At 27.2% G+C, this 57,671-nt stretch carries 48 protein-coding genes (1 of these 48 running past the window's edge); 29 read left to right on the top strand and 19 right to left on the bottom strand.

Annotation, left to right across the window (positions count from 1 at the left end):
• On the top strand, positions 1-284 hold the final stretch of the coding sequence (pnuC, locus tag Q0T35_RS07505) for a nicotinamide riboside transporter PnuC (protein WP_295841631.1). 343 nt of this gene lie to the left of the window's left edge; the window shows 284 of its 627 coding nt (coding positions 344-627); its start codon lies beyond the left edge, outside the window; the stop codon is at positions 282-284.
• Positions 285-302: 18 nt separating this feature from the next.
• Positions 303-542, top strand: coding sequence for a GlsB/YeaQ/YmgE family stress response membrane protein (locus tag Q0T35_RS07500; RefSeq protein WP_293919389.1), 240 nt, complete (start codon positions 303-305; stop codon positions 540-542).
• A gap of 48 nt (positions 543-590) precedes the next feature.
• On the opposite strand, the gene Q0T35_RS07495 is transcribed toward Q0T35_RS07500, so the two are convergent.
• From Q0T35_RS07495 to Q0T35_RS07465, 7 genes are all read right to left on the bottom strand, one after another.
• A complete protein-coding gene (locus tag Q0T35_RS07495) occupies positions 591-1,193 on the bottom strand; it encodes a superoxide dismutase (RefSeq protein WP_293919390.1) in 603 nt (200 codons plus the stop codon).
• Between the two features lie 170 nt (positions 1,194-1,363).
• Positions 1,364-3,940 carry a DNA gyrase/topoisomerase IV subunit A gene (locus Q0T35_RS07490; RefSeq protein WP_295841629.1) on the bottom strand — a complete coding sequence of 859 codons (2,577 nt, stop codon included), beginning with the start codon at positions 3,938-3,940 and terminating at the stop codon, positions 1,364-1,366.
• A gap of 47 nt (positions 3,941-3,987) precedes the next feature.
• Complete coding sequence (locus Q0T35_RS07485) at positions 3,988-4,461, bottom strand: hypothetical protein (RefSeq protein WP_295841627.1); 474 nt, start codon at positions 4,459-4,461, stop codon at positions 3,988-3,990.
• 54 nt (positions 4,462-4,515) lie between these two features.
• A complete protein-coding gene (locus Q0T35_RS07480) occupies positions 4,516-6,354 on the bottom strand; it encodes a DNA topoisomerase IV subunit B (RefSeq protein ID WP_293918095.1) in 1,839 nt (612 codons plus the stop codon).
• A 137-nt stretch (positions 6,355-6,491) separates the two neighbouring features.
• Positions 6,492-7,184 (bottom strand): hypothetical protein, encoded by a 693-nt coding sequence (locus Q0T35_RS07475; protein WP_293918097.1) that lies wholly within the window; start codon positions 7,182-7,184, stop codon positions 6,492-6,494.
• Positions 7,174-7,677: an RNA polymerase sigma factor gene (locus tag Q0T35_RS07470; RefSeq protein WP_293918117.1), complete on the bottom strand. Its 504-nt coding sequence runs from the start codon at positions 7,675-7,677 to the stop codon at positions 7,174-7,176. Before Q0T35_RS07470 ends, Q0T35_RS07475 begins: the two co-directional genes overlap by 11 nt.
• A 64-nt stretch (positions 7,678-7,741) precedes the next feature.
• Positions 7,742-9,130 (bottom strand): FAD-linked oxidase C-terminal domain-containing protein, encoded by a 1,389-nt coding sequence (locus Q0T35_RS07465; RefSeq protein WP_295841626.1) that lies wholly within the window; start codon positions 9,128-9,130, stop codon positions 7,742-7,744.
• A gap of 146 nt (positions 9,131-9,276) precedes the next feature.
• On the opposite strand from Q0T35_RS07465, the gene Q0T35_RS07460 reads away from it, so the two are divergent.
• Complete coding sequence (locus Q0T35_RS07460; protein ID WP_295811927.1) at positions 9,277-10,215, top strand: iron ABC transporter permease; 939 nt, start codon at positions 9,277-9,279, stop codon at positions 10,213-10,215.
• 4 nt (positions 10,216-10,219) lie between these two features.
• On the top strand, positions 10,220-11,218 hold the full coding sequence (locus Q0T35_RS07455; RefSeq protein WP_293918104.1) for an ABC transporter ATP-binding protein: 999 nt from the start codon (positions 10,220-10,222) through the stop codon (positions 11,216-11,218).
• Between the two features lie 91 nt (positions 11,219-11,309).
• On the opposite strand, the gene Q0T35_RS07450 is transcribed toward Q0T35_RS07455, so the two are convergent.
• A complete protein-coding gene (locus tag Q0T35_RS07450) occupies positions 11,310-12,479 on the bottom strand; it encodes a PatB family C-S lyase (protein ID WP_295841624.1) in 1,170 nt (389 codons plus the stop codon).
• Between the two features lie 449 nt (positions 12,480-12,928).
• On the opposite strand from Q0T35_RS07450, the gene Q0T35_RS07445 reads away from it, so the two are divergent.
• Positions 12,929-13,111 (top strand): hypothetical protein, encoded by a 183-nt coding sequence (locus Q0T35_RS07445; protein WP_295841622.1) that lies wholly within the window; start codon positions 12,929-12,931, stop codon positions 13,109-13,111.
• A 180-nt stretch (positions 13,112-13,291) separates the two neighbouring features.
• Here Q0T35_RS07445 and surE read toward each other — a convergent pair whose 3' ends face one another.
• Entirely contained in the window at positions 13,292-14,068 is a 777-nt protein-coding gene (gene surE, locus Q0T35_RS07440) for a 5'/3'-nucleotidase SurE (protein WP_295841619.1), read from the bottom strand.
• 154 nt (positions 14,069-14,222) lie between these two features.
• Between surE and Q0T35_RS07435 the strand changes: the two genes are divergently transcribed.
• The 16 genes from Q0T35_RS07435 (at position 14,223) to Q0T35_RS07365 (ending at position 35,509) form a co-directional block, all read left to right on the top strand.
• Entirely contained in the window at positions 14,223-16,319 is a 2,097-nt protein-coding gene (locus tag Q0T35_RS07435) for a carboxy terminal-processing peptidase (RefSeq protein ID WP_295841618.1), read from the top strand.
• A 104-nt stretch (positions 16,320-16,423) separates the two neighbouring features.
• The gene (gene ppk1 / locus Q0T35_RS07430) at positions 16,424-18,481 is read left to right on the top strand and encodes a polyphosphate kinase 1 (protein WP_293918111.1); all 2,058 of its coding nucleotides are present in this window, start codon (positions 16,424-16,426) and stop codon (positions 18,479-18,481) included.
• Entirely contained in the window at positions 18,481-19,365 is an 885-nt protein-coding gene (locus Q0T35_RS07425) for an exopolyphosphatase (RefSeq protein WP_366519855.1), read from the top strand. The genes ppk1 and Q0T35_RS07425 overlap by 1 nt, the downstream gene beginning before the upstream one ends.
• 377 nt (positions 19,366-19,742) lie before the next feature.
• Complete coding sequence (locus Q0T35_RS07420) at positions 19,743-20,528, top strand: polysaccharide biosynthesis/export family protein (RefSeq protein ID WP_293918113.1); 786 nt, start codon at positions 19,743-19,745, stop codon at positions 20,526-20,528.
• Positions 20,529-20,540: 12 nt separating this feature from the next.
• Positions 20,541-22,949: a polysaccharide biosynthesis tyrosine autokinase gene (locus tag Q0T35_RS07415; RefSeq protein WP_295841616.1), complete on the top strand. Its 2,409-nt coding sequence runs from the start codon at positions 20,541-20,543 to the stop codon at positions 22,947-22,949.
• Positions 22,950-23,090: 141 nt separating this feature from the next.
• A complete protein-coding gene (locus tag Q0T35_RS07410; protein WP_295841614.1) occupies positions 23,091-24,539 on the top strand; it encodes a lipopolysaccharide biosynthesis protein in 1,449 nt (482 codons plus the stop codon).
• Between the two features lie 568 nt (positions 24,540-25,107).
• Complete coding sequence (locus tag Q0T35_RS07405; RefSeq protein WP_295841612.1) at positions 25,108-25,422, top strand: beta-1,6-N-acetylglucosaminyltransferase; 315 nt, start codon at positions 25,108-25,110, stop codon at positions 25,420-25,422.
• Positions 25,423-25,494: 72 nt separating this feature from the next.
• Positions 25,495-25,737 (top strand): hypothetical protein, encoded by a 243-nt coding sequence (locus tag Q0T35_RS07400; RefSeq protein WP_295841610.1) that lies wholly within the window; start codon positions 25,495-25,497, stop codon positions 25,735-25,737.
• A gap of 6 nt (positions 25,738-25,743) precedes the next feature.
• The gene (locus tag Q0T35_RS07395) at positions 25,744-25,887 is read left to right on the top strand and encodes a hypothetical protein (RefSeq protein WP_295841608.1); all 144 of its coding nucleotides are present in this window, start codon (positions 25,744-25,746) and stop codon (positions 25,885-25,887) included.
• Positions 25,888-26,081: 194 nt separating this feature from the next.
• A complete protein-coding gene (locus tag Q0T35_RS11165) occupies positions 26,082-26,300 on the top strand; it encodes a glycosyltransferase (RefSeq protein ID WP_366937733.1) in 219 nt (72 codons plus the stop codon).
• Positions 26,301-26,485: 185 nt separating this feature from the next.
• The gene (locus Q0T35_RS07390) at positions 26,486-26,686 is read left to right on the top strand and encodes a hypothetical protein (protein WP_295841606.1); all 201 of its coding nucleotides are present in this window, start codon (positions 26,486-26,488) and stop codon (positions 26,684-26,686) included.
• 2,412 nt (positions 26,687-29,098) lie between these two features.
• A complete protein-coding gene (locus Q0T35_RS07385) occupies positions 29,099-30,223 on the top strand; it encodes a glycosyltransferase (RefSeq protein WP_295841604.1) in 1,125 nt (374 codons plus the stop codon).
• 29 nt (positions 30,224-30,252) lie between these two features.
• Positions 30,253-31,605: an exopolysaccharide biosynthesis polyprenyl glycosylphosphotransferase gene (locus tag Q0T35_RS07380; RefSeq protein ID WP_293919382.1), complete on the top strand. Its 1,353-nt coding sequence runs from the start codon at positions 30,253-30,255 to the stop codon at positions 31,603-31,605.
• A gap of 390 nt (positions 31,606-31,995) precedes the next feature.
• Positions 31,996-33,183 carry a glycosyltransferase family 4 protein gene (locus Q0T35_RS07375; RefSeq protein WP_295841599.1) on the top strand — a complete coding sequence of 396 codons (1,188 nt, stop codon included), beginning with the start codon at positions 31,996-31,998 and terminating at the stop codon, positions 33,181-33,183.
• On the top strand, positions 33,180-34,403 hold the full coding sequence (locus Q0T35_RS07370; RefSeq protein WP_295841596.1) for an O-antigen ligase family protein: 1,224 nt from the start codon (positions 33,180-33,182) through the stop codon (positions 34,401-34,403). Before Q0T35_RS07375 ends, Q0T35_RS07370 begins: the two co-directional genes overlap by 4 nt.
• Positions 34,400-35,509 (top strand): glycosyltransferase family 1 protein, encoded by a 1,110-nt coding sequence (locus Q0T35_RS07365; protein WP_295841593.1) that lies wholly within the window; start codon positions 34,400-34,402, stop codon positions 35,507-35,509. Before Q0T35_RS07370 ends, Q0T35_RS07365 begins: the two co-directional genes overlap by 4 nt.
• Before the next feature lie 129 nt (positions 35,510-35,638).
• On the opposite strand, the gene Q0T35_RS07360 is transcribed toward Q0T35_RS07365, so the two are convergent.
• Positions 35,639-36,877 (bottom strand): OmpA family protein, encoded by a 1,239-nt coding sequence (locus Q0T35_RS07360; protein WP_295841591.1) that lies wholly within the window; start codon positions 36,875-36,877, stop codon positions 35,639-35,641.
• Positions 36,878-37,436: 559 nt separating this feature from the next.
• Entirely contained in the window at positions 37,437-38,762 is a 1,326-nt protein-coding gene (gene rseP, locus Q0T35_RS07355; protein WP_295841589.1) for an RIP metalloprotease RseP, read from the bottom strand.
• A 111-nt stretch (positions 38,763-38,873) separates the two neighbouring features.
• Between rseP and Q0T35_RS07350 the strand changes: the two genes are divergently transcribed.
• The 4 genes from Q0T35_RS07350 (at position 38,874) to obgE (ending at position 41,631) form a co-directional block, all read left to right on the top strand.
• Positions 38,874-39,326 (top strand): universal stress protein, encoded by a 453-nt coding sequence (locus Q0T35_RS07350; protein ID WP_295811978.1) that lies wholly within the window; start codon positions 38,874-38,876, stop codon positions 39,324-39,326.
• A gap of 103 nt (positions 39,327-39,429) precedes the next feature.
• Positions 39,430-39,972 carry a hypoxanthine phosphoribosyltransferase gene (hpt, locus tag Q0T35_RS07345; protein ID WP_293917707.1) on the top strand — a complete coding sequence of 181 codons (543 nt, stop codon included), beginning with the start codon at positions 39,430-39,432 and terminating at the stop codon, positions 39,970-39,972.
• A gap of 15 nt (positions 39,973-39,987) precedes the next feature.
• On the top strand, positions 39,988-40,566 hold the full coding sequence (locus Q0T35_RS07340; protein WP_295841584.1) for an adenylate kinase: 579 nt from the start codon (positions 39,988-39,990) through the stop codon (positions 40,564-40,566).
• Positions 40,567-40,644: 78 nt separating this feature from the next.
• Positions 40,645-41,631 carry a GTPase ObgE gene (obgE, locus tag Q0T35_RS07335; RefSeq protein ID WP_293917711.1) on the top strand — a complete coding sequence of 329 codons (987 nt, stop codon included), beginning with the start codon at positions 40,645-40,647 and terminating at the stop codon, positions 41,629-41,631.
• Positions 41,632-41,744: 113 nt separating this feature from the next.
• Here the strand turns inward: obgE and Q0T35_RS07330 are convergent, their stop codons facing one another.
• Complete coding sequence (locus Q0T35_RS07330; RefSeq protein ID WP_295841581.1) at positions 41,745-43,298, bottom strand: Do family serine endopeptidase; 1,554 nt, start codon at positions 43,296-43,298, stop codon at positions 41,745-41,747.
• Positions 43,299-43,528: 230 nt separating this feature from the next.
• On the opposite strand from Q0T35_RS07330, the gene pdxY reads away from it, so the two are divergent.
• Positions 43,529-44,389 (top strand): pyridoxal kinase PdxY, encoded by an 861-nt coding sequence (pdxY, locus tag Q0T35_RS07325; protein WP_295841579.1) that lies wholly within the window; start codon positions 43,529-43,531, stop codon positions 44,387-44,389.
• Between the two features lie 231 nt (positions 44,390-44,620).
• On the opposite strand, the gene Q0T35_RS07320 is transcribed toward pdxY, so the two are convergent.
• From Q0T35_RS07320 to Q0T35_RS07310, 3 genes are all read right to left on the bottom strand, one after another.
• Complete coding sequence (locus Q0T35_RS07320; RefSeq protein WP_293917716.1) at positions 44,621-45,073, bottom strand: MarR family transcriptional regulator; 453 nt, start codon at positions 45,071-45,073, stop codon at positions 44,621-44,623.
• Positions 45,074-45,223: 150 nt separating this feature from the next.
• Positions 45,224-45,439, bottom strand: coding sequence for a heavy-metal-associated domain-containing protein (locus tag Q0T35_RS07315; protein WP_295841574.1), 216 nt, complete (start codon positions 45,437-45,439; stop codon positions 45,224-45,226).
• A 177-nt stretch (positions 45,440-45,616) separates the two neighbouring features.
• On the bottom strand, positions 45,617-50,674 hold the full coding sequence (locus Q0T35_RS07310; protein ID WP_295841572.1) for a T9SS type B sorting domain-containing protein: 5,058 nt from the start codon (positions 50,672-50,674) through the stop codon (positions 45,617-45,619).
• Between the two features lie 403 nt (positions 50,675-51,077).
• Here Q0T35_RS07310 and Q0T35_RS07305 point away from each other — a divergent pair, with 403 nt between their 5' ends.
• A complete protein-coding gene (locus Q0T35_RS07305; protein WP_295812003.1) occupies positions 51,078-52,274 on the top strand; it encodes a DegT/DnrJ/EryC1/StrS aminotransferase family protein in 1,197 nt (398 codons plus the stop codon).
• 582 nt (positions 52,275-52,856) lie between these two features.
• Here the strand turns inward: Q0T35_RS07305 and Q0T35_RS07300 are convergent.
• Positions 52,857-53,852 carry a cation diffusion facilitator family transporter gene (locus Q0T35_RS07300; protein ID WP_293917723.1) on the bottom strand — a complete coding sequence of 332 codons (996 nt, stop codon included), beginning with the start codon at positions 53,850-53,852 and terminating at the stop codon, positions 52,857-52,859.
• A 245-nt stretch (positions 53,853-54,097) separates the two neighbouring features.
• On the opposite strand from Q0T35_RS07300, the gene Q0T35_RS07295 reads away from it, so the two are divergent.
• Together Q0T35_RS07295 and Q0T35_RS07290 are read left to right on the top strand one after the other, a co-directional pair.
• The gene (locus Q0T35_RS07295) at positions 54,098-55,432 is read left to right on the top strand and encodes an MATE family efflux transporter (RefSeq protein WP_293917725.1); all 1,335 of its coding nucleotides are present in this window, start codon (positions 54,098-54,100) and stop codon (positions 55,430-55,432) included.
• A gap of 8 nt (positions 55,433-55,440) precedes the next feature.
• Positions 55,441-55,740, top strand: coding sequence for a hypothetical protein (locus tag Q0T35_RS07290; RefSeq protein ID WP_293917727.1), 300 nt, complete (start codon positions 55,441-55,443; stop codon positions 55,738-55,740).
• A gap of 212 nt (positions 55,741-55,952) precedes the next feature.
• Here the strand turns inward: Q0T35_RS07290 and Q0T35_RS07285 are convergent, their stop codons facing one another.
• The 3 genes from Q0T35_RS07285 to Q0T35_RS07275 all read right to left on the bottom strand — a co-directional run.
• Positions 55,953-56,363, bottom strand: a complete 411-nt coding sequence (locus Q0T35_RS07285; RefSeq protein WP_295841567.1) for a helix-turn-helix transcriptional regulator — start codon at positions 56,361-56,363, stop codon at positions 55,953-55,955.
• Between the two features lie 518 nt (positions 56,364-56,881).
• Complete coding sequence (locus Q0T35_RS07280) at positions 56,882-57,043, bottom strand: hypothetical protein (protein ID WP_295841564.1); 162 nt, start codon at positions 57,041-57,043, stop codon at positions 56,882-56,884.
• A 10-nt stretch (positions 57,044-57,053) separates the two neighbouring features.
• On the bottom strand, positions 57,054-57,671 hold a 618-nt coding region (locus tag Q0T35_RS07275; protein ID WP_295841561.1), incomplete at its 5' end, for a hypothetical protein.

The following is a 57,671-nucleotide window of genomic DNA, read 5'->3' as shown; positions in this document are numbered from 1 at the left end:
TTTTATATGTTTTCCTTAAAAATTATACTAATTCAGATGTTCCTATATGGGATTCTTTAGTGAGTGCCTTTGCCTGGGCGGGTATGTGGCTTTTAACTAAAAGGAAATTGAATAATTGGATTTTTTTAAACATAAGTAATTTGGTTGCCATTCCATTATTAATACATAAAGGATTGATATTATATTCTTTATTAACACTTATCCTCTTTATAATAGCTATTTTCGGTTATTTAGATTGGAAAAAGATAATTTATTACCAAAATCTGAAACATAACACTAATTAATACAATACATTTCGTAAAATGTGGACAATAATTATAGGTATATTATCTGGTTTTCTTGCATCTACTTTAATTAAAGGTCGTGGATTAGGTTGTTTTTTAAATTTATTAATAGGTATAGTGGGAAGCTATTTAGGAAAGTGGATTTTCGATCTTCTTCATATTGCAGTTATTGAGGAAAGTAAAACAGCTATGCTGGCTATGTCTACAGTCGGATCAATAATGCTTTTAATAATTGTATCAATTTTTAATAAAAAATAAAAGTCATCTATAAAAGAGATGACTTTTTATCTATATATTTTATATTATTTATTTACTTGAATTGTAAAGTTCCTCAACTTTGTCCCAATTTATAATATTGAAAAAAGCGTTTATGTAATCAGCTCTTCTATTTTGATAATTTAAATAGTAAGCATGTTCCCAAACATCTAATCCTAAAATCGGAGTACCGGATGCACCCACTCCAGGCATTAAAGGATTATCTTGGTTAGCGGTGGAACCAATGCTTAATTTACCATTATTTGCTAATAGCCAAGCCCATCCTGAACCAAATCTTCCGGCAGCAGCCTTAGAAAATTCATCCTTAAAAGCATCAAATGAACCGAATGAGTCATTAATAGCAGAAGCTAAATTACCTTCAGGCTTTCCTTTACTCGTAGGAGTTAACCATTCCCAAAATAAACAATGATTTAAGTATCCTCCTCCGTTATTTCTTATTGGAGTTTTATCAAACCCTTTAACTATAATTTCCTCTATAGGTAGATTTTCAAGTTCAGTACCGGCAATAGCATTATTTAAATTAGTAGTGTAAGTACCATGATGCTTAGTATAATGGATTTCCATTGTTTTTGCATCAATATAAGGTTCTAATGCATCATATGCATAAGGTAATTTTGGTAATTCAAATGCCATATTCTTGTTTTTAATTAATAATATTTAACTTAACTTATTTGTGTTAAACAAAACTAGTAAAATTAGTTATAAAAACGTGCCAAAGGCATTAATTTATTTGATGATGTTATTAAAAAATACAATAAATAATAATGATTATCTTAAAGTATTGAAATAACAATTTAAATTATTTAAAAAAGATTAATTTGTTCACCGTTTGTATCCGAGTCATTTTCCTGAGAATCATTAGGTTCTTCTGATGAATCGGTTTCTGCCTCATTTTCTGAAGGTTCTTCAGTAATTACAATTTTTTTAATTTTTTCTTTAGAAATTTGATTACCTTGAGCTTTAATTCCTTTTATCGCTATAAAGTCTTCCAGATTGATGATTTCAGGATTTTTATCTTTTCCAAAATTTAATTCTGCAATTAATTTCCATCCTGTTCCAGCCCATTCTATGAAAGATCTTGGATTTTCAGAAATGAAAAATACTTGTGGATTTAACGTATCATCTAATAAAAAACGCTTGATGTAATATATGGATTTATCGCCATCATAATAGATACAACAAATAGGCTTTTCAGGATTCCATTTTTCAAGAACTAAGTATTCATCATCAAAATGATTTAATAGATCGAAAGTGTGAAGTTTGGCAATCCCTATAGGTGAAAGGGTTAAAATTTTATCTGCTCCTTTAAATGCACCCAAATATCTTCCTCTACCATCCACATTTAAGCGTTGTATGGTTTCATCAAACCATATTTTTCTCGGTGCCAATGTTGAGATACCGGACTCTTTTAATTCTATTTTTTTAATGTAATTTTTTGAAACAAGGTTTCCTTTGGAACTTCTTCCTTTTATAGCTAATTCTGAAAAATCGATATCAAATTTTAATTTTTTCAGTCTTTGACTAGGTTTTAGGAAAATGGTTACCGATTCTGCTTCTCCATTTGGATTAGTAGTTAAATATTGAATTTCCGAGTCTTTAGTAGAGGATGCTAAATTGTATTCTTTATCACGTGTTATGGAAGTAACAGGAAATCTTTTCATATACCAAGGACCTAATTTCCCTTCTCGATAGATCATATTATAGATGGTACGAGTATCATTTTTTTTCCATATACCGACATGAATAATATTTTTGCCTACAAATGTCTTTGCATCTGCTTTAGTAACTAGCATAACACCATCCTTTCGAAAAACAATTATGTCGTCAATATCTGAGCAATCAAAAAGATATTCATCTTTTTTAAGGGAATAACCAATAAAGCCTTCTTCACGATTAACGTAAAATTTAATATTAGCTACTGCTACTTTAGCTGCATCGATCGTATCAAAAGTGCGTATTTCAGTTTTTCTTTCTTTGTTTTTGCCGTATTTCTTCTTTATATTGGTGAAGTAATCAATGGCATATTGTATTAGGTTGTCTAAATGATGTTGTACTTCTTTTATTTTACCTTCCAAAGCCAAAAGGTTTTCTTCAGCTTTATCTAAATCAAAACGAGTAATTCTTTTTATCCTGATTTCCGTTAACTTATTAATATCTTCCTCAGTAACTTTTCTTATTAAATGAGTTGTAAAAGGTTTAAGCTCTTTATCAATAGTTGAAATTACCTCTTCCCATTTGTCAAGTTCTTCAATTTTATGATAGATTCTGTTCTCAATGAATATTTTTTCCAAGGAAGCAAAATGCCATTGTTCTTGAAGTTCAGTGAGCTCAATATCTAGTTCTTGTTTAAGCAGGTTTACAGTATTATCAGTGTTTCTTTTTAATATTTCCGAAACAGTCAAGAATTCAGGTCTATCTACATTAATCACACAAGCATTTGGTGAAATTGAAATTTCACAATCTGTGAACGCATATAAAGCATCAATCATTTTATCCGGGGAAACATCGTTGGGTAAGTGAATTAATATTTCAACTTCGGAAGCGGTATTATCTTCAACCTTTTTTATTTTTATTTTTCCCTTCTCATTTGCTTTAAGAATGCTATCTATAAGGGATCCGGTATTGGTACCATAAGGTATTTCATTGATGAGAAGCAGTCCTTTTTCTGGATTTGATATTCTTGCCCTGGCTCTAACTTTGCCTCCTCTTTCTCCATCATTATAATTAGCAACATCAATTAATCCACCTGTTTGAAAATCGGGATAAAGGGTAAAAGGTTTTCCTTTTAAAATTGCAATGGATGCATCAATTAATTCTAAAAAGTTATGAGGCAATATTTTTGTAGATAAGCCAACTGCAATTCCTTCAACTCCTTGTGATAAAAGTAAAGGGAATTTTATAGGTAGGTTTTCCGGTTCTTTATTTCTTCCATCGTAGGAAGGTTTCCATACAGTCGTTTTAGGATTAAAAACAACTTCTAAAGCGAAAGGAGTTAAACGTGATTCAATATAACGTGCAGCTGCAGCACCGTCTCCTGTATAAATATTACCCCAATTTCCTTGCGTATCAATTAAAAGCTCTTTTTGACCTATTTGAACAATTGCATCGGTAATAGCTGCATCTCCATGTGGATGATATTTCATAGTATTTCCCACCACATTAGCTACTTTATTATATCGTCCATCCTCTAATTCTTTCATTGAATGGAGAATTCTTTTTTGAACGGGCTTTAAACCGTCATATATAGAAGGAATGGCTCTTTCAAGAATAACATAAGAAGCATAATCTAAAAACCAATTCTGGTACATACCAGATATTTTTTGTATAGTTTCAGTGTTTCGGTTTTCTTTCTTTACGTTTTCTTGGCTGTTTTCGTTCATTATTTGTTTAAGGCTATTTGTTTAAGGTTTTAAAGTTATTGAAATATTTATTTTTTATTTTCATTAATTACCTTATTCAGAGAAATTCTAATATCTCTTATCTGTTGGGAATTTAAATATGAGATATCAAAATTAACTTTAGATAATCCAGTGTTTACTCGTCTACTGGATATGTAAATTTCCAAAACCTTTTTAAATAGAGGTTTATTTTTTATAGTAAATTTTATTAATTTTCTTTTAGGAAAATCTGAAAGAGATTCTTTCACTAAAAAAGAAATTGGAAGAGATTTTTCATTTTCAAAAATTAAAGTTTCTCCATCGCTATCATATCTAAAGAATGGACATCCTAAATAAGCCAAATAAAGGAGTATAATTAAACTAAATAGTAAAATAAACTCATCACTCTTACCAAAAGCTGGAATGTTCAAATATATAAATATAAAGCTGGTAATAAAGATAATCAGTATAACAATGTTAATGATTGCAACTTTATTCTTAGTTTTTGGGTTTTGAAATTTCATAAGAAAGTAGCTTTTAAGTCATTATTCATATACTGTTTTTGTAGTTTAATTGCACTAAAAAGTATCAATTACTAAATTATTAATTATAAATTCTTGCCTCGTTTGCGTATTTTTTCCCATGTAAAAATCTAATAGTTCCTCTATGGAAGTATTCTTGCTTAACATGACAGGTTCTAATTTAATATCTTTACCGATGAAATTTTTAAATTCATCAGGAGAGATTTCTCCTAAACCTTTAAAGCGGGTTATTTCGGGATTTTTCCCCAATTCATCAATGGCTTTTAAGCGTTCTTCTTCTGTATAGCAATATCGTGTTTCTTTTTTATTTCTAACTCTGAATAAAGGAGTTTGAAGAATATACAAATGTCCATTCTTAATTAAATCAGGGAAAAATTGTAAGAAAAATGTAATCATAAGAAGCCTGATATGCATTCCATCAACATCAGCATCGGTTGCTATGACAACATTATTATATCGTAAGTCTTCTAAACTAATTTCAATATTTAAGGCTGATTGTAAAAGATTGAATTCTTCGTTTTCATATACAATTTTTTTAGTAAGTCCGTAACTGTTTAATGGCTTTCCACGTAAGCTGAATACGGCTTGCGTTTCAACATCTCTACTTTTTGTTATAGACCCAGAGGCTGAATCACCCTCTGTAATAAATATAGTGGTTTCAAGTTTCCGTTGAGATTTTTGATCATTATAATGTTGGCGACAATCTCTTAATTTTTTGTTGTGTAAACTTACTTTTTTTGCTCTTTCTCTTGCTAGTTTTTGAATTCCTGAAAGCTCTTTTCGTTCTTTTTCGGAAATTATTATTTTTTTTTGTAATACTTCTGCTACCTCAGGATTTTTATGTAAGAAATTATCTAAGTGCTTTTTTAAAAAATCATTCATAAATGTACGAATCGTAGGTAAATCAGGCCCCATTTCACTACTTCCTAATTTAGTTTTGGTTTGTGATTCGAAAACCGGTTCAATAATTTTAATTGAAACTGCGGCTATTATAGATTTTCTAATATCGGAAGCATCATAATTTTTATTATAGAATTCGCGTATAGTTTTTACAAAAGCTTCTTTAAATGCATTTAAATGAGTTCCTCCTTGAGTTGTATGTTGCCCATTTACGAATGAAAAATAAGCTTCGGATTGTGAACGTTCGCTATGCGTGCAAGCTATTTCTATATCCTCATCTTTTAAATGTATAATGGGATAAATAGTTTCTCCTTCTATGTTGTCTTGAAGAAGGTCTTGTAAACCATTTTCCGAATAATATTCTTCTCCATTAAAGAAAATTTTTAGTCCAGGATTGAGATAGACATAATTTTTAAGCATTTTGTCTATGTATTCTTTTCTAAACTTAAAATTCCCAAATATGGTAGAATCAGGTTCAAAAGAAATTTCCGTACCTTTTCTTTCTTTAGATTCAGTTTCAGGACTTTCGATCGTAATAACTCCTTGTGAAAATTCTGCATATCTTGAAAATCCATCACGAACGGATTTTACTTTGAAATAAGAAGACAATGCATTCACGGCCTTTGTCCCCACACCGTTTAATCCTACAGATTTTTTAAATGCTCTGGAATCATATTTTCCTCCTGTATTCATTTTGGAAACAGCATCTACCATTTTTCCCAGGGGAATTCCTCTTCCGTAGTCTCTTATTTTTATGATATTATTTTCAAGGTGAAGATCAATTTTTTTTCCGGCTCCCATTACATATTCATCAATGGAATTATCTATAATCTCTTTTAAGAGAATATAAATACCATCGTCCGGAGAAGAGCCGTCACCTAATTTCCCAATATACATTCCAGGACGGATACGTATATGCTCCTGCCATTCGAGAGTTTTGATATTATCCTCGGTATATTGAGTATTTTGATTCATATCCTTATCAATAAAAAAAATATGTGCAAAAATACGATTTTTAACTTATAATAAAAAATAAGAAACAATTTGAATATTGTATGTGATTTTGTAAAAAATTTTCCTACGTATCTCTCTCTTTTATACTGTTTATAAAATTAGTTATCATCTATTTCTAATTTTTTTATTTCGTTGAGATTTTTCTTTAAATTTCTAAGTAAAATACCATATATCAAAAGATAATATGCTATAATAATTAAGAATAATATTATACAAACGATGATAAATACTAATATATTATTAGGATATGTTAAGTTGAGACGAATTTTATCTATATTCAAAATATTGGAAGGTTTGAAAATTGAATCTAATCTTTTTCCATACATAAATTCATAAAAACCAGTTAATATAAGTATAATTATTCCAAGCAAAATATTTATAAATATAAACCAGTTTACACTTTTTCTAAATTTAAGAATATTATTAATTAAATTTTTAGTGGAATAAAGTAAATTAATTTTTTTATAACATCTATAGAAATAAAATATAAATCCAATAGATGTAATTAAGTTAAAATAGACGAGCAATCGGCTTATATGATAATTTCGAATATATACATTCAAAGCTTCACCTCCTAAGTTGGGTATAATGAGATCCATATCTGCTGCAGTGAAAAGGAGAGAGGTCATTAGAATTATAAATTCGATAACACTTATAATAACGATGTATTTGACATTATTACGAGATTTTTTGTTTAACATCAATAGTAGTTCTGCTTGAGAATATTGATTGGTATCATCTTGTTTTTGCCATGATTTTTTTAAGCTGTCTATATCCAATTCATTCTTCATTTTTATTCATTATTTCTTTTAATTTGGTTTTAACACGATTCATCTTTACGCGTGCATTAACTTCTGTGATACCTAATGTCTCAGAAATTTCTCTATAAGATAAATCTTCTAGATATAATAAAACTAGTGCTCGTTCAATTTCAGATAATTGTTTGATAGCATCATAAAGTCTATTAATTTGTTCTTGCTTTTCACTGAAATCATCATTTTCGGAGATTTTATACAGAGTATTGTCTAGCTCTTGCGTGTTGATAGTTTTGGTTGACTTCCTAAAAAGAGTAATTGCTGTATTTAGTGCAACTCTATACATCCATGTTGTGAATTTAGAATTTCCTTGAAAACTTTTATAAGATTTCCAAAGTTGTAATAGAATTTCTTGAAATAAATCTTGAGAATCATCATCATTATTTGCATATATCCTGCAAACTTTATGAATTATTCCCTGATTTTTTTCAATTAATTTCGAAAATTCTAATTCGACTTTTTTCACTATTTTGTTTATTAAATTATAAGTATTTACATTAAAAATTTGGTAATATAAATAGTATTTCTTTTAATTAATCTGGAATTAATTTTCCAGGATTCATAATATTATTAGGATCTAATGCTTTTTTAATGTTTTTTTGTATTTGAAGGTTTGCTTCCGAAAAAACAATGGTAAGAAAAGATTTTTGGAGCATTCCAATGCCATGTTCTCCGGATATTGTGCCTCCTAGTGTATGGATGTATTTGAATAGTTCGTTAAGCATGGCATGTATGACAGGGTTCTGATAGGAATTTTTATAAACCGGATGGTTGAATCGTATGTGTAAATTACCATCTCCTGCATGCCCGTAACATACCACTTTAGCATTATTTTTTTCTGCTAATTGATGAGCAAATTTTATGAGTTGCGGTAATTTAGCTCTTGCTACTACCGTATCTTCTTCAATGGTGTATCCATTTGCTTTTACAATTTCAGCAGCTTTTCTTCGTATTTCCCATAAACGATTTTTATCTGTATCATTATCGGCATAATAAATTTCTTCGGTAGGATATTTATCAACTACGGATATAGTTTTTTCTACCAGCGGTAAAAGCTCATCTTGCGATTCGCCGTCGTAACAAATTAGTAAATGGGCCTGAACATTTTCTTGTAATAAAATTGAGTTATCCTTTAGGTGTAAAAGCACTTGTTCGAGTGCATTTCTTTCCATAAGTTCAAGAGAGCAAGGAGAAAGTCCATTATTAAATATTTCGGTTACAGCTCTTGCAGAATCTTCCAGGTTATGAAACGGTATAAGAAGTGTTATATCTGTTTTAGGTTTTGTAAGAACTTTTAATACTGCTTTAGTTACTATGCCTAAGGTACCTTCACTACCTATAAACAATTGAGTAAGGTTATAACCGGTAGAATTTTTAAGTGTGTTGGCTCCTGTCCATATAATTTCCCCATTGGGAAGGACTACTTCCAAATTTAATACTGCGGCGGATGTAACACCATATTTTACTGCTCGTAATCCTCCAGCATTAGTTGCTATATTCCCCCCTATGTATGAACTTCCCCAGCTTGATGGATCCGGCCCATAAAATAATCCGTAGGGTTCTAATGCCTGTTGTAGATGATAATTGATGACACCGGCTTCAACGGTTACTTGAAAATTTTGAATATCTATATTAATAATCTTATTTAACCTTTCCATGGATAAGATTATTCCTCCATGTATAGCCAAAGCTCCACCCATAAGCCCCGTTCCGGCTGACCGCGTTGTTATAGGTAAATTTTTTTCATTGCAGAATTTAACAATTTGTGAAATCTGATCTGTGTTTTTAGGCTTGACGACTAATAATGGTTTGAATCTTAAGTTTTCAGTATGATCGTAAGAATAATACTCAAGACTTTCTTCGTCATATATACAATGTTCTGTTCCTAATAATTTCTGAAAAAAATCAATATAATCGGGCATAAGAGTTATAAATTCACTGCAAAAGTACTAATTTGATTACATAATCTTATAAATTATCAGTAATAAAAGATGTGGTTATTTTTATATTTGTATTTATGTTTACCAAAAGATTCTTATTGCTTATAATTTTACTTGTGATATGCTGTATGGTTTTATTTTTGGTTAATTTATTGACCGGCTATGAAAATATAACTTTACATGATCTTTTTTTTGCCGAGGAAGAAACTAAAAATTTAATTATATCTTATCGTCTTAATAGAGCTTTAGCGGTTGTTTTAGCAGGTATATCTCTACCGGTAAGCGGATTTTTATTGCAAGAATTATTTAAGAATCCATTAGCAGAGCCTTCTGTATTAGGTATTACTTCGGCATCAGCTCTTGCAGTGGCATTGATGATTTTTTGCGGAGGAACTATTTTTTTTATTAATTATCAATGGCTGAGCGGTTGGTTAGTTATAGCGTGTGCTTTTGTGGGTGCATTATTTGCTTCAATATTGCTGTTATTTATGGCTAAGGGGATAAATAGTATTTCTACTTTTATTATTATTGGATTTCTTTTATCTTCCTTTTGCGGATCTTTAATTAGCATCTTACAATTTTATTCCCAATCGGAGTCTTTAAAACAATATGTATTTTGGTCTTTCGGTTCTTTTGAGGGGTTATCTAGGGTGCAAATTTTTGTTTATGCTATCTGTACTATTGTTGGACTTTTTGCAGCTTTTTTATCGGTAAGAAAGTTAATAGGTTACTTAATGGGTGAAGAATATGCAAAGGTTTTAGGGGTAAACTTGACACATCTTAAAATTACTGTTTTGATAGCTGTTTGTTTTCTTACCGGAAGTACAACTGCAATGTTGGGACCTATTGTATTTGTTGGTATTATAATACCTCATTTTTGTAGGCAAATAGGAAATCCTTCAGCATTATGGATACAGATTATCTTAAATATTTTGGTAGGGAGTAAATTTATGTTGTTGATTAACCTTATTATGATTTATACGCAATTGCCTGTAAATATTCTTTCATCTTTGATTGGTGTACCTACTATATTGTTTATAATTTTAAAAGACAGAATTAATAATTAAACCTTTGAAAACAAAAACTAAAACTGTATTAAGATTAGAAAATCTTTCAATCGGATATCGATCGCCGATTCTTAGTAATATTAATACATCCATAAAAAAAGGAGAAATATTATTGCTTACAGGTAAAAATGGTTGTGGTAAAACAACTTTATTAAAGACAATTTATGGAGAAATTCCCTTATTAAAAGGCAATATAATAATTGAGGAAAAAAATGTATCTGAAATTTCAAATAATGAAATTGCAAGATATATTGCGGTAGTACTTTCTAAAGCTCTCAATAATCCAAATTTGCGAGTCTTTGATTTAATCATTTTAGGTAGATATCCGTATAAAACTTGGTATCAACGACTTTCGAAAAAAGAGATGGAAACTATTGAGCATGTTATTCATATTTTAGGGTTGCATAACTATAAAGAGTATAACATTAATAAACTGTCCGATGGTAATTTGCAAAAAGTTATGATTGCTAGAGCATTAGTACAGGATAGTCCTTTGTTAATACTAGATGAACCAACTTCTCATTTAGATATGGAAAATAAGTTGGAATTGATGAAAATAATTAGAAATTATGCTAATGAAAAGGAAAAAGCAATTTTATTTACCTCTCATGATCTGGCACTGGGTCTAACAGTTTCGGATAAATTATGGTTTATTAAAGATAGTGTCTTATATGCAGGGTATACTGAAGATATTGCTAAAAATCATAATATATTTAATTATTTTGTTACAGGTGATATGTTTTTTAATTATCAAACAAACGAATATAACTTTTTGTATTCCGATAAAAAGAAGGAGGTACAATTAATAGGAAATTCACAGGCAATGTATTGGTTGAAAAAGGCTCTGGTAAAAAATCAATATACTATTTCTGATCAAGCGCCTATTCGTATATCAGAAAAAAAATCCATATATCATTTAATTGATAAAAATGAAACAATATACACTTTTACATTTATTGAAGAGCTTATAAATTTTCTACGTTTTCATTCATTCAATAAATAGAAGGAGCAAATAATAATTCAATTTGGTAAATCAGGGAATTATTATTGATGAAATATTATAAGGTTTTTACGCTTGTTTTTTATTTAACGAATTAATTTAACGCATTCACTAATTGTTTTATAGCTTTTTCCAATGTTGAACGAGGACATCCTACATTCATTCTCATAAATCCATTTCCTTCTTTTCCAAACATGGCACCATCATTTAATGCTAAATGGGCTTTATTTATAAATAATGAATTTAATTCTTTTTGAGAAAGTTTTAATTCTCTACAATCCAGCCAGATAAGAAATGAAGCTTCGGGAATTATAACTTTAATTTTTGAAGAATGTGTTTTAAGATATTCATCAACAAATTTTATATTTTCTTCAATATATGTCTTTAACTCATTCATCCATTCTTCGCCTTTTTCATAAGCTACTTGTAAAGTTAAATAGGAAAATATACTCCCTTGATTAAGTTCATTAGAGATTAAATATTGATGGTAACGTTCTCTTAAATTTTTATTTTTTATAATAGAGTAGGAGGTAACTAATCCTGCAATATTAAATGTTTTAGAAGGTGCATTTAATGTAATGCTATTTTGTTCTGCTTCATTAGAAACAGTTGCGAAAGGAGTATGTTTATTTCCATTAAGTACCAAGTCCGAATGTATTTCGTCTGAAACTATCAATATATTATTTTTAGAACAAATTTCAGCTAGTTTTTTCAATTCATCTTTATTCCAAACTCTACCTCCGGGATTGTGCGGATTAGATAATAACAATAGTTTGCATTTATCAGTTATAATTTTTTCCAATCCTTCAAAATCCATTTTGTATTGATTCCCATCTAAAATTAATGGATTATTAACCACTTCTCTTTCATGGAGCTGGGTGACGATTCTAAAGGGATGATAAACCGGAGGTTGTATTATAACTTGATCTCCTTTTTCAGTAAAAACGTCTATGATAAAAGCAATTCCTTTAACAATACCAGGTAAATAGCTAATCTCTTCTTTATCTATTTTCCATTGATGTTGTTTCCATTGCCAATTAATAATTGCCTGGAAATATTCTTTAGAAACAAAAGGATACCCGAATATACCGTTTTTTGATCTTTCAATCATAGTCTCAACTAATTCCGGAGGAGATTGAAAATCCATATCGGCAACCCAAAGTGGTATTAAATCATCTCTACCAAACCTTTCTTTTAAAACACCAAACTTTAAAGAATCAGTATTTTTTCTCTCTATGATTTGATCAAAATTATATTTAGTCATTTTCTATTATTTATACAAAAATATGAGTTTTATTTAAATTTTTATCAGAAAAATTATTTGATTTTATCTTGTGCAAAATTGTTGATCAATAATAATCTATTTTTTATCTTAATATAGTTTTAAATAATATTATTTTATGATAACGGTTAAACAAATGTAAAATGATTTAATTATATAAAAATGATAAATTTTAAACGTTATGAATTTGATTTATGTAAATTAAAATGAAAATTTAAATCATGAGTTTAGATTATTTTGTTAAGCTTTTTTCAGTTTCATTTAATATTTTTTTCTTTTGACTTATTTATTTCATATCAAATCCAGATGAAATAATACATAGAACGTTTATTGAAGATAAATTTATTTCAACAATGAATCGGTTGATTGAGAATAAAATAAAAAATATGGATAATCTCAACATTAAATTTATCGCCTAACTTACTAAAATTTTGGTATCCGATTTATCGGAAAAATTTGTTGATAGTTTTATGGACACTTATATTCATGTAAAAGATTATGGTTATTTTTCAACAATAGAAATAAATTGCGGAAATGATTGGATGACTATAGGTATGGGGGTATTGAATAGAATATTTTTATTTCCAAAAGCTGAAAGGAACTTGAAACATTAGAAATCAATACAAAAATTAATGATTGTATGGAGTATTTTACTTTTTATTATTTAAAAAAGCAAATAATATTATGCCTGCTATGGCAAAAATACAAATTCCAATAACGACTATCATATATTAATCAATTACTTTCTTTTATAACATTTTAGTATATTGAATTTATAGTAGAAATAAATTTAATTATTTCAATTCAAAATTCCATTGTTTTATTTTTTCAATAAAATGAAAAGCTGTTAGATCAAATTGTACCGGAACAATGCTTATATAATTATTATTCAACGCCCATTCATCTGTGTCATCCCCCTTATCCATATTACACCATTTACCGGTCATCCAATAATACGTTTTTCCTTTAGGATCAATTCTACGTTCAAATTCTTCATCCCAATGAGCATTTGCCTGTCTACAAATTTTAATACCATGGATTTCTTTTTCTTCCGCTTTAGGAATATTCACATTTAAAACTATTCCCTCAGGTAAACCATTTTTTAAAATATTTTCACAAATAGATTTAATGTATTTTCTTGCAGCCTTAAAATTAGCTGTATCCGAAAAATCACAGAGAGAAAATCCTACTGAAGGTATTCCTTCAATTCCACCTTCAATAGCAGCAGACATAGTTCCTGAATAAATTACATTAATTGAGGAATTAGAGCCATGATTAATGCCAGAAACACATATATCTGGTTTTCTTGGTAATAGTTGATCGACGGCTAATTTTACACAATCAACGGGTGTTCCGCTACAAGCCCATTCTCTTTGAGTATCATTTTCAATAAATATTTTTTCGGCTCGAATAGTGGAATGAATGGTTACAGCATGTCCCATTCCACTTTGCGGTTTATCTGGAGCAACTACATAGACTTCCCCAAGTTCTTTCATTATATCAATGAGCTCACGAATGCCAGGGGCGTGAATCCCATCATCATTGGTTACTAATATTAAAGGCTTTTCCATTGAATTTTAATAATATTTCAAAATTTATAACAAAACTAAGATTTTTCCTTGTAAAAATATATTATCTTTGAATTTATTTTTTAAAATTATAAATAATATACATAACCCGATGCTTAATTTAAAAAAAACCTGGATATTTTTATCTCTATGTTCCATGAGTCTATTGGTGTTTTGCTTTAATGCTTCTTCTCAGGACGATAGGGAAAAGGAAATATTTAAAAGAGTTAAAGAAGTACTGCTTTACAGTTATTCACCTAAGGATTTAGATATATCTTATTCAAAGGATGTTTATAAAAAATATATAGAAGATTTAGATCCTTTCAAAAGGTATTTTTTAGAATCAGATATGGAGGAATTTTCTAAATATAAAGATAAAATGAGTGATATGTTTATTAGAAATGATGTATCATTTTATCATTTGAGTATTGATCGTTTGTATAAAAGGATTAATGAAACTGAAGAATATGTAAATGATATTTTTAGTAAGCCAATAACTTTTACTAATGACGATTATTTTTATACCGATGATAAAAAAAGAAAATTTCCTAAGAATAAAGATCAGGCAAAACAATATTGGAAGTCATATATAAAATATCGAATTTTACAAGAAATATTTAACGGTCAAAAAGAGAAAGATAGTATAAATGACGTTAAGGAGTTATTAGAGAATTCTGATAAAGATAAAGACTCTAAAAAATTAAATAAGGCTAAAACTAAAGAAGAATTACAAAAGGAATCTGTTAAAAAAGTCCAAGAAAATTTATCAGAATATTTTAGGCAGGTAAAGTTGAGAAAAAAATCGGATTTATTCTCCATTTTTGTAAACGCTTATACGGAAGTATTTGACATTCATACAACTTATTTTTCACCAAAAGATAAAGAAAACTTTAATTCGTCCATGAGCGGTAAAATAATTGGTATCGGAGCTACCTTACAAGATGTTAAAGGATATCCAACAATTAGAGAATTGGTAATAGGCGGTCCAGCATGGAAATCTAAAGAAATTGAAGCAGGAGATAAAATTATCAAAGTACAACAAGGCAAGAAAGGAACCCCAATTAGTGTTGTAGGAATGTTGTTAGATGATGCCATTCGATTAATAAGAGGTGAAGAAAAAACTACTGTTGTATTAACTATTGAAAAAAAAGACGGAAGTACAAAAACGGTTTCATTAGTAAGGGAAGAAATTGAAATTCAGGAAACCTTTGTTAGAAGCGCTATTATTACTGACGATAAAGGGAATAAATTTGGTATATTGTACTTACCCGAATTTTATGTAAACCTGGAAAATAACAGTAAGGGGCGAGATTGTTCCGATGATGTCAAAAAGGAAATTCTTGAATTGAAAAAACAGGGTATTATTGGATTAATTATGGATGTTAGAAATAATGGCGGAGGTTCACTTTCCGAAGTTGTGGATATAGCCGGTTTATTTGTAGGTAAAGGCCCTGTGGTACAAGTTAAAGATGCAAGCGGAGAAATTAAAGTTTTGAAAAGTAAAGAAAAAGATATTGTATGGGATGGTCCTTTAATTTTAATGACTAACGAACTTTCAGCCTCTGCTTCTGAAATTCTTGCCGGCGCAATGCAGGATTATAAACGAGCAGTTGTAGTCGGTCCTTTACAAACGTATGGTAAAGGTACTGTACAAACTATTATTCCTTTAAATAGATTTGGTATGGAAGATGATAAATTCGGAGCTTTAAAAATAACGATTCAAAAATTCTATAGAATAAACGGTAGTTCTACACAATTGAAAGGGGTAACTTCAGATATTATCATCCCTGGTATTTTTTCTTATTCCGATATATTTGAAAAATCACAAGAGTTCGCCTTACCTTGGGATCAAATTCCTTCTACTAAATACACAATTTGGCAAGGTACTCCTAAAATTGATTATCAATATTTAAAGTCACAGAGTGAAGAGAGATTAAAAGGAAGTACTTATATTTCATCTATAGAGAAAGCCGGTAAATGGACTAAAGAATTAGATAAAATAGATAAAATTCCTCTTAAATATGAAAAATTTATGCAGGAAATGACTAAAAGAAGAGATCAAGGAAAAATATTTGAAAAAGAAACAAATTTTGATGCCAAAATAAAAGTTGAAGCTCCTGATTATGAACTCGTCAAATTTAAAACAGATACTGTCCTAAAGGCTAAACGGAAAGATTGGTATAAGGGAATGAAAAAAGATTTTAACCTTAGAGAATCTGTTAACGTTTTAAATGATATTATTAGCAGAAAATAATAGAATAATGTCAAAACAATCCATAAATTTTATGGATTGTTTTTTTTAATCCGTTTGATAATAAAGTAAATTTTCAATTATATAATATATCAAATTTTTAAGTCATGGATAAATCCAATTATCGTTACATTAATAGAGAAATAAGTTGGCTTAAATTTAATTCTCGAGTGCTTCAAGAGGCAATGGACAAGAAAAATCCTTTATTGGAAAGATTACGTTTCTTAGGAATATATTCGAATAATTTGGATGAATTTTATAAAGTGAGATATGCTTATATAGCAAGAATGGTTCAATTCAATAGGAAATATAATAATATAGTTGAAAATCAGGAAGATGTTAACCTGTTGGAAGAAATTAATATGACGGTTGCTCATCAACAAGAAAAATATGATAAATTATATGAGCAAATAATTAGAGAGCTGGCAAAAGAAAAAACTTTATTAGTAGATGATAAGACTTTGCCTGAGTCGTTAAAATCTTATGTTCAAGATTTTTTTGAAAATAAACTAAGTCATAATTTAACTATCTTATATTGGAAAGAAGGTGATAAAACCATTAATCTTAGAGACAATGTTTTTTACTTAATAGTTACCATGACTAAAAAGAATGGTAATCAACAATATGCCCTCATTGAAGTTCCTTCAGATAGATTTTCTCGATTTTTAGTGTTACCGGATATTAATGATAAACATTATGTTATATTCTTGGAAGATATAATTCGCTATCACTTAAAAGATATTTTCCAATTTTTTAAGTTTGAAACTATTGAAGGAAAATCTATAAAATTAACAAAAGATGCTGACCTATCCATTGATAATGATGTGCAAGTTAGTTATGTAGATAGTATAGCTGTAGCTTTAAAAGAGAGACTAAAAGGGTTACCTGTTCGCTTAGTATATGATAAAACTATTGATTCCAAAACTCTTCGTTTCCTAAAGAAAATGTTCGATCTTGATGAATTTGATAGTTTGGCGCCTGGAGGTAAATATCATAATAAAAAAGATTTTATGAAATTTCCTACTTTAGGTAGAAAAGATCTTGAATATAAAAAAATTGAACCGGTAATTCCTAAAATTTTAAAAGGAGAAAAAAATTATTTTAAAGCATTTGCCAAAGAAGACACTTTATTATATGCACCATATTATGATTATTCTGTTTTTTTAAAATTTTTAAGAGGGGCAGCTATAGATCCTAAAGTAAAAAAAATAAAGATAACCATTTACAGAGTAGCTAGTGATTCTCAAGTTCTAAGCGCAATTCTTAATGCTGCAAGGAATGGAAAAGAAGTAACTGCAGTCTTAGAACTTAGAGCGAGATTTGATGAAGCACATAATATAAAATGGTCAAAACAACTTCAGGATGAGGGAGTAAAAGTTATTTTTGGAGTCCCAGGTTTAAAGGTTCATTCTAAAATAGGAATTGTTGAAAGAGAACCTCAAAGGGGTGCTGCAACTAAATATGCATTTATATCAACAGGAAATTTTCATGAAGGAACAGCAAGATTGTATACGGATTTTACACTTTTTACAGCTAATGAAGTTATTGTAAAGCAAGTAGATCAAGTATTTGATTTTTTTAATGCGAATTATTTAGTTAAGCATTATAAGGATATTGCTGTAAGTCCATGGGGAATTCGTCGTAAATTAATTTTAGGTATCGAACGGGAAATAAAAAATAAAAAAAGTGGTTTGCCTGCACAAATTAATATCAAGGTAAATAGCATATGCGATAAAGAAATAATAGATCATTTATATGAAGCAAGTAAAGAGGGAGTGGAAGTTCGAATGGTAGTCAGAGGAATTTGCTCAATAATCCCTCAAGTTCCAGGACTAAGTGATAATATAAGAATAATTAGTGTTGTAGATAAATTTTTAGAGCATCCAAGGGTATATTGGTTTAAAAATGGAGGTGATGATTTGATATATATTTCTTCAGCAGATATTATGGCAAGAAATTTAGATCATAGAGTTGAAGTTGCTTGTCCGGTAAGCAGTTTAAAAAATAAACAAGAAATCATGAAGATTTTCGAACTTGGTTTTAATGATAATGTTAAAGGACGTTTGATTAAAGAAGGTTTTGAAGAACCTTATCAAAAAAATAGAAAAAGAAGAAACCGTTCTCAAGAAACCATTTATCAATATATTAAAGAGTTAAATAAATAATGAATATAGCAACGTATGCCGCCATAGATATAGGTTCCAATGCAGTTAGACTACTCATAAATACCATTTATGATAACAAAGGAACCATAACATTTAATAAAACAAGTTTAGTACGTGTACCTATTAGATTAGGTCAAGATGTTTTTACTGATAAAAAAATATCTAAGAAAACAATGATTAGATTAAATGAGGCTATGACGGCTTATAAACTCTTAATGAATGTATATAATGTTGATAAATATAGAGCTTTTGCAACTTCAGCTATGAGAGAAGCTTCTAATTCGAAGGAAGTTATAGATTTTATAAAAGACAAAAGTGGAATTAAAATAGATATTATATCTGGAGAGGAGGAAGCTAGGATTATATTTAGCTCGGAACTTAAAAATTTTCTCAATTCGGATAATTATTATTTATTTGTAGATGTAGGGGGGGGGAGTACGGAAATATCATTGTTAAATAAAGGTAAAGTGCTAGATAGTCAGTCTTTTCCAATTGGTACGGTGAGGTTGTTGGATAAAAAGGTTGATGAAAATTATCTTATAAATGTTATTAAACCTTGGGTAATGAAAATAACTGATAGAAAATCTGTAGATCTAATAGGTTCGGGAGGAAATATTAATTTTATATTTAAAAACTCCGGAAAAAAAGAAGGTAAATTTCTTTCTGCCTCCTATATACATCAAAAATATGAATTATATAAGAAATTAACTTATGAAGAAAGAATTGAAAAATTTAATATGAAACCAGATAGAGCTGATGTAATTGTACCTGCCCTGTTAATATATAGTTCAATAATGAAATTCGCTCATTCAACGCGTATCCATGTTCCTAAAATTGGAGCTGCCGATGGAATGATAAATTTAATGTATAAAACAAAAAAATAAATAATAAAATTTAATATATTTATTTTATATTTATAGTTTAATAAATATAAAATAACATATGTTTTTTTAATTTTATTAATCTTTTTATTATAAGAATTAATATTAATATATATGCTTTTTTTGTATAAATTATAGAAAATTTAGCTTAAAAAATAAAATATATTTTGAAATTATTAATAAAATAAACTATTTTTGGCTTCCTAAAATAAGATATATGCTTTTTAAGAGATTTATATTATATTTATTAATGAATAATTATTGATAAAATACAGGTTGTTTGCAAATATTAAAATATATTGAGTAAAAAAATGTCCTTAATCATTCTAAATATATCTATTTATTTTTCAAATATATTGAAAGTTATAAACTAATAAAAGATGAAAAAAACTAGTTCTTATTTGGTTTCTTTACTAATTTTGTTTTTAATTTTTAGCTTAATATCTTGTGCTTCAAAAAAAAATCTTTATTATTTCCAAGGAGATGAGACGATTTTAAATGAGGTTTATAAATATACTCCAACATTGAAACCGGATGATATGCTAATTATAACAGTTTCAGCATTAGATTTAGAATCAACATTACCATTTAATCAACAAAGTCCATATAATACAAATGCTTCCGGTTCAGAAAGCATAACATCAACGAATCCGCGATTAAAAACATATTTAATCGATGAAAATGGGGAAATTGATTTTCCAGTTCTTGGAAAAATAAAATTAGGGGGATTAACTCGATCTCAAGCTATGGATTTTATGAGGAACAAATTGAAAGTCTATATAAAAGATCCTTCAGTAAATATACATATTTCAAATTTTAGAATTACAGTTTTAGGTGAAGTATCGAAACCGGGGACATATACACTTTCCAATGAGAAAATTACTTTATTGGAAGCACTAGGGTTAGCTGGTGATCTAACCATATATGGTAAAAGAAAAGATATTATTGTAATTCGTGATAAAGATGGAAAAAAGATATTTACACATGTTGATTTGACATCTAATGAACTTTTTAAATCTCCGGTTTATTATTTATCTCAAAATGACGTGATTTACGTTCATCCTAATGGAGCAAAAACTAACTCTTCAGCGTATAGCGCAACTACCTCTGTTTTTATATCTTTAGCGGGGATAATCATTTCGGTTATATCTGTTCTTACACGTTAATAAGTTTATATTATGGAAAAAAATGCTAAAAGCTCATATTCGGAAAATGAAGAAGAATTAGACGTAAAAGAAATAGCTTTATATTTCTTAAGATATTGGAGATGGATAATCCTTTCAATGATTTTAGCAACCGGATTAGGATATTTATATCTACTATTTACTCCAAAAAAATATCTGTCAGAGTCTAAAATACTTATAAATACCGGCAATCATGAAAATTTGATCATATCAGGTTTAACTAATAATATGTCTGATTTTTCCGATTTATCAACTAGTAAATTAGATGATTGGATAGAGATGTTAAAATCGCGTAGATTGGTTTCTAAAGTTATTGATAAGTTAGATCTTAATGTACAATACAATGAAAAAAAAGGTTTTATATCTAAAAATATATATAAAGAGGATGCAAGTGTTTATATAAAATTTGTTGATGAAAAATCCAAGTTTTTAATAAACAAATCGATATATCTTGAGGTTACTGTTAATAAAAATAATCAATTTATTTGTAAAGATATTACAACTACAGAAACGATCAAAGGCAATTTTGGTGAGCCGGTTAAATTTGCATTTGGAGAAATAATTTTCCTACGTAATCCATTATCAGAATCTGGAGATAAAATTTTTATAACAATCAAACCACTTATCGAAGCTACTTTAAGCTATATTAATTCTATTGAAGTAGAAATTGCTTCCAAGAATGGAAATATAATAAATTTAGGTTTGAAAAGTATTTTGCCTGAAAATGCTAATAAAGTAATTGATCTTTTAGTTACACAATTGCAAGAGGATATTATTGACGATAAAGTTAAAATAGGTCAAAATACAATATCATTTATAAATGACAGATTATCATTAATCTCAAAAGATTTGAGCTCTACAGATGATAACATGGAAAAATATAAATCAGGTAAAAAAATAGTTGATGTAGAGACAGAAGGCCGAAAAGAAGTTAATGAATCTTTGAGATTAGAGGAACAATTAAAGCAATACTCCATACAATTAAATTTAATTGATTACATGGAAAACTTTATCTCTTCCAATAATAATTCTTTACTACCTTCAAACATTGGACTTACAGATGCTTCATTGATTTCAGCCACACATGAATTTAATAAATTAGTACTTGAAAGAGATAAATTGCTAAAAAGTTCAACCGATGAAAACCCTATGGTAAAAAATTTAGATATACAGATTCGTGATTATAATAATAATTTGAAACAAAGTTTAAGAAATTATAAAAATTCTACAAGCATTGCAATTGGAAATTTGCAAAAGCAAATAGGGCAAGTTACAAATAAGATTTCAGAATTACCAGCTAAAGAAAGAGGTTTTAAAGATATTTTTAGAAAACAACAAACTATAGAAGCATTATATTTATTATTACTAAAGAAAAGAGAAGAAACAGAAATTGCAACGGCCTCAACTCCAAATGTAGTAAAAATTGTAGATAAAGCTTTTTATTCTAAAACACCAGTTTATCCGAAGTCCGTAATTATTATTTTTATATCGGCTATGATAGGATTGATTATTCCTATGGGAATTATATACTTATTTTTCTTTTTTGATGATAAAATTAAATCAAAAAAAGATATAGAAAAATTTGTTGATAATTTACCTTTTATTGGATATTTACCTAAAGCAGATACTAATACGGGTATAGTTGATATTCAAAGTATTAATTCCTCTTCTGCCGAGGCATTTAGAATATTGCGTACTAACGTTAATTTTTTACTTGCTAATAATGAATCCCTTACAAAATGTGTTTACATTACATCAACAATAAGTGGAGAAGGAAAAACATTTGTATCAATAAATTTGGCTTTTACATTGGCTTTAGCTAGTAAAAAAATATTGTTAATTGAGGCTGATATTCGTAAGCCTAAAGTTAGAGATAATCTAGGTATTTTAGGTAAATATGAAGGTATTTCTGAATATTTATCAATGAATGGTGAAGATGAAGACTTTGATTTTTTATCATCTAAGATAATACAGGCTACTTACCCATTTATTAAACAATTTGCTACACCTTTAAATGTTGATATACTTCCTTCGGGAAAAATTCCTCCTAATCCTGCTGAATTATTAATGAACGGGAGATTTGCTCATATTATTGAATATGGGCGTAAAAATAATTATGACTATGTTATTGTGGATACACCTCCAGTAGGGGTAGTAACAGACACTCTATTAATAAATAATTATTCTGATTTAGTTGTGTTTTTAATACGTGCGAATTATTTGAAAAAGAAATTGTTAGAAACTTTAGCTCAACTTATAAAAGATGGTAAATTTAATGATCATAAAACAGCTATATTAATTAACAATGTAGATTCAAAAGGTGGAGATGAATATGGACATAAATATGGTTATTCTGAAGAAAAAAATATATGGTTTAGAAAAATTGTTAAAAAATATATATAATATAGCTTAAAATATTATTATTTTTTTTATAATTATAAGAGCTATTAGAAACTGACTACTAATTTATAATTAATGCATAATAATAAACGTATAATAAAAAATACGCTTTTTCTTTATATCCGAATGTTATTCACTATTATAGTGAACTTATATACATCTCGTTTAATATTAGATATTTTAGGAGTAGAAGATTATGGAATATATAATATTGTAGCCGGTGTAATAATTATGTTTAGCTTTCTAAATGCTTCAATGAGTGGTGCTACATCAAGATTTTTAACTTATGAACTTGGAAAAGGCGATAAAAATATCTTACTAAAAACATTCTCAGCTTCTGTAACCGTACATATTATAATTGCGTGCCTTATTTTTATTTTAGGAGAAACTATTGGCTTATGGTGGATGAACAATAAATTAGTAATTAGTTCAAATAAATTAAGTGCAGCGCAATGGGTATATCAATTTTCAATTTTCAGCGCAATGATTGGTATTGTACAAGTACCCTATAATGCAATGATTTTTGCATATGAAAAAATGAATATTTATGCAAGTATAGAAATATTAAATAGTCTATTGAAATTATGTATTATTTTATTATTAAGCGTTATCAATTACGATAAACTAATTTCATATGCGTTTTTAATATTATGTGTTTCTTTTGTAATAACTATTATTTATATAATTTCATGTTTAAAATTAATAAACTTTTATAAATTTAAACTTGAATGGGATAAGGATATTATATATCCCATATTAAATTTTTCAATTTGGGATTTATATGGAAATATGAGTGAAATAGCTAAAACTCAAGGAGTAAATATGCTACTGAACTTGTTTTTTGGTGTATTAATCAATGCAGCTTATGGAATAGCAAACCAAGTTCAGGGTGCAGTTAGTAGTTTTTCTTACAGTTTTTTATCAGCGGTACGCCCTCAGATTGTAAAATATTATGCGACAGGTGATATAAATGAAATGAAAAATTTAATGAATAATTCATCAAAATTTGCTTTTATACTAATATCTATTTTAGTATTACCTATCATCTTAGAAGGTAATTTCATATTACATTTATGGTTAAAAGAAGTTCCCAATTATGCATTAATCTTTTGTCAATTAAATCTTATTACAAGTTTGATTTATGCATTAGGTGCCCCCATGATTTTTGCCATTCATGCTACTGGAAAAATTAAAAGTTTAAGTTTTATTTCAGGAACTATTTATTTATTAGTTATTCCAATTTCTTACATTTTCTTTAAAATGGGATATTCTCCAACTATACCTTATATTTTTAATTTAATATTAATAATTTTTTGGTATTTTACAATTACAATAATTTTAAATTATTTAATACCTAATATTTCATATAGCTTTACATCCTTAAAAAATATAGTTTTATGCTCAATTATAATTTTATTAGTTTCTTTAATTTTAATTTATGCTCATATAAATTTTTCTGAAGGTTGGATAAGATTAATTTTAGTATGTTTTTTAACATTATTGTTAATACCATTATTTAGTTATTATCTATTATTTAATAAAGCTTCAAGGAAAAAAATAATAATATTAGTTATTGATAAATTTAAAATATAAAATAATATAAATTAAAATTATTGTACTAAGCCAAACCCTAATGTGTTTATTAATATAAAATTGTGATTGAATATATGAAATTTAATGTTTATAATAACAAAATTTAATCAGTTTTTAATTATCTTTATCATTAATTTATGAATAAGTGTTTTTAATGTTTTTCACTTAATTATAAGCTTATAAGTTGATTTTATATTTAAAAAATTTAATTTTTAGTTAAGTAAATTGAATATTTAAAAAAACATATGATTATACATAAAAATTTGTAAGGCATAAGTAAAAATATATTAAAAAAATTACCGCTAATCCAAATGAATAAATCAAATCAACCAAGTTTTATACCTTAATACAAAAATGCTTCATTAAGGTATAGGATAAACCAAAAAAAATAAAAATTAACATTTTATATGAATACTTTGTAATGGTACACTTAAAATATTATAATTATTTTCATTACTGGAAGATTATTTAGGCTAGATAAATTATTCATATAACAATATAAATAAGGTAAATGATAGATTATTTTGTATTTAACTATGCCTTTTAAAATTTAAATAAATATTGTTTTATGAAGCAAGCTATATTAATTATTGGTTATAAATCTATTGATAATATAATGAGAATTATAGATTATTTTGATGATAATTTTCAATTTTACATTCATATTGATAAAAAAAGTAACACTGATTTAACTCCACTTTACACGATTAAAAATAAAACTATTAATATTTATAAAGAATATAAAGTATATTGGAGTGGTGTGTCTATAATTAAAGTTTCATTATTTTTAGTTAAAAAAGCTCTTGAGGATAAAAATAATATTTATTTTCATTTAATTAGTAATCAAGATTTTCCAAATAAGCCAGTTACCCATTTTTTTTAATTAGCTGAGGAAGGCAAGAATTATTTAGTCTATGAGGAGTTACCAAGTAAAATATGGGATGGTAATGGTGGCTTGGATCGTATTTATTATTATCATTTTTCTGATAATTTTAATGCAAGAAAATATGGAATTGATCGGTTATTAAGATTTTTAGTTTATCTTAAAAAGTTATGCGGTATAAAAAGATCTTACTCATCTATTTTACCTAAATTATATGGAGGAAGTAATTGGTGGAGTTTTACCAGAGAAGTATTACAATATGTAATCAACATAAGTGAAAATGATTCTTTTTTAAAAAGAATAATTATACAATAGCATCCGATGAAATTTTTTTCAAACAATATTGGTAATTCTAATTATTTAAAATCCATTAGTAATAAAAATTTAAGTTATGTTGACTGGGAATTAAGAAATGGAAGTTCACCGGCATTTTTAGACCTATCTGATTATGATAAAATAATATAATCGGAAAAAATATTTGCTAGAAAATTTAATAATATTTCTGAGGCTTTACTTGAAAAATTAATCAAGGTAAATAAGAATGACAATGATTTTGAAATATGATATTTAAAACATTTTATTTTGTAAATAATATTATAAAAATATATTAACGAAAATACAACATGTAAAAAATAAAATAATATTATGATAAACTAACAATAATAATTTCCCATAAAAATGCTTTTAAATATCTTCAAAGATGTTTAGATTCAATACCAGAAAGAGAAGATATTCAGATTATAGTTGTTGATGATAATAGTGATAATATTATTGTAGATGATTTTCCTGGCATAAATAAAAAAAATATCGAAATATATTTTACTAGGGAAAATAAAGGCGCTGGGATATTCAAGAAATTTAGGATTATCTTAAGCTAAAGGCAAGTGGTTACTATTTGCATATGCAGATGACTTTTTTAATTTAGGATTTTTAAATGTATTAGATAATTACATTGATTCAGATAATGATATTGTTTATTTTTCAGCAAATAGTATAAATATTTATACCGGGAAAAAATTACATAGGAATAAAAAATTAGCAGATACTCTTACTGAATATTTAAATGAAACAAAAAAATAAAGACATTTTAATTTATAGAAATTGGGAGCTATGGAGTAAAATGTTCAATTTAAATTTTATTCAAAGAAATAATATAAAATTTGAAGAAGTTAGAGTAGGTAATGATGCATTATTTGTTATAAATGCAGGAATGCTAGCGAAGAAAATAAATGTTGATATAAGTGAAATTTATTGTGTAACTTAGAATAAAAGAAGTTTAATATTTATTGTAGATGAAGATTTATTTGATGCAAGGTTTTTATCAAAAATAAAAATTAATAATTTCCTTTCAAAACTTAACAAAGAACAGTATAAACTTTCACTAGGATCGGATATCGTTGCCTCTTCACGTTATGGTTTAAAAAAAACAATTAATTTTATTAAAATAGCTAGAAAAAATAATAATAAAATTTTTTATGTTTCAGTAAAAGCCATTATCGATAAATTATTTTAATTTTAAAAATAAAATTAAATTGTTTAAGAAAATTACTATTTTTGAACTGTTAGTACTTAATAGTAATTAAAGCAGTTAAAAGAGACAAATAAAAATTTATGTTATTATCTAATTCTTATAATAATTTTACATACTATAAAAAATAATTTAAATTGTGTATTAATTGAAATATTAATGAATATCATTTTATGGTTATCTATTTAATAAAATCAATCTTATAACCAATTTTAAATGCAATTTTTAGCTGATATTTGAAAATAATTATAAATTAAAATCATAATAAACAATGGGGTATAAGAAATCTATAAAAATATTTTTAATTTTTACATTTTTAGTTAATATATTTTGCGCTAAAATCGATATATGAGGTAATAAGTAATAAAATCATTTTTTTATTATAACTAAAAATAATATAATTTTTAAACTTAAATTATAATTAAGGAACTATAATTACTCAATTTTGTAATATATAGTATTTTGATTTATACTTTATTCTTGCTATTGCAACATTTTGATTTTTTATATATTAATAAATTGACTACATGAAAATTTTAAAAGAATTATGTATTGTTATTTTTAGATAATTTTATTAATATTTTAAACTTTTATTATATAATTAATTAATATTTTATTTTTTTTCTAGATTTAGAATTAATTTAAATATATATAAGTATAAATTAAAAAAATAATCAAAATTTATTTATTTAATAATTTTCTGTTTATAAATTTTTAATAAATTATGCTAAATTTAAAAAAAATATATATTAAATTAATTTTAATTTTTTTAATAATATTTCCCAAAGGAGGATTTAAAATAGGAGATATTCCTATAACCTGGGGATATTTACTACTACTATTTTCAATACCACTATGCCTATTGAAAGGATTAAAATATATAAATAGAAATAGATTTAGAGTATTCATTTTAACCTTACCATTTATTATTTACTCTTCTATATTATTAATATTAAGATTTAATAGTGATAATCTTGGATTTACTTTATCTTTTTGCTTAAGTATCTTATTTTTACCTTTCATTTTTTTAATATTATATAGTAAAATATTAGATAGTAAAATTTTTAATGATATTTTTCCTTTTATTTTATTGTGGGGAATTAGGATTGTAATTGTATTTGGTTTATTTTTATTTTTATATAAGAAATATTTTAATCAGACTTTTGAAATTCCTTATTTAACTGTAAATATTGATGATGATATGGAGCAAAAGAATAATAATAGGCAAGGCATATCAAAGCTCTATTCAACATATAATAATGGTAATATTTATGGGATATGTATGCACATAATAACTCCTTTATACTTAATGTATGAAAAAAAAAATATTTTTAAGGTTTTATTCTTATTAACATTATTTTTAACCTTATCTAGGACAATTTGGATTGGCGTTCTTATAGAGTATATATTTTTTTTTATAAACAGCTTTTTAAGACGCAAAAATATATTTTTAACAATTATCTCTGGATTAGCCTTAATTTCAGGTTTTCCTTATTTATTAAGCTTTATGAATAAAGATGTTAATTTTATAATGGATAAAGATTTAGGTGGGAGATTATATTTGTTTGATATATTAAATAATATATCACTATTTGGAAGTGGATCGTTTAGGGGCATTTCTGAAATAGTTTATTTATCCATAATTCAAACTTTTGGGCTTGTTGGTTTTATATTGTTTTTATTATATTTATTTGCTCCGATAATAATTTTTAACTTTACGAAAACTCGCAATAAATTATACTTAGGCTTATTAACTTATATTTTTCTTTGTATGTCCGATGGAGCTATATTATTGATACCAGTAATGTGTTTCTACTGGTTCGTTGCTTCATATATGTTTAAGAAAAAATTATAATGAGTAAATAAAATAATATCTTTTTTAATTAATGAACTTTTATTAAAATAATATTTTATTTTTTTAATACAGATTTTAAAGTATAATATAACTAAAACATAAAATAATAAATAAATTAATTTAAAAAATTAAAAAAAATTTACATTTAAAATTTCATAAATTATCGAAATAAATACATGGCAATTTTATTCAATAAAAATTATTTCAATCAGTTACTTTATAAAATTTTAATATAAATTTATAAATTTTTCATATATTGCAGCTTCTAACAACTAGTCACTCATTGTCCTAATATGAATAAAGCATTAGTCCACGATTGGTATTGTACTATTGGAGGCGGAGAAATGGTAGTAAAAACTCTTAATGAGATTTGGGATGATTTCGATCATTTTTCTTTAATAGATACTTTTGATGATATAAAAAGGAAAGAAATACTGAACGGTAAAAATGTAACCACGAGTTTTATACAAAAACTACCCACTGCTAAAAAAAATCATAGAAAATTTTTACAATTTTATCCACATGCTATTGAGCAGTTAAATATGAGCAAATATGATTTAATTATTAGCTCTTCGTCATCAGCGGCAAAAGGAGTTCTTACTACAAGCAATCAACTACATATATGTTATTGCCATTCCCCTGCAAGATATGCTTGGGATTTATATCAACAATATTTATTAGAAACAGGTTTAAATCGTGGTTTGTTTGGGTTGTACGCCAAGTATATACTTCACAGATTTAGACTATGGGATGTAATTTCTTCTAATAGAGTAGATTATTTTATATCCAATTCAAATTATATAGCCAAAAGAATAAAAAAAATTTATAATAGAGAAGCTAAAGTAATATATCCGCCTATTGATACGGAATTTTTTAGCTATTATGATAAAAAAGATGAATTTTATTTAGCGGCTTCAAGGATGGTACCTTATAAAAAAATGGACTTAATCATAGAAACATTCAATAATATGCCTGATAAGAAATTAATAGTAATAGGAGATGGTCCTGATTTTAATAAAAATGAGAAATTAGCAAAAGATAATGTTGAATTGAAAGGTTTTGTTTCGCGAGAAGAATTAAAATTTTATTTACAAAGAGCTAAATGTTTTGTATTTGCTGCAGATGAAGATTTTGGTATGTTGCCGGTTGAAGCACAATCTTGTGGAACTCCAGTAATAGCTCTAGCTAAAGGAGGAACACTTGAGACAATTATACCCGAAGTTACAGGCATATTCTTTAAAGATCATAATATTAATAGCTTAAAAGCTGCTGTTGAGAGATTCTCCGAAATTAAATTTGATTCTCAAAAAATAAGAGATCACGCATTAAACTTTTCAAAACAAAAATTTAAAAATGAAATGAAAAAATTCGTAATAGAAAAATATGAAAAATTTTTAACTTCAAAATCAATAAGATAATCAATATAATAACATGAATCTATTTTAAAATGAATCCATATAAAGTGTTTATACCAGTGATTCAATTTATAATTGATATTTTAATTATAATTTATTTATTCTTTAAATTTTTAAAATTACAATATGAAATCCATGACGATGAAGATAATATAATATTATTATTAGAAAATCATTACAAAGCACTATTTCTTTTTATAGCAAGCTGGTATTTTATTTCAGAAAAAACAGCCTTATATAAGATAACTAATAGTGATTTTTTAGAATTAATTAAAAAGATTATTGCACAAATATTTATTTTTGCTATCATAGTATTTGCTATTTCAGGATTAAAAAGTAGCTATTTATTTGATAATAATATAGCTATATATTTTAATATTTCAATTTTGATATTAATAGCAATTGTTCATATGGTTGCATATCATTACCATAAACAAAAATTATCAAGAGCAATATTTATTGATTCCAATAGCAATACCGATATTGTGATTAAGCATTTATCTACGGAAAGAAAGATTGAAAATTTTGGAAAATTCATTAAACATCCTATTCAAAAAAATCAATATAAATTTGAATATGAAAAAATAAATAATTTTATCGAAGATAATAATATACAAAATATATTTTTGTCATTAAATGGAGAATTAAGTAAAGAAGTTGAAAATATATTATTTAAATTTTCTGATAGTAAATATTTAATTTATATAATACCTGATTTTTCCTATGAATTTTATAAAAATTCTTATTTATGCTATTATGGAACATCTCCAATCTATTATTACAAAAAAAAATCGAATTTTCTTAATAGGATTTCTAAAAGGTTATTTGATATAACATTATCATTGTTTATTATAATATTTGTACTAAGTTGGCTAGTACCCATATTATCGCTCATAATTAAGCTTACCTCTAAAGGACCGGTTATATATAAACAAGAGAGAATAGGATTAAATAGTAAGCCATTTAAAATAATGAAATTTAGATCCATGTATATAGATGCAGAATATGAGGGACCTAAATTATCATCTGAATCCGATCCTAGAATAACATCTATAGGTAAAATAATGCGAAAATATCGAATAGATGAATTTCCACAATTTATAAATGTACTCAAAGGTGATATGTCTATTGTTGGTCCACGTCCGGAAAGAAAATACTTTATAGATAAAATTTCGCAAATAAATCCAAATTATAAAAAATTACATAAAGTAAAACCAGGTATAACATCAATAGGTCAAGTATATTTCGGTTATGCAGAAACAGTAGAAGAAATGGCTCAACGTTTAAAATATGATTTATTATATCTTCAAAATTATAATTTCTTATTTGATATTAAAATCATATATCTAACAATGGTTGTTATAATTCAAGGAAAAGGAAAATAAATTTAATATATGCTGTTTTTTATAATAATGAAATAAAATAATAATTATTAAAAAAAATAAATAATAAATATTGTGATTTTTATATTCATCCATGTTGGTATATACACTTATTTATATAATAAAATATAGATATTTAAATGTTTTTTATATTTTAAATATATAATTGATTAGTTTTGGATAAATGTAATTATGTAATTAATATATAAATTAACTATTATCTTAGGTAAGGTTATACTTACTATGGTCAATCTAAAAGATCTTCTAATATATAAATAAAAATTATGGCTTTACGTGTCTAAATAAAATAATAGTATAAATAATTTTTAATACCAGATTTGTATGTGAAAGAATAAGTATAAACTCATTAAATGAATATATTATTATAATATAATGAAAAAGATTCTTTTTATAAATACTTTATATTCCCCATATATAGGTGGAGGAGCAGAAATCATGTTTCAACAACAAGTTGAAGAATTGCAAGCTAGAGGATATAAAGTATGCGTATTGACTACTGGAAAAAATAAGAATTTAATAATAGAATCTTTAAATGGGATAAAGATATATAGAGCTGAAATTAAAAATTTTTATTGGCATTATGGAGATGATAAATCAAATAATAAAATAATGAAACTATTATGGCATTTAAGAGATATATATAATGTACAAATGAAAAAATATATTCAAACAGTTATAAATATAGAAAATCCAGATCTTACAATTTGTCATAATTTGGCCGGTTTTTCTGTCTCTGCTTGGGATGTGATAAAAAAAAATGATTTAAAAATAGTTCAGGTTTTACATGATATGTATTTCTTATGCGCGAACAGTACAATGTTTCAAAACGACCATAAATGTGAAAAACAATGTCTTAAATGTAAATTATTAAGATATATACATAAAAAGAAATCTCAACAAGTTGATATATTAGTTGGAGTTAGTCATTTTGTAATAAATAAAATGAATTATTATAATTATTTTAATTCTGTAAATAAAAAAGTTATATATAATGCCCAAGATATTAAATATTACAATAATGAAAAAATATGGGATGGAAAAGGAGTTTTTAAAATAGGTTTTATTGGATCATTAACAAAATCTAAAGGTATTGAATGGTTGATTAGTCAATTTAATAAATTAAATATTAATGCAACTCTATTAATAGCAGGTAAAGGAGAAATAGGTTATGAAAAATTTTTAATCGAACTTTCAAATAATAATAAAATTAAATTTTTGGGGTATGTTAAATCATCTGATTTTTATAAAAAAGTCGATTTGATATGTATACCGTCTATATGTGAAGATAATTTTCCAGGGGTAGCATATGAAGCTTCTGCTAATAATATACCAGTTATAGCCTCTAACACAGGAGGAATGGCAGAGATTATTAGTGATCAAGTGAATGGTATTTTAATAGATCCAAATGATGAAAATAGCTTAGGAATTTCAATTTTAAAAATATATAATAATGTTGATTTTTATAAAAAATTAGCTTCTCAATCAAGAAAACAAGTTGAAAATTTGTTAAACATCGATAGAATGCTAAACGAATATGAAATAATTATTAATGATTTATGAAATTATATGAATATTTTTTATCTATTGCTTTAGTTGTTTCAATTCAATTTACTGATTATAAAATATACGATATAAAATTAGGAGATATTATATCTATTATTTTTATGGTGTGTTTTTTATTTATGTCAAAAAAAATTATAACGCCAAAATTCTATAAACAATTACTAGTAATATTTTTAATTTTTCTTTTAAATTCTATAATTGCTTCATTATATGTAAAATTTAGCATACCAGAAAATATTAGTTTTCTAAAAAGACCTGTAATCTTGAGTTGTTGTCGTTATATTCAATGTACAGGGTGTATATTTTTTTCATTATTTACTTTTAATCTGTTCAATAAAGAATCAAAAGATTTAGATAAAAATATTTTTATTTTTATCGATAGAACAATGATTTTACTTTCAATCGTATTTCTATTAGCTTTTTTGTTAAGTCATATGGGAATAGAAACTCCATTTGTATGTGAAAAGAAAAGGCTTAGAGGCGGTTATGTTGAAGGAGGTCCTTTTGGATTATTTATAAGTTTCTATTTAATCATGAGATATTTGGTTATCAAAAAAAACGATATTTATACTATTTTATTTTTTTTACAAATAATATTATCACAATCTAAAGCTGCGATTATATTTTTACCAATATTTTATATAATATATTTAGTTATTGAGAAAAAATTAAATGTAAGTAAAATTGTTATTTTATTTATATTCAGTACTATAATTTTGTTTATTATAAACTCTTATTTTAATTTTTCCGATAAATTATTGAAATATTGGATAGAATATTTCGACATATATAATCAAATATATGGTTTAAATAGAGAAAATGATAGTTCATTGGTGATGGGACGTATAGCGGCGCTTCACATTGCTCCTAACATAATATTAGATAACCCTATTATAGGAGTAGGTATGGGTAATTATTCTTTAGTAAGAAATAATGAAGAATATTTACAAAGATTGCCGCCTGTCTCAGAATGGGACTTATCAGGACTGGGAGGAGTTTTTAACACTATAATTGAGTCAGGTTTTTTAGGATTAATATTGCTAATATCTCCATTCATTTATTTATGGATAAAATTTAACAATTGTAATATTGTTAAATATGGAATTATTCTTTTTTTTCTTCCTCAAGTTTTAGGCGTTCAATTATATTTTCATTATATATGGTTTGGATTGTGTTTGTTTTATTATTTAGGAATTAAAGAAAATGTATCAAAATGAAAACCCTAGTTATAGATTGCAGAATGATTGCAATGTCAGGAATAGGCCGATATATTTCTGAATTATTACCTTTTATTATAGCTGAATTGGGAAAAGATGTAGTGCTTTTAGGAAAAAAAGATGAGCTTAAACAATATAATAATAAAATTATAGAATTTGACGCGCCAATTTATACCATACAAGAGCAGATAAATTATAGAAAAATTATACCAAAATCAAAATTATTTTGGTCTCCACATTTTAACATTCCCTTAGCTCCCATAAAGTCTGAAAAAAGAATTACAACTATACATGATGTGTATCATTTAGCATTTTATAAAGAATTATCCATATTTCAAAAAATATATGCAAAAATCGTGATAAACGAAGCATTATCCAAGTCCGATAAAATTGTGACTGTTTCAAAATTTTCTAAAAATGAAATTCTAACATATACAAATAATAAATATAAAGATAAAATAGAAGTTATATATAATGGTGTTTCAGAATATCAATTTGATAAAATAACAGCCACTCCAAAAAATGATATTTTTGAAATCGAACAATATCCTTATTTTTTATTTGTTGGAAATATTAAACCTCATAAAAATTTAGAAAATGCCCTTAGAGCATATATTATCTTTATTGAAAATCTCCCAGAAAATATAAAAAAACCTCATTTCAAAATCGTTGGAAAAAGAGAAGGATTTATAAATGGGAATAATATGCAATTAGGAAATTTAATAAATGAAAATCCAATAATAAAAAATTTAGTTGATTTTACAGGATTTGTTTCAGATTTGAAATTGAAAGAATTATATTCCCAAGCTTTAGCATTAGTTTTTCCTTCAAAATATGAAGGGTTTGGATTACCACTTTTAGAAGCCATGAAATATAAATGTCCCGTGTTAGCTTCAAATATACCTCCGATAAAGGAAATTTGTGTTGATAGTGCATTATATTTTGATCCCAATTCAATAGAAGATATATCAAAAAAAATAAATAATATTTATTCAAGTAAACAATTAAGAGATAATCTTATAAATAAAGGTTACTCTAAATACAAAGAATTTTCATGGGAGCATTCGGCTAAAAAACATTTAAATATTTTGATGGATTTACTGTGATTTTTTATAAATTCTAATAATTTTAATCAATGATGTTATAATTGGATAAAAAATAAAATAAATACACTACAAATAAAATAGCTAACCATTATAAAATGATTAGCTATAAAAAGTTATTTATTAAATTACTTAATTTGAATCAATCACTGTAATAATAACAACACGATTCCAATCATTTTTTGGATAAGGTTGCATAGAATCTCCTTTACCGGAAGAAAAAATTCTTTCAGGGGAAATTCCGTATTCATTAATTAGCTTATTTTCAATAGCTTTTGATCTTTTTAAAGATAAAACTTCATTATATTTTTTAGAACCTGTTTTTTTATCTGCAAATCCGATAATTTCAACATTATAACTTTCATTCTCTTTTAAGAACTCAGCTATATTATAAATAATGGCTTCCTGTTTTGAGTTTATAGAACTACTATTAATATCAAATTGGACAGGGTATGGGTTATTTTTTACAATAGTTTGTTTTTTATAAATTGTTTTAGGTGAATATTTTTTAGCTTCATCATAATTTTTTTGTAAATTTTTATTTTCTTGAGTTAAAGAATCTACTTTTTCTGATAATTGGCTCAATAAATCTTGATCTATATTATTTAAAGGAACCTCATCACAATTTACTTTTTCAAATTTTTGTTTACAACCTAATCCAATTATCAATCCTAAGTTAACGGAACCTATTTCATCCCAGTCCTGTTTTTTATAAGATTTTACCCATTTTCTTTTATATTTAGCATCATTAAACTTTGATTGAACAGCTTGAGCAGAAACTTCAAAACTAATAGCTAACTTTTCATTAATCCTAAATGTATTAAGCAGACCAAGTACAATAACTGGTGAATTATTGTCAATGGCATTTCTATCAGTACCTATCCCTGCTCCTGCATATGAAATTAAGTTATAAAATCTATCGTCCTTATAGCCATAAAATAAATTTGATAAATTGAATAGTGCATCTGCATGAACGGTTAGATAATGTCCTCTAGACCTATGGCGTATTTTGCTAGGATCTAATGTATTCAAATCAATAGGGTTTCCATCTTTATCATATACAGGTATTCCATCAACATTATAAACATGTTTTTTTCCACCTTGAAATGTTAATCTTGCACCTATTATTGGTGAAAACCATTTTCCAACATTTAATGTGGCACCCCATGTAAGTCTCTCAAAAAAATTAGCTTCTTTATGTTGTTTCCCACCAAAATACATACTTCCACCACCACCAAAATTAAAAAACCAATTATCCCAAAACTTGTTATAAACATATTGAGGATTTAAATTTTCTTCTTGAGCTACTTCTTGTGATCCTAAATATAAGGAAGATAAGAATATAAAAATTATTAAATATACCTTTTTCATAAAACATATGTATTAACTATATAATTATAATATTATATATTCTTTTAAATTAGAAATAATTATAGGAATAAATAATTCGATAATTTATATATTTTAAAAATAAAAATTTTATTATTTATGCAAATATAATTAATAATTAAAACATACTTAAAATAAAACGTATAAATTTAATTTTGTGATTTATTAAAATAAAATGCTTCAAATTGATAAATTATAATCATAAATATTTAATTAGTTAATAAATGTCTCTTGATATACTATAATAGCTATTACTAAATAAAATCAATATAATTTTAATTACAAATGAATTGTAATTAGTTCAAGTAATAAAATAGTAGAAAATTAAAAAAGATTTATAAATAATCTTTAAACTATTATAATTAAAAAATATCTTAAAAAATTACAGGATGTATAAAATGATATTTCTTAAAAGTTAATGTTATAAAAAGATATTTTTTGAAATATTAAAAATAAAAGGCTGTCTTTTTCATAGACAACCTTTTAACTATTTTTTTATATTAATTGAGTTAAATTAAATTTATACTGTGAGAATATAAAATTAATTTAAAAAACTTTGAATAATATTCCAGAGATCATTTCCAAATACTAGAATCATTAAACCGAGAAGAATAAAAATACCAACCATTTGAACTTTTTCCATAGTTTTATCACTCAATTTTCGACCAGTAATCATTTCCGCAATAGTAAATAAAGCATGACCTCCATCTAATCCAGGAATCGGTAATAAATTTAAGAAAGCAAGCCAGATTGAAAACATAGCAGTAAAGCTCCAAAATTGCGTCCAATTCCATTCAGGAGAAAAGGCTTTATAAAGCCTTAATGGTCCACTTACTTGTTTATAGGCTTCTGTCTTTGGGTTAATAATAAGCTTAAATTGCTTTATTTGAATTATTAGCATTTCCCAAGATAAAACGGGTGCTCTTTTAACTGCATCAATAAAATCATATTTTTTAAAAGCGGTTGCATTTTTTAGATTGGATGCACTAGGAACGAAACCTAATACTGCACTATCCGGTACATAAAGCTTTTCATCTATACTTTGACCGTTACGAAGAATACCTAAAGATATACTATCATTTTTATATTTATTAAGCTCAAATTTCAACTCATCTAAATATTTAATCGATTGTCCATTAAGACTTGTTATAATATCCCCTTTTTTGAAATATTTTGAAGCTATAGATTTTGGTAAGATTGAATCGACATCTGCTATAATTCTCGGAGAAATAAATCCTCTTCCTTCTTGTTTAAGAACATCTCTTTTCTCTTCAGGAAGAAGATTGAAATTGATAATTTTTCCATCTCTTTTTACGGTTACATGATCTCCAAATAAGAGTGATACAGGTAAATAATTAAAGGTAGGAATTGGTTTATTATCAACTTTTAAGATAATATCACCATTTTTAAAACCTAATTTTTTTCCAACATCAGAGAAAGCATAACCATCCGTTAATTTATCTGTATTGATGGTTTGTTCACCGGTAGTCATCAAAATTCCCGTATAAATAACAATGGCCAATATGATATTTACAAAGATACCGGCAAGCATAATAATTAATCTTTGCCAGGCTGGCTTTGAACGAAATTCCCAGGGTTGAGGAGGATTTTTCATCTGTTCAGTATCCATACTTTCATCGATCATACCTGCTATTTTTACATATCCTCCTAAGGGCAGCCAGCCGATACCATATTCCGTATCGCCGATTTTCTTTTTAAATAAAGAAAACCAAGGATCAAAGAATAAATAAAACTTTTCAACTTTGGTTTTAAAGTATTTAGCAGCAAAAAAATGTCCTGCTTCATGAAAAACAACCAGTATAGATAAACACAATAATAACTGGGCTATTTGAATAAATATATGCATGTTCAATATAAAACTTAGTTTGCAAAAATAATAAAATTTATTCTATTGAAATTTTATGAAAAAAATAAAATATTGATTAACTTTAAAGAATATAATAAAAATCCATAATTTATGAAAACAATGATAGTCCCTATAGATTTTTCAGCTTCAACAAAATATATTTTGAAAGAAGCTGTCATCTACGCAAAAGCTACAGGTAGCAAAATATGTCTTTTACACGTAGCTAGTTTAGATTTAGGTTTTATAATCGGGGATATCGGTTTTCAATATCTTCCAGAACTTGAAGAAGCAGGAATGAAGGAAGAAACAAGACAACTTGTTGAATATGAAAAATCAATTAAACAAGAAGGGGTAGAAGTTGAAATTATAATCAAACAAGGGACTCCTGCAGATATTATACTAAAAGAATCAGAATCAAGAAAAGCAAATTTAATAATTATGGGATCGCATGGTAGAGGAATATTGATGGAAGCTATTTTAGGCAGTGTTTCTAAAAACGTAATTAACAAATCCAAAATACCGATTCTTATTGTTCCACCCAATCAACATCATCATGAAAACTAAAATATTAAAATTTTAAATTTATCTAACCTTAAAAATTATATACTTCAAACTTTGATATTTAGTCAATATCATTATATTTGCGACATAGTTAAGTTTGTTATATATGGAAGAAATTCAAATTCTGGATAAAACATTTACATCTTTTATCTCTTCTGAAGAAATTGATCACTCTATTCAAAGGATGACCAATACTTTATATGAAGAATACAAGCATACAGTACCCGTTTTTATAGGAGTGCTTAATGGAGTGATTATGTTTTTCAGCGATTTTTTAAAAAATTATAAAGGAAATTGTGAAATAGGTTTTCTTCAACTTTCATCCTATAAGGGTGGTTTGAAAAGTTCCGGAAATGTCGATTTAATAACAGATATGACTGTGGATATTACAGATAGAGATGTAATAATATTGGAAGATATTATTGATACCGGAAATACCCTAGAATGTCTATATAAATTACTTGAAGTAAAGCCGGTGAAAAGCATTAAAATAGCTACTTTATTTTTTAAACCGGATGTATATAAAAAAGATTTGAATATAGATTTAATAGGTATGAATATACCCAATAAATTTGTAGTTGGATATGGGTTGGATTATAATGGTTTAGGACGAAATTTAAAAGATTTATATCAATTAAAAGGAGAATAAACAAAGTATCAAAAAATGAATATAATTGTTTTATTTGGCCCTCCCGGAAGTGGAAAAGGGACACAAGCAAAAATTTTAGCAAATAAATTTAATTTAGAACACATTTCCACAGGAGATTTATTTAGATATAATATTAAAAATAATACAAAATTAGGAGAAGAAGCCCAATCATATATACATAATGGAAACTTAGTTCCTGATGAACTTACCACTGAAATGTTGATTGATGAACTTCAAAGGAATTCAACCAAAAAGGGATTTATTCTAGATGGTTATCCAAGAACAGAAAGTCAGGCAGAATCTCTTGATGAATTATTAGATAATCTGTTTCAAACAAAAGTGGATGTAACTTTAGCTTTGTATGTAGAAGACGAAGTATTGGTAAAAAGAATTTTGAAAAGAAGTGAAGAAAGCGGACGTACCGATGATGCCGATGAAAGTATAATTCGAAATAGAATTAAAGAATATTATGAAAAAACGGCAGTGGTTTCTCATTATTATAAGGAACAAAATAAACTTGTAGAACTAGACGGAGATGGTAATATAGACGAAATAACGGCTGCCTTGTCTAAAGAAATTGAGAAGTTTGTTTAAGAATAAAAAAACGTACATACAAATAAAAGGATTATTATGGAAAATGATAATCCTTTTTTTATAAAAAATATAAGATATATGCAGTCGAATTTTGTTGATTATGTAAAAATTTTTTGTAAAAGTGGACATGGAGGTGCGGGTTCAGCACATCTCCATAGAGCTAAATATATACCTAAAGGAGGTCCTGATGGAGGAGATGGAGGTAGAGGTGGACATATTATATTGCGCGGGAATGCACAATTGTGGACTCTATTAGCTCTTAAATATTCAAAACATAATAAGGCAGAAAATGGAAAGCCAGGAGGGAAGCAAGAACTTACCGGTGCGAATGGAGCAGATTTATATATTGATGTTCCAGTAGGTACCATAGCGAAGGATGAAGAAGGAAATATTTTAGGAGAAATAACTAAAGATAAAGAAGAGATTATTTTATTAGAAGGAGGAAAAGGAGGTTTAGGAAATTCACATTTCAAATCTTCAACCAATCAAACTCCCCGATATGCCCAACCAGGTTTGCCGGGTAAAGAATCTAATTTTATATTGGAATTAAAATTATTGGGAGATGTTGGATTAGTTGGTTTCCCTAATGCCGGAAAATCCACTTTATTATCAGCAATAACCTCTGCCAAGCCAAAGATTGCAGACTATGCATTTACTACCCTTATCCCTAATTTAGGAATAGTTAAATATAGAGATTTTCAATCATTTGTTGTAGCAGATATACCTGGAATTATTGAAGGAGCTTCTGAAGGTAAAGGATTAGGACATAGATTTTTAAGACATATTGAAAGAAATTCAGTTTTATTATTTTTGATACCTGCAGATGCTAAAGATTATTATAAAGAGTATCAAATCTTAGTTAAAGAATTACAAGAATATAATCCGGAATTAAATGATAAGGACCGATTAATTGCTATTTCTAAATCGGATTTGATTGATAAAGAATTAGAAGAAGAAATTAGAAAAACATTTCCCAAAAATTTCAAGTTGATTTTTATATCAGCAGTGACTGGAGAAAATCTTATTCATTTGAAAGATGAACTCTGGAAATTGCTTCATCAATAGTAATTGAAATTTTTAAAAATTATAACGATAAGAAAAAAAATGCAACTTTTTAATAATTTAAAAAGTTGCATTTCAAAATTACTTACTAATTATATATTAATAACGATGTTATGTTATTCCATTTTAAATCCTCTTCTATAAATTCTACCGTAAGGATCAACATATCTTACAGAAACAGTTCCTTTATAATTTTTTAATATTTTTTCAATATCTTTTTCACTATTTACAGGTTTATCATTAACTTCCATAAGTATGTATCCTTCACCAATACCTGCAGATTTCAATTTTCCGTTACTATCTATGCTGGATATTACGATACCTGATTCTAAACCGTAATTAACTTTTTGTTCATCACTTAATTCTTGGAATTCTGCTCCAAGTTTTTCAGCAATGCTTAAATCATTCTTGGTTTTAACAGAAATACCGCCTTTAGCATCTTTAATTCTTACATTGAAAGTTTTAGTAACCTTATCTCTCAAAATAGTTACATTTACTTGATCACCCGGTCTTTTTTCTCCAATAACTCCCGAAAGTGTTGGGAAATTTTTTATAGTAGTTCCATCAATCTGCTTAATAATATCTCCTTTTTTCAAACCTGCTTCTTTAGCTCCTCCATCATTTTGAATATCTGTAATTAAAACTCCTTCTTGAGATTTGTAACTGGTTTTGTTTTGAAGATTATATTGCTTCACAGAAGCATCATCACTCAAATCAAGCGCACCTATGCCTAAATACCCTCGTTGTACCAAACCATATTTGCGAATATCTTCAACTACTTTTTTAGCAATATTGGAAGGTACGGCAAAGCTATATCCTTCAAAAGTTCCGGTTCCCGAATGAGAAGCAATAGCGGTATTAATACCTATAAGATCGCCATTAGTATTTACTAAAGCACCTCCACTATTTCCCGGATTGACTGCAGCATCTGTTTGTATAAATGATTCTATCGGACTTTTAGAATTGGAACGTAATAAATCTAGGCTACGACCTTTAGCCGAGATAATACCTGCAGTAACAGTTGAAGTTAACCCAAAAGGATTTCCTACAGCTAAAACCCATTCACCTACACGTACATTATCGGAATTATAAAAATTTAAATAGCTAAGTCCTTTTTCATCTATTTTCAATAAAGCAATATCAGAATTGATATCGGTTCCAACTAAGGTGGCTATATATGTTTTTTGATTGTTAAGAGTAACTTCTATTTTATCAGCTCCATCAATAACATGGTTATTAGTTACTATATATCCATCAGTAGATATAATCACACCAGATCCCAATCCACTTGGTGTATCCTTTGGAGATTGCTGTTGTCTTTGCTGTCCTTGTGAATTAAAAGGATCTCCGAAAAAGAAATCAAAGGGATCTAAGGAACGGCGTTGTTGTTGACTGAATGATGAATAACATTTAACACTAACTACTGCATTAACTGTTTTTTCTGCTGCTATAGTTAAATCAGGAGGATTTAACCCAACAACTCTATTATTAGAAGCTGAAGTAAAATAAGCTTTTTCGTTATTATTAGTAGTATTTTTAAATATTTCAAAATCATTTAATTTTGAATTATTTGATAAAGAAGTAACTGCTCCCGCGGAAATTAACCCACCTACTACTCCTACTAAAATATAAGAACCTATTTTTTTAATTTCAAACTTATTTTTTTTCATAGTACAAAATTAATTTAAATAAATACTGGTTTTTTTATTTCAAAAGTAATACCAAAATTCAGTTATTTTGCTGCTTTAACGGTTTTTAACAAGAAATTAATCTTTTTTTATATGGTTTGAAAATTTTAAATCTTCCATATTATGTGTTTATCCATTTGGATTTCTTTTTCCATTTACTATTATATTGCGAATTAAAGTTCATAAATTTGTAATTAATAATTGTAAAACTAATGAAAAATATTTTATCTATCCAATCTCATGTAGTGTATGGACATGCAGGAAATAGCGCAGCTGAATTTCCTATGCAACGTTGTGGTGTTAGGGTATGGTCATTAAATACCGTGCAATTTTCAAATCATACACAATATGGACAATGGACAGGTGAAGTAATGTCAGCAAAACATTTATTGGATATTGTACAAGGAATAGATAATATTCATCAACTAAAAAAATGTGATGCTGTTTTAAATGGGTATATAGGTTCTCCTGAACAAGGAAAATCTATTTTGGAAATAGTTAGGAAGGTTAAAAGTGAAAATCCTAATGCAATATATTTTTGCGATCCTGTTATGGGGCATCCTGAAAAAGGTTGTATTGTTGCTCCGGGTGTATCAGATTTTTTTAAAAATGAGGTTATTGGTGTAAGTGACATAATGGCACCTAATTTATTGGAGTTAGAAATTTTAACCGATAGAACAATTACTTCAGTGAAGGAAGTGATTTCAGCTATTGATGTACTTCATGCTAAAGGAGTTAAAACGGTTTTAGTTAAACATTTAAGTAGGGCTGGGTATCGTTCCGACAAATTTGAAATGTTATTATCCACTCCAGAAGGAAAATGGCATATATCTCGTCCTTTGGTGGATTTTGGTGTTAGACAACCGGTTGGGGTAGGAGATTTAACTTCAGGATTATTATTAACCAATATGTTGCTTGGTAAAGCCTATAAAGATGTATTAGAACATACCACAGCAGCAGTGTACGCAGTTATGTTAGAAACTCATAGACAAGGTGAATATGAATTGCAATTAGTTGCTGCTCAAGATGAAATTGTTAATCCTACTCAAAAATTCGAAGCAGTTAAATTATAATTATAATTGAGAATATCACCCTTTTTTATATTATTTAAGAATTGTGAAAGCCATTTTACTTTTTGATTCATACTATATCTTACACAATTAAATTATATAAATGGAGCTAAACTTAATTAATAAAAACTTTAGAATATAATTAGATTTTTTATACCTAATAAAAGAGCATGACTATATTTACTTAATAAATTTCCACATATAAATAAGTTACTTAAGTCAGTAAGTCGAAAATTATTTATTAGTAGAATCGTGTATATTATTCTGAATGTGCTTTAGAATCATAAAAAATTCATTTAGTTGAGTTTCGGTAAGCCCATTGGCAACTTCCTTTGCATGTGCTTTTGCTATATTTTTGGCTTTGCTAAGTAGTGTATTGCCTTCTTTAGTAATAAGTATAATCTTTTTTCGTCGATCGGTTTTAGCATTTATTCTGATTACCAAATTTCTTTTTTCTAATATATCAATAGACCTTGTTATGGCAGAATTATCTCTATGAATTTTTATAGAAATGGTTTGCATGGATATTCCATCAGGATATTCCGTTAATAAATCTAGAATAATAAATTGCTCCGGAGTAACATCTAATTGGTTACTAGTAAATTTTTTATTTAATAAATTCCTATGTAGATTTTCCGTATAACTTAATTGATAACCTATAGAATTTTCTTTTTCAGAGTTAGTCATTAGTATTTAATTATAAACTTTGCGAATAAGTTTTAAAAATACAAATGTAAGTAATATTAATAAAATATTTTATTATCTGTACTTAGTATAAAATAAAAAAGAACCTTTATATATTAAAGGTTCTTCACTAAAACATATTGAAGATTGATACTAAATTTTTTCTATAGTAAAACCGGCTTTTTTTACAGCATTTACAATAGCTTCATCAGAAGCACCATCCGAATCAACTGTTAAAATTTTTTCAGGGTTGGAAGTGTCTACATTCCAACTAGATATACCTTCAACCTTAGATAAAAAAGGAGTTACAGCTTTTACACATCCACCACAATCTATATTAGTTTTAAACTTTAATTCTCTATTTTTCATTTTTTCTTTATGTTTATATTTTGCTCAAATTTAAAAGTTTTTAACTTATTCTAATTATATATTTATGGAAACTTTTTACATAAAATATACGGGGTCGAACTATACTATATAATTAATTTTTTTATATATGATGCTCATTATTAATTATATTTAGATATGTTGAATTAAACATACAAATTAGTTTAAATCAACCCGGTTATTATGGTTTCGCAAAACAATCCATCCGGTAAACTGTCTGCCATCGGCAATATTGATAATATACCAATACGTTGTAGTAGGTAAAGGTCGCCCTAGATAATATCCATCCCATACAAAGCACGAATTAGAGCTTTGTGTAAATACTACCTTACCATAACGGTCAAATATTTTAATTTGTGAAGGAAGTGAGTCAAAATGCTCTAAACCACATAGTTGCCAAACTTCATTAAAATTATCTCCATTAGGAGTAATTACGTTATTAATCTTAAATAAGACCCCTTTCTTTTCAGTTGAAAAACAGCCGTTCGCCATTGATCTTACATAAAATGTATAAATTCCGGGATTTAAATTATAAAAAGTATTATGAGATTGCCAATTCTTATTATCCATAGAATACTCTAAAGGAGCTTCGCCTTCAGCCATAACAGTAATGTAATCATTACCTTCTTTTAAATCAATAATTTTGGTCTTAGGATACTCAGTTACAGAAGTTGTATAAGTATAAGAACACCCATTCTTGCCAGAAATAGTTACAGTATAAATACCGGCCTTAAAGATGGTGATTGTATGTTTATTATACCCTTTTTCTCCCGTATTCCATTCATAAAAATCTTCAGGATTATTTGTATTTGAAACTAATTCGAGACTACCATTAGGACATATTTTTAAATTTTTCCCTAAATAACTTACTGGAACCGGTAAAGTTTTTAAAGTGGCTTGACTTAAAGAAGGACAATAATCAGGGGAAGAAACGCGAATGTACACTTTATCAAGATGAGGCACTATATTTTTATAGTTATAGGGATCTTTTATTGGATTCATTTGATTTTTTGCATCGGATAAGGTCCTAAAATATTCAAAAGTTGCCTTAGGATCTTTAGTTATTGATGAATTTAGAGTTGTAAGATTAAATAAAGTTAAACCATCAAAATCATCATCGCAACTTTCCATTTCAATGGAATTTGTATTAACTTTGATTTTATCTTTAGTATAGAGCGTTACACTTCTTATAGAACTACATCCGTATTTATTAGTTGCTTTAATAACTATTTTTTGATTAAAATCATTAACAGTATACTGATGTATATTCTCAATCCTATTCGCATCTTTTTTTGCATCTTCTATATTATAATAGTAAGAAAAAGTGTATCCCTCAGGATTAAATATTACGGCGTAACGAAGTTGATCGAGATCTAGCTTATAAATACCGTCTAAATCTGTGTCGCAAATTAAATATTTAGAATTGATTAGCTTAGGAAGTGGCTCAAGTATAATTTCTAAATATCTTACCGTATAACAGCCAGTGGCAGGATTATCAAAACGTATCCATACATAATCTTTGGCTAAAGTTACCGAATAATTATCAGGATTTTTTATACGATCGTTTTCATTTTTATCGTTAGCACCTTTTTCTGTTTTATAATAATTTATCAGTAAATTTTGCCTAGGGTTCAGTAAAACTTCTGATACATAGCTGTTTAAATTAATATATTCCTGCATGTCAGACCCTTCATCACATATATGAATATCTTTATTTTGAGCTAAAATTTTCTCTGCACTGTGAAAAGTTAATTCAGCAATCGAAAAGCATCCGGATGAATTTGAAATTCTTACATATAAAGTAGTCGGAAATTTTTGGATTGCGTATTCTTTAGCATTATTAATTACTAAACTGTTATCATAAGCATTATTAAAAGAGGTAAAATAGGTGAATTTAAAAGTAGAGATAACATTATCCACTAAAATATCATTATATTGAGTTAAATCGACAATTTCCGTATCATCAGAATTGTTGTCACATATTTTAATCGTTTTATTATGAACTAAAGGAGATGATTGTAATGTAAATCCTAATTTATGAATCACTTGACATTCATTTCCAGACGAAATTTTAACATATAATTCCGTTGAATTTTTAATTGCATGTCTTAAAACTTTATTTATATTATTTATTGCATCCTTTTCACTTAAATAATATGAAAATGAATAATTTTTATGATCATTAACTAAATGAGAATTTAAATCATTTAAAGTAACATCCTCTACTTGGTCATTATTAAAATCACAAATATTTAAATTTAATTTAACAACTTGTGGAAATGGGTTTAGCTTTATTTTTAAAGGTCTTATTTGATAGCAATGGGTATCAATATTGGTAAAACGTATAAATACTGTAGTTGTATTATATATTGTGAAAGAAGTAGGATCTAAAATTTTTTCATTATTATTCTGCTGTTCTGCGCCCTGAGAAGTAAGATAATATTCAACAGAAATTTTAGTTGTATTTATTCCGCTTTCTGCTACCGAACGAGTTAAGTCAACAGTTTTAGAATGTTTATTCTCTTTATCACAAATTTCAATGGAAGAAAAATTGGGTACAATTATAGAATTAAACAATTCTATCTCAACCGGAATTATACTCGGACAGCTCTTATTATAATTACTTCTTACAAATATATTTTTATTACTAATACTAATCGGATATTCAGTTTTATTGGCTATAGGGTTGATTTCTTTGAAAGCATCTTTTTCTGATTTATAGAATTGTATCGAACTATAATCTGATAAATTTAAAAGGTTAATTAAATCATTTAAATTAAAATTTTCTTTCCCATCATTTTCTGAATCACAGATTGTAAATTTTTGAGTTTCAGATACTTCTAACTCTTTCAATTTCAGATTAATTTTATGATAATATTTACATCCGTCATTAACATTAATTTTCACATAAATGATTTTTTCTCTCTTTACTATTGTTTCCGTGATCGGGTTAGTTTCATTATTATAATCTTCTAAAGTTTCATAAAAAGCTATAGAAGATGGAGGGTATCCGGCCATAAAGATAGGACGTAGTGTATTTAGATTAAAATGGCTTTCGCCCGAATTATTTAAATCACAAACATTATAAGATGGTATTTTTTCAATTTTAGCTCTAATCTCAAGTTTTATTTCACGAATGTACTCGCACTGAGTAGTATTATCAAAAAAACGTACATATACTATAGAATAAGGCATTACAACGGTAAAATTAACCAAATCATTAATTTTTTGAGAAAGGTCCTTATTTATAGCGCCTTCCCATGAATTATATATTCCATCAAGAATAATATCTTGATCTCTTTTCATATCGTTATAATAATCTAAAAGATTAACTTTAATTTCATGTAATTTACCATCGCATACATATTTATGCATATTTTTTACTGCTGAATTTTTAAAAGAAAAAGATATTGTATTTATGGATGAACAATACCCCGGGCTAGATATACTAACATATATGACCTCTCCATTGGTAACAGTGTAGGATTCTGGGTTTAGTATAGGATTAATGTTTTGTAAAGCATCGGTTTCATAATTATAATACGTAAAACTTAAATTTTGATAATTGGTTAGAGTACTTTCATAAGATCTTAAGTTATATATTTCTCTTCCATTTAAATTTTCATCACAGAGAATAATTTTTTGAGGTTGAGAAATAATAGTTTTTTGAAACTTAAAAGTAACGGGTATTATGGAAAAACATTCATCATATTCTTTATTACTTGCTTTGGCATATATAGTCACTGTGGAGGAGAGTGAAAGCGTACTAATAGGGTTTACACCTTCAAGAGCATTATTATAAGAATCAAAATAATCAAGATTCATCCAATTTTCGTAGCCGTTTATGTAATCTTCATAATTTTTTAAATAAATTATTTCTGAATCATTATTTTCCTCGTTTCCACATATAATTATTGGTTCTGTTTCCTTGAGGTTCGGTTTTCTTTTTAAATGTAAGGTTATAACGGAAGTTGAATAACAATCTTTATTCCTAGAAGCGCGTAAATAAAATGATTTTGAATTTTCTGTTATAAGATAGGTATTAAGATCGGCAATAGGATTTTCTCCTGTATTAGCCTCTTCTATATTGAGATGTAAAGAAGTGGTCACATCATGATTAGCTTCGGAAGCCTCAAGCATTAATTCTTTTAAATTGATAACAGCATTAGGAGTATTACCTTCAAAACATTTATATACAGTTAAATCTTTTACTTTGGGATAATCCGGAGAAAATATGATTTGAAATTCATTACTAAGAGTAACAGGGGTACAACCAGCATAAGATACATTTACATAATAAGTTGTCGATGATTTCGGACTAACTTCCGAAGAAGGGATTAGATTTTGATTGGAATCTTTCCATTCCACACTAGGTATTGCCGTAGTACCTTCGGGAGAAAATCGCCACGCTTCATTATATGCTTCCCAAATTCCTGTATTTCTAGATTGTGGGGCTATTCCTTGCGAACCATCGGAATTCGTGATCCCTATTAGAGTCCTTTTTTCATTGCCTATTTCACAAGTTAAAGGTTTATTTTTTATATAGATTTCAATTATGTTGGTTGTTTCATATAGTACAATTTGTAGTGTAGATTTGGAACTTTCACAACCGAAATGATTCATATTATAATAATTTATAATAGTTTTTCGAAATGGCATCGTTCCTGTTGTATACATAGATATTTTACCACAATCATTTGTACATCCGAAAACATCACTATCATTGGTCATATCATGATAGGCACCGAAAATGGTGTTGTGCATTAAGTCCTGATTGGGAATGGCACCTGCTATGACATATGGACATTCGGTACCAGTATATTGAGTATCAAAGCAGAGTACACCGTTATCTCCTAAAATTATAGAGCTGTAAGTATTTCCATAAAAACAAAATTTAAAAGGGAGATTTTGTACATTGCTCCATTTATCGTCACTTTCAATCATGACTTCTTCCCCTTCGGAAAAATTTCCCACCGGATTGAAAGGAATAGCTGTAACAGAATATTTGGTTGTATTTTTAATTTCAGGATATTCGGCTTTTAATGAAATTTTATGGTTTTCATTAAAATTATAGTCGCAGTCAATTGTTATAGGACTCTTATTATCATTATGATCTTTTATTATCAATGTAGATGGGGGTACAATTTGACCTTGAATTGAGATAAATATTCCGAAGAATATTAAAAAGAGATAATGAATCGGAGCCCTTGTGCTCATTTTATTTATAATTTTTTAATGTTAATGTTAGTTTAACAAAGTTAACATATTTTAACTTTTAATTTTTATAAATTTTTAAATATTTTTAAAAATAAATGAATATTTAAAAATAAAAAATACAAAATATTAAGAATAATGTATTTTTTATTGTGTTTTTTTAAATTATATGTATTTGAGTGGTCTGGTTAAGATATAAAAAATGAATATTATTTTAAATAGGGAAAATATAAAGAGCTCTGTATAATATTTTTTATTAACTCATTCATACTAAAAATTATATTAAAATATCACAAGTACCATGTTTCGATAGAACTTTTTTATTTGTTTTTAAAGATTCTTTACACTCAAATCCTTACCTTTGTTTTAGGTTTTTAACAAAAAAAATAATATAAAATACTTTATTATGCCAGGATATGAGCTTTGGGGTGAAGAAGAAAAAAAACACCTGAACGATATTATTGAAAGTGGTATTCTTATGCGTTATAATTTTGAATCTGTTAGGAATAATCATTGGAAAGCAAAGGAATTTGAGCAGGCCATTCAAAAAAGAATGCATGTAAAGCATGTACAGTTAACCAGCAGTGGAACTACGGCCTTAATGACTGCACTAAATACGGTGGGAGTAGGAGCAGGAGATGAGGTAATATTACCTACCTTTACCTTTGTGGCTAGCTTTGAGGCAGTATTAAGCGTAGGAGCTATTCCTATACTTGTAGATATTGATGAAACTTTGACCATGGATCCGAAGGCAGTTGAAAAAGCCATATCGCCTAGAACCAAAGTAATTATGCCGGTGCATATGTGTGGAGCTATGGCAGATCTTTCAGCTCTTAAAGAATTAGCAAAAAAACATAATTTATTAATAATTGAAGATGCGTGTCAATCTTTTGGCGCTACTTATAAAGGCAAATATCTTGGAACCATCGGTGATTTAGGATGTTTTTCATTTGATTTTGTTAAAACGGTAACCTGCGGAGAAGGAGGAGCTGTTTTAACTAATAATGAAGACTATTATGTGCATGCTGATCAATATACAGATCATGGACATGACCATATCGGAGATAACAGAGGAGCAGAAAATCATCCTTATTTAGGGTTAAATTATAGAATTTCCGAATTGCATGCAGCCGTAGGTCTTGCTCAGTTTGAAAAGCTGGATAAAATACTTTCCACTCAAAGAAAGAATAAAAAAGCATTGAAAGATGCCTTACAGGGAATTGAGGGATTAGAATTTAGAAAATTACCCGATGAAGCCGGCGATAATGCTTCATTCTTGAGCATATTTTTGCCTAACAAAGAATCAGCTCGAGAATTGACTCGAGAATTGAGCAGCAAGGGGATAGGTAATGCATATTGGTTCGATAACAATTGGCATTATGTGAGAAAATGGGATCATTTGAAATTGCTAAAAACTTTAGCCCCGCTTTATAAAGAGCACAAAGAATTATTGCCAAACTATGCCAATGCGGATTATTCACAATCAGATGCAATAATGGGAAGAACAATAACTATTCCTATCTCTTTATTATGGACAGATGAAGATTTGGCTAAAAAAGCGGAAATTATAGCTACTTCAGTTAAAAAAGTATTAGCAAAATAAAATATATAAATATTTTTTAATAGAAGCTGCTATCAATAACTTTTGTAGCAGCTTTTATTATATATTATTAAAGCTTTATTATTTTTCAGCTACTTATTATATATCTGTATATGCTAAGATTAGAAAAATACACAAAATAAATTTTATAATTTAAATATCAATTAAGGTATTTAAATTAAAAAAGTTTGTTAGCAATTAACATACAAACAGGTTAAGAATATATAATGCTCCATTATTTATATAGAAGAAATAATTTAATAGTTATTAAATTGAGAATTCTTTTGCCAATGTCTTACTTCTATAAATACTTAAAATAATAAATATGATGCCGAAGAATGATGTTTTAAAAAATGAAAAAGAATAATTTTTCCACATAAGTTTAATCCAGTATGTAAAAGTATATTCACCAGAAAATAAAAATCCAGAGTTATAATGATTGTCAACAAAACAATAAAGTATAAAGTCAATAAAAAACATTAGCAGTGAAAATATACAAGTAAATATAATTACGTATCCGATTTTTCCTAATGATTTATATATTTTTTCTTCAATATTTAAAAAATTCTTTTTATTACTCATATTTTATTTATCTAATTTATGGTGTTTATCAATTTGAATATTTTCTTTTGTCCATTTGATTTCATTATCAAAAAGATATTTACGATAAGGACAACTATCTTTTTTACAAATTTTGCACGAAATAACTTCACGACAATCATCAACGTGAACAAACATTTCAAAACTATTGCCAAAATTATCAACAATAATTTTATTTAGCTTATCTAGCTCTTTATGCGCTTCCCTGAGGTTAAAATACCAAGGAAGCGTTAGGTGGCAATCCAAATGTAAGCTGCTCCCGTATTTGATAAATCTTACATTATGAATATCAATCCAATTTGGATTTCTATTTTTATTTAATATATCAACCAGCTGAGTAATTAATTCTTCATCAGCTTCATCCATTATGCCGGCTAAAGATTTGCGAATAATTTTTACTCCGGTAAAAATAATGATCAAAGAAAAAATTAGGGCGATGATACTATCCAACCAATAAATTTTAAAAACATACATGACAAAAAGGCCTATTACAAGCCCTATGGTAGAATATGTATCAGTTTTAAGATGTTCTCCTCCTGAAATTAAAGCTAAGGATTTGTTTTTTTTTCCTTTTTTAACCGCTCCTACTCCTAAAACATAATTTACTAGTCCTGCGATAACAATTAAGACTATCCCATAATCCAGTTTTCGTATAACTTGAACATGGAAAATATCGCTCACGGACTTATAAATAATCAAAATACCGGCTACAGTAATCAAGCTACCTTCGATACCTGCCGAAATAAATTCAATTTTGCCATGTCCATACGGATGGTCCCTATCTTTTGGTTTGGAAGAAATATAAAGACTATATAATGAAAATAATCCGGCAGCAACATTGCTAATGCTTTCCAAGGTATCGGTCAATATAGCTACTGATTGGGTTAACTGCCAGGCAACAATTTTCATAATGAATAATGCCGATCCAACAATAACCACAATTTTTTGAAAAAAATAATTTTCTTTTGCAGGGGTATTCATGTATTCGTATATAACATTTAGGGGCAAATGCCTGGCGCTGCAAAGGTACATCTTTTGTTTAATTGTAGTGGCAATTATTTTTTTTAATTTTAAAAGATACCTTTTATTTGAAGTAAAAAGGTGTCAATAATGAAAAAAATATTCTATAAAATCAAAAATGTTTAGTTATTTAGTATAAAGATATTCATTTTGAATGAATCGATTTTTATTAAAATTTCTATCTTTGCAGGCTCGAAAGGATTCAAATGAATTTAAAAGAACATTTTAAAGCCAATACAAAGTTAGCTCTTCCGGTTGTCATCACACAGCTGGGACAGGTATCTGTAAATTTTATTGATATTATAATTATAGCTAATTTGGGAGAACGAGCAGTAGCTTCCTCTTCCTTAGCAACCAGTTTGTTTTTCATATTTTTAGTGTTTCTATTAGGTTTTTCTTATTCTATGTCGCCACTTATATCCTCAGCAGTTGCAAATGGAAATAAGAGCAGAGTTTTAAAAATTTTTACACATGGTGCGGTTATGAACGTTGCCTTGGCTTTAGGAGTAATTTTATTATTGGAGTTTTGCTCTCCTTTACTGTATCATGCCAAGCAAGATGTATCGGTAATACCCGATGCCATAACTTTTCTCAATATCAGTGCTTGGAGCTTATTGCCTTTAATGATTTTCCAATCTTATAGACAATTTTCCGAGGGTATTTCTATGACCGTTTTAGTAACTATAGCCACTATCATATCTAATATTGTTAATGTAATTTTAAATTTTGGATTAATTTACGGATATTGGGGGCTTCCGGAAATGGGATTGAAAGGGTCGGCTACGGCTACTCTAATTGCTCGCATTTTAATGATGTGTATCATTATAGTGGTCCTATATTGTAATAAAAAATCTTTATATTACCTAAAAGATGTCAAGTGGAAAAATTTTCAATCTGTATATTTTCGTAAATTAATATCAATAGGTTTACCTTCATCTTTACAGTCCTTGTTTGAAATAAGCTCATTTGCCTTAGCTGCATTTATAGCCGGTATGCATGGATATTTAGATACGTCTGCGCATTCGGTAACCTCTAATTTAGCATCTATTACCTTTCAAGTTTGTACTGGATTCGGAGTTGCTGCAACGGTACGGGTAGCAGGATATTATGGTGTGAAAAATATGTCGGACCTTAAAAAGGCCGGAATGGCTAATATATATTTGGTATTTGCATTTATGACTATATGTGGGCTACTTTTTATAATTTTTAAAGATCAACTACCGTTAATATTCTTTGATAAGAGTAAAACGGAAGTTATTGCCATAACTTCTAAATTATTGATATTAACGGCCTTATTTCAAATATTTGACGGAATACAAGTAGTTAGCTTGGGATGCTTACGAGCCATGAGAGATGTAAAAATTCCTACTTTTATATGCTTTATTGCATATATTGTCTTAGCTATCCCTATTGGATACTATTTATGCATTAATCAAAAGCTGGGAGCTGTAGGAACTTGGATAGGTTTGTGTATTGGATTGGGATTTGCTGCCATTATGCTTCTTTGGCGTTTTCAAATTCTTACCAAAGGAAAAAAATAATTTATACATTGATTCATATTTATTTAGAAAACAACTCACGGGTACTTTCAATACATAGGGAAGAGTCTTTGCCTGCCTTAGAATCACAGGTTTTGGAAATATTTTCTAAATTAAATTCTTGGGAAAATTCACTTTTAGGAATTCAGGTAGCTGATTCTTTGGAAATAAAGATTCAATCATATAATAAACATATTTGGAAAGTTGAGAATATTGATTGCAAAGAAGATAAAAGCTCTGTAAACTATTATTCAACTCAAAGGGTGATACGATTAATTAAGGATATTTTTTTAGATACTAATTTTATATAAAAAATAATAAGCATATCTATAGAAATTACTTTTGTAATGTTAATTTCTAGTATTTAATTGAATAAAAGTGTTTTAGCAAAATTAATTTCTTCTTTATAATAAGTGAAATATTTTTGAACTAATAAGTTTTAATAATTTATTAAATGATTTTTGAAACTAAAGAAAAAAATAAAATTTTTATTTATTTTAGTGAAAATAAATATTTTATTAAATTATTTTTTTGACAATTTTTCAATTAATTCATCCCTGTCTTTTATCATTTTCTTATAGAGTTCTTCTTTTTCACAATATAATTCAACGATTTTATCAATAGGATTAAAATTGCAATTGATATTATTAGAATTTGAACCTACTTGGCTACTATTATCGTAAAAAGTATTTATATAATTATTAGTAGTTTCATCAGTCATATTCTTTATGGCTTCTATAGGGATTTTCAATGCTAGAGAAACTTTTTCTAAAATTTTATCATCTAACGCTTCTTTTTGCTCATAATCTGATACAGTAGCCTGGCTAACACCTAAATCAAAAGCAAGAGATTCCTGCTTAATACCAAGCATTTCTCTTAATCTTTTTATATTTCTTCCTTGATGTACTTTCTTAGGGGCTGTATCTATACTCATAACAAAAGTGTTTTAGCAAAAGTAACAAAAAATCTGATAAAACAAATCTATATTTTATAGGCTCAAATATATAATATAAAGGTCTCATCAATACCATATAACCTTATATTCTCTTTGCTTGAAAATATATTGCTATTTAGAATAATTTTCGACCTAATTCAGAATTATAAATATTAGTTTTATTTGTTATATATAATGTGTTGTACTTTTTTGATAAAATACAACATTTTTGGTATGAATAAGAATATTTTTTAGCTTTTATACAATATTAATTAATAGTTAGTTTTAAATGATAAGAAAATACAGCTATTTTAGTATTAGAAAATGAGAATATTTATTTTGAAGAGTTTTTAAAAATATATTGTATAATCATCTTAGGATGAGGAGTTGTCATAAAAGATAAAGCACAGTCGTGGAAGCTTACAGAATTATAGCAATGAGGTAAATATTTCTTACATTAAATTGGGAAGTAAAATTCTGTATCGTTTCTCAATTATTAAAAAGCTGATGCAAGAAGGCTATATGGGAATTTTAGAAAATAGCTTAAAATGTGAGGATATTTTATCGCTCAAGGTTATTCTTGGGCAACCGTTTATTCTGTAGGCCATCGTCCCCCAAACGGCTAGGAAGATATAAGTAGAAATAAACGTGGGCGCATTCAAAAAACAGGTTTCAGTCATAATAATTTCGTTATTTAATTATTTTCAATTTGTTTATATACGCTAGTTTTATATCACTTGCATAACTAAATTCAGAATAATTGAGGTCTATATTTTCACTATGCTCCAAAGATTTATACAATTCAATAATTCTTCCTTTGAATTTGCAATGACTAATAAAGTGGTTAAAAAATTGTTCTGCTTTTTCTTTTGGTGCAAATCGAATCATAAAACCAAGCGGGAGTAAAGAATCATCAACATATTTATTGAATTGCTGTCCATTTTCTGCCAAAAAATCAATTGCTGAAGTTGTTTCTTCAAATAGATCAAATATAGGCAAGGCATATTTGTTTAATAATTCCGCAATTTCTTCAATATATTTTTCGCGGCTCAATCCTGCCAAATTCCAAGATTTTGATGTTTTGTAAGGAGTGATATTCCCTAAATATTCAGACACAACAATTCCGCTACTGTACGAGTTATTTGTTTGTTCAATTATCCATTCTTTCAATTTTTTTGAGTAAACATTTATGTGGGGTAGAATTGAAATATGAAAATTTGTGTTTCTGAAACTGGACTGAAATACTATTTCATAAACTATATCTTTATTTTTAGACTTTTTTTTGAGTATCTGACCTTTTTGGATTGC

It is taken from the genome of uncultured Apibacter sp., from assembly GCF_946479295.1.
Classification (GTDB): domain Bacteria; phylum Bacteroidota; class Bacteroidia; order Flavobacteriales; family Weeksellaceae; genus Apibacter.
This window is presented reverse-complemented; position numbering and strand designations above follow the sequence as displayed.

Coding starts and splice junctions, on each gene's coding strand:
- surE (WP_295841619.1), bottom strand. CDS start 14,068: ATGGAAAAGCCTTTAATATTAGTAACCAATGATGATGGGATTCACGCC.
- Q0T35_RS07450 (WP_295841624.1), bottom strand. CDS start 12,479: ATGACTAAATATAATTTTGATCAAATCATAGAGAGAAAAAATACTGAT.
- Q0T35_RS07350 (WP_295811978.1), top strand. CDS start 38,874: ATGAAAACAATGATAGTCCCTATAGATTTTTCAGCTTCAACAAAATAT.
- Q0T35_RS07320 (WP_293917716.1), bottom strand. CDS start 45,073: ATGACTAACTCTGAAAAAGAAAATTCTATAGGTTATCAATTAAGTTAT.
- Q0T35_RS07365 (WP_295841593.1), top strand. CDS start 34,400: ATGAAAACCCTAGTTATAGATTGCAGAATGATTGCAATGTCAGGAATA.
- Q0T35_RS07310 (WP_295841572.1), bottom strand. CDS start 50,674: ATGAGCACAAGGGCTCCGATTCATTATCTCTTTTTAATATTCTTCGGA.
- Q0T35_RS07390 (WP_295841606.1), top strand. CDS start 26,486: ATGAAACAAAAAAATAAAGACATTTTAATTTATAGAAATTGGGAGCTA.
- Q0T35_RS07330 (WP_295841581.1), bottom strand. CDS start 43,298: ATGAAAAAAAATAAGTTTGAAATTAAAAAAATAGGTTCTTATATTTTA.
- Q0T35_RS07420 (WP_293918113.1), top strand. CDS start 19,743: ATGAAAAAAACTAGTTCTTATTTGGTTTCTTTACTAATTTTGTTTTTA.
- Q0T35_RS07370 (WP_295841596.1), top strand. CDS start 33,180: ATGAAATTATATGAATATTTTTTATCTATTGCTTTAGTTGTTTCAATT.
- Q0T35_RS07315 (WP_295841574.1), bottom strand. CDS start 45,439: ATGAAAAATAGAGAATTAAAGTTTAAAACTAATATAGATTGTGGTGGA.
- Q0T35_RS07300 (WP_293917723.1), bottom strand. CDS start 53,852: ATGAATACCCCTGCAAAAGAAAATTATTTTTTTCAAAAAATTGTGGTT.
- Q0T35_RS07480 (WP_293918095.1), bottom strand. CDS start 6,354: ATGAATCAAAATACTCAATATACCGAGGATAATATCAAAACTCTCGAA.
- Q0T35_RS07360 (WP_295841591.1), bottom strand. CDS start 36,877: ATGAAAAAGGTATATTTAATAATTTTTATATTCTTATCTTCCTTATAT.
- obgE (WP_293917711.1), top strand. CDS start 40,645: ATGCAGTCGAATTTTGTTGATTATGTAAAAATTTTTTGTAAAAGTGGA.
- Q0T35_RS07340 (WP_295841584.1), top strand. CDS start 39,988: ATGAATATAATTGTTTTATTTGGCCCTCCCGGAAGTGGAAAAGGGACA.
- Q0T35_RS07475 (WP_293918097.1), bottom strand. CDS start 7,184: ATGAAGAATGAATTGGATATAGACAGCTTAAAAAAATCATGGCAAAAA.
- Q0T35_RS07500 (WP_293919389.1), top strand. CDS start 303: ATGTGGACAATAATTATAGGTATATTATCTGGTTTTCTTGCATCTACT.
- Q0T35_RS07415 (WP_295841616.1), top strand. CDS start 20,541: ATGGAAAAAAATGCTAAAAGCTCATATTCGGAAAATGAAGAAGAATTA.
- Q0T35_RS07490 (WP_295841629.1), bottom strand. CDS start 3,940: ATGAACGAAAACAGCCAAGAAAACGTAAAGAAAGAAAACCGAAACACT.
- ppk1 (WP_293918111.1), top strand. CDS start 16,424: ATGGATAAATCCAATTATCGTTACATTAATAGAGAAATAAGTTGGCTT.
- Q0T35_RS07380 (WP_293919382.1), top strand. CDS start 30,253: ATGAATCCATATAAAGTGTTTATACCAGTGATTCAATTTATAATTGAT.
- hpt (WP_293917707.1), top strand. CDS start 39,430: ATGGAAGAAATTCAAATTCTGGATAAAACATTTACATCTTTTATCTCT.
- Q0T35_RS07425 (WP_366519855.1), top strand. CDS start 18,481: ATGAATATAGCAACGTATGCCGCCATAGATATAGGTTCCAATGCAGTT.
- Q0T35_RS07465 (WP_295841626.1), bottom strand. CDS start 9,130: ATGCCCGATTATATTGATTTTTTTCAGAAATTATTAGGAACAGAACAT.
- Q0T35_RS07405 (WP_295841612.1), top strand. CDS start 25,108: ATGAAGCAAGCTATATTAATTATTGGTTATAAATCTATTGATAATATA.
- pdxY (WP_295841579.1), top strand. CDS start 43,529: ATGAAAAATATTTTATCTATCCAATCTCATGTAGTGTATGGACATGCA.
- Q0T35_RS07495 (WP_293919390.1), bottom strand. CDS start 1,193: ATGGCATTTGAATTACCAAAATTACCTTATGCATATGATGCATTAGAA.
- Q0T35_RS07375 (WP_295841599.1), top strand. CDS start 31,996: ATGAAAAAGATTCTTTTTATAAATACTTTATATTCCCCATATATAGGT.
- rseP (WP_295841589.1), bottom strand. CDS start 38,762: ATGCATATATTTATTCAAATAGCCCAGTTATTATTGTGTTTATCTATA.
- Q0T35_RS07280 (WP_295841564.1), bottom strand. CDS start 57,043: ATGACTGAAACCTGTTTTTTGAATGCGCCCACGTTTATTTCTACTTAT.
- Q0T35_RS07295 (WP_293917725.1), top strand. CDS start 54,098: ATGAATTTAAAAGAACATTTTAAAGCCAATACAAAGTTAGCTCTTCCG.
- Q0T35_RS07460 (WP_295811927.1), top strand. CDS start 9,277: ATGGTTTTATTTTTGGTTAATTTATTGACCGGCTATGAAAATATAACT.
- Q0T35_RS07395 (WP_295841608.1), top strand. CDS start 25,744: ATGAAATTTTTTTCAAACAATATTGGTAATTCTAATTATTTAAAATCC.
- Q0T35_RS07385 (WP_295841604.1), top strand. CDS start 29,099: ATGAATAAAGCATTAGTCCACGATTGGTATTGTACTATTGGAGGCGGA.
- Q0T35_RS07435 (WP_295841618.1), top strand. CDS start 14,223: ATGAGTCTATTGGTGTTTTGCTTTAATGCTTCTTCTCAGGACGATAGG.
- Q0T35_RS07485 (WP_295841627.1), bottom strand. CDS start 4,461: ATGAAATTTCAAAACCCAAAAACTAAGAATAAAGTTGCAATCATTAAC.
- Q0T35_RS07285 (WP_295841567.1), bottom strand. CDS start 56,363: ATGAGTATAGATACAGCCCCTAAGAAAGTACATCAAGGAAGAAATATA.
- Q0T35_RS07305 (WP_295812003.1), top strand. CDS start 51,078: ATGCCAGGATATGAGCTTTGGGGTGAAGAAGAAAAAAAACACCTGAAC.